Origin of the sequence: Novosphingobium sp. IK01 (assembly GCF_033242265.1) — a bacterium.
In the GTDB taxonomy this organism is placed as follows: Bacteria; Pseudomonadota; Alphaproteobacteria; order Sphingomonadales; family Sphingomonadaceae; genus Novosphingobium; species Novosphingobium pituita.
Map to the genome: position 1 here is coordinate 55,994 of NZ_BTFW01000002.1, position 44,821 is coordinate 100,814.

Sequence of the window (44,821 nt, forward strand, 5' to 3'; positions counted from 1 at the left end):
AGCGTAGCTGGTGATAGGACTCGATGCGGTTCTGTGAGCGGTGAACGTTGCGCTCCAGTTGCGGATCGCGCAGGTAGCGCAGCGTGTAGATGCTGCGGATGAGCTTGTCGAACTCGAACACCGCGCGCCGCGTGGGGTTCGGCGCGGTGTAGGTGCATAGCTTGCGGATCAGCGTGCCCTGCGTCATCTCCTTCAGTCCGAGCGTGGCGACAATCTGGTCGAGGTTCGGCTTCTCGCTGACTATGAGATCGCGGTCGATTCTCCCGGCCGGCCGGATCAGGCACTGATCGTACAGCGCCGGATCGTCGGCACTGTAGAGTTCCTTCAACTGATCGCCAAGGTCGGTGAAGCGCGGCTCGAAACGCAGGCCGAACCAGTGCAGGATAGCGAAGTTGGCCTTGTTGACGCTGTGCATGTCGCCGGTGATCGCGGTCGGCACGATGTCCGACGTGTTGCGATACCAGATGTCGAACACGTGATGGGCCTCGTAATCGTGCGCGCCGATCAGGTAGCCGTTGAGCGGCACGTGGTTGCACAGCAGCGTGTAGGCGACCACGCCCTTGCCGCGCCCAAAGTATTTGCGCGAGTGGCGCGCTTTCACGGTCGGCCGCTCGACGCCGAATTTCTGACCATCGACGGCACCGTACAGTGCATCGAGGTCGAACGAGTAGTACGGGAAGATCGGCAGCGCGGCGATGGCGTTGCTGATGCAGTCGTTGGCCGCGTGCAGCGTTGCGTGGCGCAGGTACTGTTGGTAGGCGCTCTCCAGCACGTGGTACGGGATGTCGCTGGTGCGTGCCATGACCTGGTTGCCGTGGTTCATCGCCTGCGCGATGATGACCGCCATCAGGCTGTCGGCGTCGGCGACCTTCTTCGCATAGCGCGGCTGCAAAGGCGTCAGCGCCGACAGGAACTGGCACTGGCCGTTGACGAAGCGGAACACGTCGGCCACGTCGCAGAACGGCAGTTGCTCGTAGAACGCCTTCTCGCGCGCCTTCTGGTTCTCGCCCTTGGGCTTGCGCCATGTCAGCTTCTGCGTGTCCTTGTCGTATTCTAGGTGCGTCAGCTTGCCCTGCTTCAGCTCGCGGTTGAAGGCCAGCCACTGAGCGCGCAGCTCGGTCGCGAGCGCATCGAGCTGGGCATCGAGTGGCTGCCGCAGGAACGGGATGTCGATCTGCGCCAGCACGGCGGCCTTCTCATCCAGCGAAACCAGCTCGTCGGAAAAATGCCGGTGCTGCAAGCTGTCGTCGAGGTAGAGTTCACCCGACTGGAAGCGCTTCCTGACCTGGCGGTACAGCCAGAACTCGTAGCGGTCGGCATGCAGGTCCGTCGGCTTGCCATCGGCATCGAAGGTCAGCAGGTACGGTCGCAAGCGTTTCGGCAGCGTGGCCGCTGGACATTCGGCGAGCGGCCGTTGCGATAGGCGCTGCTGTTTGGCGAACACGTCCTTGGCCCAGGCCAGCGCCACGAGCCACGGGCTGCCCGGATCAGTGCCAGCGAGGTCGAGCGCGACATACAGCGGCCGAAGATGGCGGCGGATGCGCTCAGCCAGGCCGTCCACCGCCTGCCAGTGCAAAGCCAGCTTGCTCACCGGCTTCACGCTCATGCGCTGCGCGGTGGTTTGCAGCGTATCGCGGGGCATGATTTTGTAGGCGCGCTGGCGCACATCGCCGAACGGCGTGGGATCGGGCACGCTGTCGTCGATGTAAAGCGACAGCAGGCGGCCGACCTGCGGTGTGTCTTGCTGACGGCGCACCTGCTCGGCGACAAAGGATTGCTTTGCGCCCGCACTGCTTTCGTCCTCCAACTGCTTCATGTGGTAGGCCATCGCATCGACCAGGTTGTCGGAAAGCTGCCGGTAGCGCACCCAGGCATAGCAAAGCAGGTAGAGGTAGGTCTGATCGGCCTTCAGGTTGCGTAGATCGTGGACGGTGTAGAAGTTCGCCAGGCTGGCGTAGTACAGCAGATTCTGCTGCGAGACGCCGAGCTTGGGCAGCAGCGCCTTGGCGATCCGGTGCAGCGGCTCCAGCGTGGCGCGCTTTTCGCGTTCGCGGGCCATCTGACGCCAGCCAAAGTCCTTGGCGTCCTGCTTGAGCGCCGCCAATTGCGACAGGGTGTCGTCACGCACTAGAAGCCGACCCAGCGCGGCCTTGGCCGATTCGTCCAACACTTCCGACAGCAGGCCAGCCAGCCGCCGACGCTCGGCGGACAGGGCTTCGCTCACCAGCTCTTGCAGGGTGGTATAGCCGGGCCGGATGATCTTGTGCTCGTTTAGCCAGACGATCAGCTCGGCGGCGATGAACCCCGGCATCACGTCGCGCCGCACGGTCTGCGCGGCCTGCTGCGCGAGCTGCGCCAGGAACTCGGCCGCCCACGGCCGGTAGCCGAACAGATCGGCAATCCACTCGCGCTGGGTGTAGTGCTCGTGCTTGGAGATTGGCTTGTGCTCGAAGGACTCGCCGTGGAAGTAGCGGCTCAGCACGAAGGCGCAATCGTGCTCGACCTCACTCCAGTCGAAGCGGAAGAAGGCATGCTTGGCCTTGAAGTAACCGATCTGCAAGATGCAATAGACCTGGGCATGGAGACCAGGCCGGCTGCTGGCGAGCGCCAGTTCGGTTTCAGTCAACGCCAAGTATTCCAGCCGCTGGGCGTCGTCGAAGTCCGGCAGGCCGTACAGGGCTTCCTGCTCGGCGTCCGACAGGACGGTCAATCGTTCGCTCTTGGTCGTCATCGCGATGACGCTCCACGAGAGCCCGTCCAACCAACCCGTGCCAGGGTCTCGATCAGCGTGGTTCGCTTGACGCCGAAGTTGCGGCACACCGCCGCCTTGGACATGCCGCCATCGAGCGCAGCGACGATGGCCTCCAGCTTCTCGCCGGTGATCGCCTGCGGCCGGCCGCCGATCCGGCCGCGTTTGCGGGCGGCAGCCAGACCGGCGACGACACGTTCCTGGATCAAGGCGCGTTCGTACTGCGCGAGCGCGCCGAACACCTGGAACAGAAACTCGCCCGAGGGCGTCGTGGTATCCAGGTTCTCCGTCAGCGAGCGGAACGCCACCTGCTTTTTCTTGAGCGAGGTCACGATGGCGAGCAAGTGCGACAACGAACGGCCGAGCCGGTCGAGCTTCCACACGACCAACACGTCGCCAGGGCGAACGAATTCGAGCGCCCGCGCCAGGCCCGCGCGGTCGTCCTTCGCGCCGGAAGCATGATCCTCGAACAGATGCCGCGCATCGACGCCGACGGCGAGCAGCGCATCGCGCTGCAAGTTCGTGCTCTGGCGGTCGGAGTCCGACGACACGCGCATGTAACCTACCAACATAAGCGGAAAACCATTAAGACGAGGTTTCCGTATGGTAGCGTCTGGCGACAGAGTTTTCCGCACAATTTTGCGGCCACTCGGAGGTTGGTGCAGAGGACCGTTGAAGGCCTGTCGAAAAACAAATGTTTTCCGACAGGCCTTGGCCTAGCGCACGCCCGCCTTGCAGCGTTCTGTGAATAGCGCTTAGTAATGACGGCGTATATACTTTGTTAGTATCAAGTGGCAGGAGGCCCCGATCATGTCAAAACAAGCCGTTTTCACGATGAAGCTGGAGCCTGAGTTGCGCGCCGAGTTTATGGCCGAAGCCGAGGCGGCCCATCGCCCGGCGTCGCAAGTGCTGCGCGAGCTGATGCGCGAGTTCGTTCAGCGCCAGCGCGAGTCGCGCGAGTACGACGAGTTCCTGCGCCGCAAGGTCGAAGCCGGCCGGGCTTCGATGCGCGCTGGATTGGGGCGGTCGAACGATGAAGTTGAGGCCGAATTCGCCGCACGGCGTGCCAGTGTGGCGAGCCAGGCGTGAGGGTTGTTTGGACGCCCGAAGCGCAGCAAGACCGTGCCGATGTGTGGGACTACATCGCAGCCGACAATCCGCGCGCGGCGGCCCGGATGGATGAGATTTTCAGCGACGCGGCCGCCCGCTTGATCCAGCACCCCATGCTGGGCAAGCCGGGAAAGATTCCCGGGACCCGCGAGTTGATCCCGCACGAAAGCTATCGCCTGGTGTATCAGATCGACGGCGAAACGGTGTGGATACTGACGCTGGTTCATACTGCCCGCCTGTTGCCGCCTGTGCGCGATTAAGATATGATCATGGCAACAATGAAACGGCGCGTTGACAGACTGCTTTCGAGCCAGACCGCGGTCGGCGGCAGGCGGCCAGTTGCGCGGAGGCGATGATGCACAAGCACGGGATCGGCAGATAGGTTCTTCGAAGCTGCAAGAGTTAAAACATTCACACATGAAAGATTGAAATGGATACACGATTATTTGCTTTCGTCGGCGCAGACATTGGCCCTTGGCGGATTGTCAGGGCCGAAACGAGAGTTGGCGAGCCCCTGCCTGAAGCCAAAAGGCTCAACGTCGTATCCGCTTCAGAGTTGCAGTCTGAAACCAATGCACCCTGGATACTTCGTGGAATAACCAGCAATGAACGATATGTCATGCGCGCAGAGAAGAATGAAATTGTAGCGAAGCAGCAAGGTCTGGCGCGCCCAGAAGCAACGTGCGGTGCGCTAATACCGATCCGGAAGAACGCAGCTTGGTGGGAGCTCACGCAAGACGAACGCCGGAGCGTTTTCGAACAGTCGAAGCACGTCCAAATCGGGCTTCAGTATTTGCCTGCAGTAGCGCGCAAGCTCCACCACTGCCGCGACCTCTCAGAGAATGAACCGTTCGATTTTCTGAATTGGTTCGAATACGCGCCAATTCATGAGGTTGAGTTCAACAGGCTGCTTTCCGAACTGCGTGCGTCAGAGGAATGGAAATACGTCGACCGAGAAGTCGATATTCGTCTTACGCAAGCACAGGTCTAACCCGCCGATGAACACGGACCCCCAACAGCGGCGCGTTGCGCCGCCGTTTCGGGCCGGTTATCGGCAACGTAGAACTCTCGGATACAGTTGTTCTGTAATAACTTCTCAAGCCAAATTGATTTTTGGAGTGGATATGGAAATGGAATCAAGAATATTTTCGGTAACAGAATATATTCGTCCGTCTGACGGCGAACCAATTCGTTCAGTGGTTCTGGAAACCAAGGACTCAGCAGTTGTTGTTTGGCATGCCCATCCTGGGCAAGAAATAACCGCTCATGTTCACCCGGACGGCCAAGATACTTGGACGGTTATCTCTGGAGAGGCTGAGTATTACCAAGGAGGCGGCAAAGTCGCTCATCTAAAGGCTGGAGATATTGCCATAGCAAAACCTGGCCAAGTGCATGGCGCTCTAAATACTAGTCCAGTGCCGTTTGTATTTGTCTCAGTGGTTGCATCTGGCAACGCGGGTTTTGCGTTGGCTGAAAAATAGTCTTTCTCAAATGTGTGCCCCAGAGAGTTCTAACCCATCCATCAACACGGACGCTGCGCGATGAAGCCGCGCCGCGCCGGCTAACTCCACGTTGAGCGTCAGCTTTCCATATGTCTGGGGGTCTGCAACGGGTCGGGTGCCGTCGCGTGCGCAGTGTCAAAGCTGACATGACTAATACATGAGATGGGCTGATGCTCGCCGTCCGGTCAGGCAGCTGCCCCCCTGCAGGACTCACAGCAGTTGTATGCCACCCGTCATCCGAGACGTCAGTCGGCCTCATCCAGACCGGAACAATCTGGACGTGACGTCCGGCTGGCATTGCCGTGATCGAAATGGCGGCTAGTGACACGACTGTTGGGTCTACCCCATCGACCGGGCGCGGGACAAGCCACGTTGATCGGCTGACGGAATTTTCGGCGGTTCCGGCTTAGAACCCCATGTAAGGATACATGCTGACCCCGAGCCCGACGAACCCGAGCAGGAATAGCCCGAGCGCGAGCAGGAATGGCAGGCGCTCGCCGCCACGTGCCAGCGAGCGGAAGAACAGCACGGCGGTGACGAGTACAAGCAGCGGCACCTGCGCCGTCACAAACACGCCGGGGACCGCGAACCAGCGCCGCCAGTAGGCATAGCTGAGGAAGGGCGTGGCGGCGCTCACTGCAGCGAGCGCGACCAGCATGGCGATCGCCAACCAGAACGCCATGCGCCGGGCATGTGCCTGACCCGACGCTTCCGTTTTCCACACCAGCCAGCATGCGCCGAGCAGCGCATAGCCGACGAGCAGCGACGCGCCGGTGAGCAGCGAAAACGGTGATAGCCAGTCGAGCCAGCCACCGGCATAGGTCCAACCGCCCGCAGCAGCATCGCTCCGCACCGAGATACCCTGAAGAATGGCGCCGAGCGCGATGCCCTGCGCTAGCGTCGCAACGACCGAGCCGATGGTGAACGCCGCGTCCCAGAGCGGGCGATGCGGCGCGTGCCGCCAGCGGAACTCGAACGCCACGCCGCGGAACACCAGCCCGAGCAGCATGGCGATAATGAGCGGGTAGGTCGCGGGCAGGATGATCGAATAGGCCAGCGGGAACGCTGCCAGGAGCCCACCACCACCCAGCACCAGCCAGGTCTCGTTGCCATCCCAAACGGGCGCGATGCTGTTCATCGCCGCATCCCGCTCCGGGCCGACCTTGAGAGTTGGAAACAGGATGCCGATGCCGAGATCAAACCCGTCCATCACCACGTAGGCGAAGATCGCGAAGGCGATGACGCAAGCCCAGGCGGTCGAGAGGTCGAGGTCGTAACTCATGCGTGCACTTCCACCTTCGGCCCGTCGGCATCGACGCCAGGCGCCGGTGTGATCCCCGCGGCGCGCACCGGCATGTGAGCGGGCTCTGGCTCGCCCGCGTCGGGCGAGCGCGCCATCAGGCGCAGGATATACCAGGTGCCTGCGCCGAAGGCGGCGAAGTAGACCAGCACGAAGGCGGTGAGTGAGGCGGCGACGGCCGGCGCGGCGAGCGGGGAGTGCGACTGGGCGGTGAGGAGATGGCCGTAGACCGTCCAGGGCTGCCGGCCGACCTCGGTCGTCACCCAGCCTGCCAGCACCGCGACGAAGCCCGAAGGCCCCATCAGGATCGCGGCGCGCTGCAACCAGCGGTTCTCGAACAGTGTCCCCCGCCAGCGCGCCCACAGGCTCCACAGGCCGAGGTCGAGCATTGCGAAGCCGAGCCCGACCATGAGGCGGAACGACCAGAACAGGATCGAGACCGGCGGCACGCGGTTCGCGGGGAAGGCGTCGAGCCCCGCCAGCGGCGCGTTCAGGTCGTGCTTGAGGATGAGCGAAGACAGCTTGGGCACCTCGATGGCATGATCCATGCGGTGGCGTGCGGGATCGGGGATGCCGAACAGAACGAGCGGCGCGCCATGCGGATGGCTGTCGAAATGCCCTTCCATCGCCGCGATCTTCGCCGGCTCATACTGGAGGGTGTTGAGCCCCTGGGTGTCGCCCGCGAAGATCTGGACCGGTGCCACCAGCGCCGCCATCCACATCGCCATCGAGAACATCTTGCGCGCGTGCGCGTCACCGGCGTCGCGCAGCAGGTGCCAAGCTCCGACCGCGCCCACCACCAGCGAGGTGGTGAGATAGGCGCCGATGACGGTGTGGACGACGCGGTAGGGGAAGCTCGGGTTGAAAATGATCGGCCACCATGAGCCGGCCGGCACGAACTGGCCCTGCGCATTGATTGCGAACCCGGCAGGGGTGTGCATCCAGCTGTTGGCATCGACAATCCAAGTGGCCGAGATCAGCGTGCCGAGTGCCACCATCGCCGTTGCGAGCAGATGAAGGCGCGGGCCGACCTTCTTCATTCCGAACAGCATGACGCCGAGGAAGCCGGCTTCGAGGAAGAAGGCGGTCAGGACCTCATAGGCCATGATCGGTCCGATCACCGGCCCGGCCTTGGCCGAGAACACCGACCAGTTGGTGCCAAACTGGTAGGACATGACGATGCCCGACACGACGCCCATCCCGAACGCCACCGCGAAGATCTTCACCCAATAGCGGAACAGGTCGAGATAGAGCTGCTTGCCCGTGCGCAGCCACAGGCTTTCCAGTACGAGCAAATAGCTCGCCAGTCCGATCGAGAAGGCCGGGAAGATGAAATGGAACGACACCGTGAACGCAAACTGCGCACGGGCGAGCACGACGGGGTCGAGCGATTGGAGCATGGGACGATGTGTCCTCCTGACTTCCAGATAGGTTGCAGGCGGCGGCAAATCACTGCGTCGGCTGAGATCATTTTGATCGGCTGACGGAACGGATTGGGCTGCCGCCTCTCGTCGCCAGCAGATCGATACGATCATGTGATTGGAACAAGCGCCACAAACGGTTGGTGTGATCGATCCTCGAAGCCTATCTCGTGGCTACAGGAGGCAACACAATGACGCTTGAGCAGCTTCGGATCTTTGTCGGCGTGGCGGAACGCGAGCACATGACGCGGGCCGCGGAGGCGCTCAACGTGACGCAGTCGGCTGCCTCTGGGGCGATCGCCGCGCTGGAGGGGCGCTACGGCGTCCCGCTGTTCCATCGCGTGGGCCGTGGCATCCAGCTGACTGAGGCAGGCCGCGGCTTCCTGGACGAGGCACGCTCCGTGCTCGGCCGCGCCGCGCATGCCGAGACGATGCTGGCCGACTATGCGGGGCTGGCGCGCGGCACGCTGAGGTTGGTCGCCAGCCAGACCATCGCCAGCTACTGGCTGCCACCGATCCTGGCGGCTTTCCATGAACGCCATCCGCAGATCGCGGTCGAGCTCGCGATCGACAACACGGAAGGCGCCGCTGCCCAGGTGCTGGATGGGGCCGCCGAATTAGGTTTCGTGGAAGGCGTAATCGACGAGCCCGCCTTGGCCGACTGGATCGTGGGGCAGGATCCGATGGTCTTGGTTAGCCGAGCGGACGTGGCCCAAGTCGACGAGGCGTGGCTCCGTGCCGCACGCTGGATCGTACGCGAGCAGGGCTCGGGCACGCGCTCCAGCTTCGAGGAGGTGCTACGTGGCCGTGGCGTCGATCCAGCAAGTCTCGATGTGACGATGACCTTGCCCTCGAACGAGGCGGTGCGGACCGCGGTAGAGGCCGGGGCAGGGGTGGCGGCGCTCTCGCGCCTCGTCGTGGCGCCCGCACTCGCGGCCGGCACGCTCGCCGAGCTGCCGTTCGTCCTACCCGACCGTCCGTTCCACGCGCTTCGCCACAAGGAACGCTACCGCACCCGGGCAGCCGACGCGTTGACCGACCTCATCAAGGAGCAGGCGAGATGACGCCCGACGACACCGGAAACCTCCAAGAAGTGAGGCGCGGTTGGCGCCCTTTGGTGCAGCTCGAACACCCGCGGGAGATGATCCGCCAGTTCACCCCCAACTGGTTCGCCGCGACCATGGGCACTGGCATCCTGGCGCTCGCCCTGCCGCAGATGCCGGGCATCGGCCCGGCGGTGAAGCCGATCGGGGAGGCACTGTGGCTGTTCAACATCGGCCTCTTCATGCTTTTCAGCGGCCTTTACGGCGCGCGCTGGCTTCTGTTCGGGCATGAGGCCAAGCGCATCTTTGGCCACAACACCGTGTCCATGTTCATCGGCACGATCCCGATGGGGCTGGCGACGATCATCAACGGCTGCCTCGCCTTCGGCATCGCCCGCTTCGGACCCGGGATCGTAGGCGTGGCGCAGGTCCTGTGGTGGTTGGACGTGGCGATGTCGCTCGCCTGCGGCGTGCTGATCCCCTACCTCATGTTCACGCGCCACGAGCACAACTTGGATGGTATGACCGCAGTGTGGCTACTGCCGGTGGTCGCGGCCGAGGTCGCCGGCGCCAGTGGCGGGCTGCTCGCGCCGCACCTGGTGGGCGCACACATGCAGATGGTGGTGCTCGCCACCTCCTACGTGCTGTGGGCCTATTCAGTGCCGGTGGCGTTCGGCATCCTCGCCATCCTGATCCTGCGCATGGCGCTGCACAAGCTGCCGCACGAGAGCATGGCGGCTTCCTCTTGGCTGGCGTTAGGACCCATCGGGACCGGTGCGCTCGGCATGCTGGTGCTGGGCGGCGATGCGCCCGCGATCCTGGCGGCAAACGGTCTGGGGCTGGTCGGCGCCGTGGCGCAGGGCCTTGGCACTGTGGCGGGGCTGCTGTTGTGGGGCTTCGGCCTGTGGTGGCTGCTGCTCGCGACGCTGATCACGATCCGCTACTGGCGGGCGGGCGTGCCGTTCAACCTCGGCTGGTGGGGCTATACTTTCCCGCTCGGCGTCTACACGGTCGCGACCTTCCGGCTCGGCACGACGCTGCACCTCGTCTTCTTCGGCGTGACCGGGACGGTGCTGACGGTGGCGCTCGCGGCGATGTGGCTGCTGGTGGGCGCCAAGACGCTGTCGGGGGCCTGGGCTGGCCGGCTATTCGTCTCGCCCTGTATCGCCACCCCGCGCTGAACCGCTCGCTTGAAGGGATCGGAACGATATGTGACGACCCTCGATATGGAAGCCGTCTTAGCCCCGCTGCAGTTGACCATTGCGTAGATGCCGAGCGGCTTTCCTGTACCGATCTCGAATGCCCCTGATCACCCCCCGACTTGACCAACACCGACGACAAGCTCTGCGGAAGAATGACTTTTTTCGAAGGCGAGTACGACGGAGCGGCGCTTTGCGCACGAATTTAGGCAGAAGCTGAACCAAAATCTTAGTTGCCTCGTCAGTTCAGGCGCATCGCGTTCATCGTCACTAGGCATGAGCTCGCGACCATCGCAGCCGCTGCGACAAGAGGGGTCATCAGGCCCAAAACCGCGAGCGGCACCGCCACGATGTTATAGCCTGTTGCGAGTACGAAATTTTGCGTAATCACGTGCTGCGTTCGCCTCGCTAGTCGCCACGCAGGCAGCACGGTCCCGATCCCGCCAACTTCAAGCACCAGCCCGGCCGTTGCGGCCGCGGCGGCATGCGCGCGCGCGACGGTGATGCCGCAATCGGCCGCTGCCAGCGCGGGCGCGTCGTTGACGCCGTCGCCGATCACGATCACTGGATGCAACACCGCAGCGACCAGCTTTGCCTTATCGAGCGGTGTGCAACCTGCCGCGACCATCGTCTGCGGCACGCCGACGCGGCCCGCCACCGACAGCGCCGCGTCCACGCCGTCTCCCGTCGCCAGCCTCACCTCGATCCCGGCCGCATGCAGCTCTGCGATGGTCGCGGGCGCTTCCTGGTCGAGCGTGTCGGCCAAGCCGATCCTACCTGCGCGCTGGCCATCGATCATCACGTCGAGCCAGGTCCGGCCATCATCGCACGCGTCATTGGCCGAACTCACAGCCACATCCCGACCACGCAGATCTACTCCACCTGCGCTTCGGTCGAAGCGGTTGCCTGCGGGTCCGTCCGCACCGTTCGCCAGGGCGCGCGCGATCGGGTGATCGATCCCGCGCTCGGCGGCCGCGGCGGCCTCGAGCAGCTCTTCCCTGGCGAACGGTGCGATCGGCTCGACCAGATCAACCCGAAGCCGAGCGAGGGTCAGCGTTCCGGTCTTGTCAAAGATCGCCGTCCGCATGCCGGCGAGCGCCTCGAGCGCGGCGGGGTCGGCGATCCGGATCCCGCGTCGTGCCGCAACGCCTGCGGCTCGAACATGCGCGAGCGGTGCGGCGATCGCCAGCGCGCAGGGGCAGATGACGATCAGCGTCGCGAGCGCACGCGTCATCGCTTCGACCAGCGAGGCTCCAAGAGCGAAAGCGATCAGGAAGGCGAGGGCCGACCAGGCCGGTGCGGCGGCAAGCAATCGCGCGATCCATTGATCGAGCGCGCGACGCGGTTCGCCGCGGCCGGCGATCTCGAGCGCGATCCGGCCGCCCATGCGGTCGATGTCGCGGTCGCCATAAGCACGGTCGACCCGCACCATCAGTCTGCGCCGCAGGTTCGTCGTTCCCGCCTGCACCCGGTCATCCGGGCCAATGGCGCTCGCCATGGCCTCCCCGGTCATGATCGAGCGATCGATAAGGCTTTCGCCCTCGACGACGACGCCATCGCCGGGGATCACTGCTCCGGCATCGATCATGATCGATGCGCCGATCGCAAGCTGCCGCAGCTCCACCGATCCACCATCCGCCAGTGCGACCGCCTGGTTCGCTGCCAGATCGTCCACCGCCGACAAGGCTTGGATCGCAGTGCGGCGGACCCGTGTCTCAATCAGACGACCCAGAAGGAGCAGCGTCACCAGCATCGTCGCGGTGTCGAAATAGACCTGCGCTTCCCCGCGAACGAGCGAAGCGGTCGAGAGCACCACCGCGCCGCTCGCGCCGGTCGCGATCAGCAGGTCGAGACCTGGCGCACGCAGCCGGATCGAGCGCCACGCCATGCGAAAGATCGCCGCGCCCGAATAGGCGAGCACGGGCAGGGCGAACAGCCCGGAGGCGAGCGCGATCCACCAGGCGACAGGGGATGCGATGTCCGGTTGGACGTAGAGAATGAGCGCCGCCCCCATCGACCACATGCCGAAGACGATCGCGACCGCGAGCCGCAGCGCCAGCCTCTGCACCTCGCGATCGAACCGCGCCGCAGTGTCGGCCAGACTCTGCCGCTCGATCAGCCGGTAGCCCGCCTCGCCGACGCGGCGGCCGATCGCCTGCGGATCGCAGCGCGCCGGGTCCCAGCGGACCAACGCGGACGCGGTGACGAAGTGGACGCCGGCGGCGACGACGCCGTCGAGAGCCGCAAGGCGCTTTTCCAGCCCGCGCGCGCATCCGGCACAGAACAGGCCATCAACGGCGAAGAGCTGGCGCTGCTCCATCCGCGCGTCAGCGCGAGGCGATTCGCGTGGGCGGGGCGGTGCCGGTTCCCAGCAGGTGGCCGTCGACCATCTTGCCGTAGAAGGTCTTTTCCTTGGCATGGAACGCCTTGGCGTTCTCCTCGACGGTGCCTTTCTGGCGCGGATCCTTGGGCCGTTCCTGGCTATCGATCCAGGCGGCGGCGTCCCACGACTGCTGGTCGCTGAGCGAATTGCCCGCGCCGAGCGGCATATTCGCCTTGATGAAACCGGCGGCATTATTGACCACCGCCATGCCGGCGCCCCAGTTGTAACTTTTCGGCCCCCACAGCGCCGGGAAGACGACCCGGCCGTTGAGGTCGGTGCGGCCCTGTCCATCGGCACCGTGGCAGGCCGCGCAATGCTGGGCATAAACCGCCTGGCCACGGCTGCGATCGTAGCCGAGCGCGGTCAGCTTGAGCTTTACGAAACCCGCGCCCTTCAGCTTGGTGTCGGTGGGCGCACCCTTCGCGAGCCAATGGAAATAGGTCTGGAGATCGGCATAGACCGGATCGCCGGGCTTGGGCGGTCCGCCGCTCGGACTGTCCTGCGCGTTCATCGAATAGCTGAAGCAGCCCTTCAGCCGGTCTTCCATGGTGTTGATCTTCCCGTTCTTGGACCGGTACTGGGGGTAGCTGACCCACGCCGCCCACATCGGTGCCGAGTTGGTCTTGCGCCCGCCGTCGAGGTGGCAATTGCGACAGGCAAGGCCGTTGCCGACGAACTGCGATGCCTGCGTACCGGTATTCTCGAAGATCGCGAGCCCGTGGCGGATCGCGTCGCCTTCAGGACCGCCGGGGATCTTGCTCATCGGTGGTGGCGTGAAGCTGACCGGCGTGCCCGGCGCCGATACGGCGGCATCGGGCGTGGGCGCATGGTGGAACTCGTCGCGGATGAGCACCGCGAAGACGAACAGCGTTACGCCGCCACCAAGGGCGTAGAGGCCGCGGCGAGTGGTCCGCGCACGATCATGATCACGCGGCGGCTCGCTGCTGGCGGGATCGCGGGACTCGTCCATCATCTCTCCTTCCTCGCTGTGGCAACTCCGGCCGGCGTCGGCGGAAGCGTCGCCAGATAATCGGCGACGGCCCGCCGGTCGGCGTCGTTCAACCGTTTGGCGATCGGGGTCATCAGGTTGGCGTTCTTGCCGAGCGCCGCGATCGCTGCGACCCGTCCGGCCGCATAGCCCGGATGCTGTGCGGCGATCGCCGGGAACGAAGGGGCGACGCCAAATCCGGAAGATCCGTGACACGAGAAGCAGGAGGGGATTTGCGCGCGATCGTCACCGAGCAGAGCCAGCGTTGCCCCGCGCCCGATATCGCCGCCGAGCGAAGGACGGGCGTTCGAGGGCGTCGCAAGGCCGGCATAGTAGTGGGCGAGCGCCGCACGCTCAGCCGGAGCGAGCTGCCGCGACACGGTGTACATGGAGTCGTTCGCGCGCGCGCCGCTCGCGAAGTTGGTCAGCTGCGCCGCGATATAGTCGGCCGGCAGCCCGGCCAGCCGCGGCACACCATCGCGCCCTTCGCCTGCCATGCCGTGGCACGAGGCGCAGGACCAGCCACCGCGGACGCCGTTGAAGGCGATTCTCATCGCCAACGCCTGGTCCGGCGCGGGAGGCGCGATGGGGTTGGACGGCTGCGCCCCCATTGCTGGCACCATCTGAGCGACGTCGGCACCGCCCTGCCAGGGCCCGGCCCTGTTGGCGGTGGCGGCGCGTTCCCGGGCGACGAAGGCGGCATCGAGCGTCGGTCCTCGAGAACCCCAGGTCCGGCGAACATAGCTGGCGAGCCGTGCGAGTTGCGCGTCGTCGAGGACGCTCGCGAACGCGGGCATATGACCGTCATAGGTCTTGCCCTCGATCGCGATCGGCCCGGTGATGCCGTGGAGCAGGATCTGGACGATCGCGTGCGGGTCGGCTGCAACGACAGGCGAACCCGAGAGCGGCGGGACCGCGCCGGCGATGCCGCCGCCGTCGCCCTGGTGGCAGGTCGAGCAGCGCTCGGCGAACAGCAGCGCTCCCGGCGCGTCCTGCTGCGCGAGCGTCTGGCGGGCCTGCGCGATGCGGGCGGTATCGCTGCGACGATGCGCCGCGCTGTCCTGCAACAGCGTCATCGCGCCCCACAGCACCAAGGCGATCGCGATCCAGTAGACCGGGAGCGGGATGCGGCGGCGGGGCTCGTAGGGCTCGAACCGCTCGTCCTCGGGCGGCGGCGCGGTCACTTGCCCACCTGCCCCACGGCATAGCCGTCGTCGCGGATCGCCTTGGCCGGCGCGGGATAGGTGTGGTCGAGCGAGAGGAGGTAGGCGACGAGCTCGCGCGCCGCCGGCTTGGCGACGACGACCTTGCCCACGATGCGCGCCTTGGGCGGCAGCCAGACGACGACGTCGCCGGGAGCCGCCCGATCCTTCACCTCGAAGAGGAAAGGATAGGCCGGCATGATGCTCCACGGCGAGACGGCGCGAGGTTGGTACAGGTGAGTCAGCTGCCAGGAGGCACTCGGCAGGCGCGCGCCGACGTTGAACAGGTCGGGCCCGGTCCGCATCGTGCCCATCAGGTGCGGATAGTCGTGCGCATAGTCGGCGGCGACCGAGGGGCGACCCCAGCCGCGCTCGGCGTCGGGCGCCTGGTCGGGGGTGCGCGGCTGCTGGCTGTGGCAGTAGACGCAGCCCATCGATACGTAGACCTCGCGTCCGCGAAGCTGCTCGGCGGTGTATGGCTGCAGGCCGGCCGCGGGCACCTCCCGGCCGATCTGCAGCTTGGGGCCGACCACCAGCATCAGCGTCGCGAAGGCGAGGATGACCATCGACAGGATGACGAGCGGGACGGCGCGGTTCATGCCGCGACCGCCGCACGCGAGGCCGAGCGGGGCAGGAGGATGGCGGCGACGTTGATCGCGAACAGGAAGTGGCCGAGCGTCATGATCGCACCGCCGAGCGAGCGGCCCTCGAGGAACGGCTTCAGCAGGATCACGCTCGCCGAGAAGGGGCGCGAGGCGTCAAGCATCGCCTCGCCTTCGAGCCAGCCGCCGATCGTCAGCGCCGTGAAATAGAGCGCGAAGCCCACGACCACGCACCAGAAGTGCGCCGCGATCAGCCCCGGCCACGGCCATGGTCGCCCGGTGATCCGCGGCATCATGTAGTAGACACCGCCGAACATGATGAAGCTGGCAAAGCCATAGGCGCCGAGATGGGCATGGCCGATCGTGAACTGGGTGAAGTGCGTGACGGTGTTGATCGAGCGCAGCGCCTCCAGCGATCCCTCGAACGAGGCGAGCGTGTACATGACCGCGCCGAGCGACACGAAGCGCAGCGGCAACGAGGCGCGGAACGCCCACAAGTTCCGCGCGACGACGACGTGCTGGTTGATGGCGACCGCGAGCACAGGCACGAACATCATCACGCTCTGCACGACCGAGAGCGTCACGACCCAGGTCGGCACGGGGCCGCCGATCAGGTGGTGGATGCCGACCTGGCTGTAGAACAGCGCCAGCGCCCAAAAGCCGAGCAGCGAGAGCGCATAGGAATAGACCGGCTTGCCGATGATCTTGGGGATGAAATAATAGGCCGCGCCGAGCCCGAGCGGGGTCAGCCACAGGCCGAGCACGTTGTGCGCGAACCACCAGTTGACCGTGGCCTGCTCGGCCCCGACGAAGACGTAGGGGATGTTGGCGATGATGAAGAGAGCCGGAAACCACATCATCGCGGCGAGGTAATACCAGCCCGAGACGTAGATATGCTCGACCTCGCGCGAGAAGGCCGTGCGCAGCAGCGGAAAGACCGTGAGCGCGCCGCCGACCGCGAGCAGCCCGTCGATCTGCCACGGGATCTCCAGCCATTCCTCGCCGTCGTTCCATCCGCTGGCAATCGCGATCAGCCCGGCGACGAGGCCGATGTTCCACAGCGCCGCGCCCCAGGTGACGAACCCCGCCGATCGCAGTGGCGTCCGGAACAGGCGCGGCGTGATCCAGGTCGCGGTGGCGATGCCCGCCAGCGACAGCCAACCATAAATGACGAGGGTGAGGTGGAGCGTGCGGAGCCGCCCGAAGGTCAGCGCCGCGCTGCCGTCGAGCCAGTCGGGCATGTGAAGCTTGAGCGATGCGATCAGGCCGAAGACCGAGCCCAGCACCAGCCACAGCACCGCGGCGACGAGCAGGAGGGTGACGGGTCGCGCCGTCGACGCATCGATCGCTGTACGCTCGCGGTCGATCGCCTCGCCCGACACGGTCGGATCGTCGAGTTCGCCTTCCTCGTCCTCGTGGAAGATCACCCGCGCCTGGCGCTGGCCGAAGGCGAACTGGCCGCTCGAGATCGCCCAGATCAGCGCCGCCAGCCCCGCCACCGAGACGAGGAAGCTAATCGTCAGGAAGAGGCCGATGGTCAGCACGTGAGGTCGACGATCCTTTCGAGGGTGACTGAACGCTAGCCGCGCAACCAGCGCGGCGTCCAATCATGATTTTCGATCGGAACGGTCGCCAGAAGCTGTTGGTATTCAACGGGAGCGAAGCATAGCTTCGCGAACAAGAGACAACAGGAGGCGTCGATGAGGACGATGATGAAGACGATGATGGCGGGGGCGCTGCTGGCGTCCGCGGGGACGGCGATGGCAGCTGACATGCCGCCGGGGTTCTGGACGACGCCGACGATCCAGGGCTACGGCAAGATCCATTATCTGGCGAACGCGGCCTACAAGCCCGACCCCAAGCAGACCTACCGCATCGTCTTCGCGGTGACGCAGGGCGCAAAGTCACCCGGCGACGTCAACGCCTCGCTCGATCACGTCGCGCGGACGGTCAACCTGTACGTTGCGGCCGGCGTGCCGCTCGATCACCTGAAGTTCGTCGCGATCACCTACGGTCCGGCGACGCCACTGACGCTCGACGACGCGCAATATCGCGCCAAGTTCGGCGTCGCCAATCCCAACCTTCCGCTGATCGCGGAGCTTCGCAAGGCGGGGGTCGACGTCGCCGTCTGCGCTCAGGCGGTCGCCGAGCACGACTTCCAGTACGACTGGGTCGACAAGCGGGTGACGCTCGCGCTGTCGGGTCTCACCACCGTTACCACGCTGGAGCATCAGGGCTACGACCTGATGCAACTGTGACCTTCGACCAGGGAGACAATCAATGGCAAGCACATGGCGCGCGGCGATCGCCGCGCTGGCGCTGACGGCCGCGACTGGCGTTCCGGCGATGGCGCAGGACAAGAAGGTGGAGAGCGTAACCGACCTCGGCGTTTATCCGCCGTGGCAGGAAGGGCGCAACGACGACGCGGTCGATCGCGGCTTCGGCTTCACGATCGCGGACGCCGACAATCTCGCCGACTTCCACGGCAATCCCCAGAACCCGCTGCTGTCGCTCTACGTCGGCGGCAATTATTTCTTCGCGATGGCGCCGCTGGTCGCCGCGTTCGAGGCGAAATATCCCGAGTATCGCGGGCGGCTGTATTGGGAGACGATCCCGCCGGGGCTGCTGGTCCGCCAGATGCAGGCGGGTGGTACCGTCACCGTCGGCAACATGACGTGGACGGTGAAGCCCGACGTCTATCTCGCCGGCGAGAAGGCGGTCGAGAAGCAGATCGAGGCGGGGCTGCTCCAGGGGCCGGTCGTTCCCTACGCCACCAACACGCTCGCGATCATGGTGCCCAAGGGCAACCCGGCGGGCATCAAGGGGCTCGCCGATCTGGGGCGGCCCGGCGTCAAGCTCGCCATGCCCAACCCCGAGTTCGAGGGGATCGCCCGGCAGATCGAGGCGTCGCTGACCAAGGCGGGAGGCGCGTCGCTCGCCGACGCCGTCTATAAGACCAAGGTCCAGGACGGCTCTACCCAGCTCACCCACATCCACCACCGGCAGACGCCGCTCTGGCTGATGCAAGGCAAGGCCCAGGCCGGGGTGACATGGCAATCGGAGGTCGAGTTCCAGAAGCAGGCGGGACACCCCATTGAGGGCGTCGATATTCCCGCGGCCGACAACACCACCGCGATCTACGCCGGCGCCGTGGCGAAGAATGCGGCTCACCCCGAGGCAGCGCGCCGGTGGCTAGCCTTCGTGCGCTCGCCCGAAGGGCTGGCGATCTTCGAACGCTACGGGTTCAAGCCATATACCGGAGCAGCGAAGTGAAAGCGGCGCTGCTCGCGGCGGTGACGATGCTCGGAATGGGCCCGCCGGCGTTGGCCGAGACGATCCACGTCTACGGCCCCGGTGGTCCCGCCCCGGCGATGAAGGAGGCGGCGGCGACCTTTGGCAAGGTCAACGGCGTCGAGGTGATCATCACCGCCGGTCCGACCCCGCAATGGTCCAACGCGATGAAGACGGACGGCGACATCGTCTATAGCGGCTCAGAGGTCATGATGAGCGACTTCGTGTCGACCTTCGACGGCCTCGTGCTGCCCGATACGGTCACGCCGCTCTATCTGCGTCCGGCGGGCATCCTGGTCCGTCCCGGCAACCCCAAGCATATCGGGGGTTTTGCCGATCTGTTGAAGCCAGGAATCAGGATCGCGGTCGTCGACGGCGCCGGGCAGCAGGGCATGTGGGAGGACATTGCTGGCCGCAACGGCGACATCGCGACGGTCAAGGCGTTCCGTCGCAACATCGTGCTCTATGGCAAGAACACCGCGCTGGCGCTCAAGGGCTGGAAGGCCGACCCGACGATCGACGCGTGGGTGACCTTTCCGATCTGGGCAAAGGCAAATCCCGGTGTCGCCGACGTGGTGCCGCTGGACGCGAACCGGCTCGTCTACCGGGATGCGGGCGTCGCGCTGACGACGCGCGGGCAGGGCAAAGCCGGCGCACAGGCATTCGTCCGATTCCTTGCTGGGCCGCAAGGGGCTGCTATCTTCCGGAAGTGGGGCTGGCAGTAAGGCCGTGTCGTCTCGATGGACGCGCGCGATCAGCCGATCCGCGCGAATATCGCGGCTCCGCTGAGATCCGCAACTCATCACGTCCTCACCGACAAGCAGCTCAACGAAGCCGTCGTCATCACGCGCAGCTCGCCCGGCCCGGTCGGGCTCTATGTGGTCAGCGTCGGCTATTTCGTGGCCGGCATCCCGGGCGCCATCGCCGGATGGCTGGCGATGGTGACGCCGGCGGGACTCATCATCCCGCGGGTCCACCTCGTCGGCCGGCGCATGGAGCATCCCCGCGTGCGCTCGGTCCTCCAGACCGTGGTGATCGCCAGCGCCGGGCTGCTGCTCGCCGCTGCCATCCCGCTCGCCAGGGACGGGCTGACCGATCCGGTCACGATCGTCATCGCCGTCGTCAGCCTGGCGCTGCTGTTCGCCACCAAGCTCGACACGCTCTGGATCATCCTCGGCGCGGCAATGACGTCGCTGACTACCTCGGCGATCGGCGCCGTTCCTCTCCTCCATTAGGCGATCCGTTGGACACCTATACCCTGCTCGCGATCTGCGCCCTGCTCGGGCTCGGCGCTCTCCTCTACACCTCGGTCGGACACGCCGGGGCGTCCGCCTACATAGCCATCATGGCGCTGTTCAGCCTCGCCCCGGCGACAATCCGACCGGCCGCGCTGGTCCTCAACATCATGGTCGCCTCGTTCACCTCGTGGCGGTTCATCCGCGCCGGCCAATTCGATGGGCGACGCCTTCTTCCCTTTCTGATCGGCTCCCTGCCGCTCGCTTTCATCGGCGGGCGCATCACCTTGCCGGGCGCGACCTACCGGCCGCTGATCGGTATCGTCCTCCTGATCGCCGGTGTGCGACTGCTCTGGCCACGACCGATGAAGCGGCAGGACGAAATCACGACACCGCCGCCTGCTGCCGGGGTCGCGAGCGGCGCCGCGATCGGGCTGCTCTCCGGGCTGACCGGCACCGGAGGCGGCATCTTTCTCAGCCCGCTGCTCATCATGGCGGGCTGGTCGAGCGCGCGGATGGCAAGCGGCATCGCAGCCGTGTTCATCCTGGCGAACTCGATTGCCGGCCTCGCCGGCAACCTGTCGAGCGTCGGACACCTGCCGCCCGAATTACCTTGGTTCATGGTGTCGGTTGCGATTGGCGCGGTGATCGGCACATCGCTGGGGGTGACACGCCTGCCTGCACATCGCCTTCTGCAGGCGCTCGGTGTCGTATTGCTGGTTGCGGCGGGGAAGCTGATCCTGACCTGATGGAGCGCGATCAGGGCGCCAATGATCGCCCTCAAGGATGCAGGTGGTGATTGTTCTCTCACGTTTCGGCCGGCGCCTCGGTCTGGATCGTGCAATGTTCGATGCCGAACCGGCGGTCGAGCGTATCTCGACTATCTTCCTGACCGCATCGGCATCGACGCCTTCGGCGAAGGTGACGCGCGCTGTGCAGGTGATGTCATCCGACGAAATCCATCAGACATGGAGGTCGCGAACTCCGCGACGCCGGACGATAAACAATGATGCAACTGACTCACCAACTTTACATAATCTATGTTATCGAACTGGCAGCTTGTAAGTGCCAAGTACAAATGACACCAGCCCGCTAGATAGAAATGGCACTCTTTGTACCATCGACGGGCTGTCGGTGTCATAGCCGTTCTCGGCAACGAGGACGCGCATTGTATGACGGTGCTGGCGATGAGTGCTGCTGAGATTACCCGGTTCGACACGCTGATGCGGCTCGACCGCGGCGAGATCCGGGTTACGGACGCGATGGAGCTGCTCGGCCTTGCCAGGCGGCAGGTTTACCGGCTGCTGAGCCGCCTGCGAGAGGACGGCGCGAGCGGCCTGGTGTCGCGCAAGCGAGGACGCCCGAGCAACCGACGCTACAGCGACGCCTTCCGCGCCGAGGTGGCCACTCTGGTGCGCGAGCACTACGCCGACTTCGGACCGACGCTGGCGCGCGAGTACCTCGCCGAGCGCCATGGCATCGGCCTGTCGCGCGAGACCCTGCGGCGCATCATGCTGGAGGCCGGGCTGTGGCAGGACCGTGCGGCCAAGCGCCCTCGCCCGTACCAGCCCCGCTACCGGCGCGACTGCCGCGGCGAGCTCATCCAGGTCGACGGCTCCAAGCACTGGTGGTTCGAGGGCCGCGGTCCGCAATGCACGCTCCTGGTCTTCATCGACGATGCCACCAGCGAGCTTATGCACCTTGAGATGGTCGGCAGCGAGAGCACCTTCTCGTACATGCGCGCGACAAGGACCTATCTCGAGCGGCACGGCAAGCCGGTCGCCTTCTACACGGACAAGCACAGCGCCTTCCGCAACAACACGGCCTCGGCAAAGGGCGACGGCATGACCCACCTCGGCCGTGCGCTGTACCGGCTCAACATCGAGCTGATCTGCGCGAACTCGCCGCAGGCGAAGGGACGCGTCGAGCGAGTCAATGCGACGCTGCAGGACCGCCTGGTCAAGGCCATGCGGCTCCACCGCATCTCCACCATCGACCAAGCCAACGCCTTCCTCCCCTCCTACATGGCGCAGCACAATCGTCGGTTCGCCAAGGCGCCGTTCGACCCGCGCGACCTTCACCGGCCGCTGGCCATCCACGATGACCTTGAGGCGGAGCTGGTCTGGCGCGAGCAGCGCACCGTCACCGGCGCCCTCACCTTGCACTACAACAAGGTCATGTTCATCCTTGTGCCCTCGCCTGCGACGAAGGCGCTCGCGCGGAAGAAAGTGGACGTGTGCGAGTAACTGGGCCAGGGCCGCTACCGATCCACAGGCCAGAGCCACGATTGAAACAACCTGTCCGAGCTTCTTCATCCGTATCATCCCTTTTCCTGGAGGCGCGAAGCCGCCTTGTTCGGATGCCAGCCTCGACCTGGTCGTTCAGGCGGCACGGCAGGCGAGCAGTTCGTCGGCAAGGGGGTGACACAGTTCGGCCCGCCCTTCGCAACAGTCCTTCACCAGAAACAGCATAAGCCCGCGCAGCGCATCGGGCTCTGTTGCAAACTCTGACACGGTTTCCAAGATTGGGCTCATGTACTGTCAAGGTCAGTTGCGATGAACGATTTCTGTCAACACCGGGATAAAAACGGGCCAGGCACCGGTTTAAAAAGGGGCCAGTTGGGTTGAATAAAAAGCCCCATGGTTGAGGCTGGACAGCATCGGCAGCGGGGAAGCGGCTGTAGCGGAGCGGAAGCCGATTTCCCGCTGCCGATGGCCGCCTTTTGTCAGATCATTTTGCCTCCCCCTTGTCCTTCTGGCGCTTGCGGCTGCTGGTGAGGTGCGTTTCGTCGGCACGGTCGCCAACGAGGACGATGCGATCAGGAATCTGGTCAAGCGGCTGACTGGACCGGGCGTGACGTTGAACGTCTGTTACGAAGCTGGTCCCTGCGGGTATGGCTTGCATCGGCTGCTGACGAAGCTGGGACAGAATTGCATCGTCATCGCCCCCTCGATGATGCCGCGGCGCCCGGGTGACCATGTAGGCCTCGGTGCATTATTGGGACACAGATATACGGTAGCGCCGTAGCGTCACCCGCTGCTGACCCGAAGCGGTAGGAATCCGTTATTGTCCAGCATGGCGCTATCCGAGAACACATAGTCACCGGTCAGGTTGATGTGATCCCAACCCAATGGCGAAAGTTCGCACAGCAAATCTTCCGGGATAGGCTGACCGTTTATGCGAAGGGCCTCGGATGCGCGGCTGAGATATTTGCAGTTAAACAGGATAATCGCGGCGGTCACCAGGTTGAGCGCCGCTGCCCGAACCTGCTGATTTTCCGCGCCTCGATCTCGAAAGCGACCAAGGCGATGAAAGGCAACGGCGCGCGCCAGAGTATTGCGGGATTCACCCTTGTTCAGTTCCGCCGTGACCAGTCGGCGGAGGGCGGGATCTTCGAACCATCGCAGCGTGAACAGCGTGCGTTCTATCCTGCCAATTTCCCGCATGGCGGCGGCAAGGCTGTTTTGCTGCCGGTAGGCCGATAGCTTTTTCAGGATCAGCGAGGGCGTGACGACACGGTTGCGCATGGCAACGATGATTTGATGAATATCGTCCCAATGGCTGCGGATCAGGTCTGCATCAAGCCGATGGCCAAACAGCGGTCCAAGCTTGCCGTAGCGCATCCGTGGTTCGAAAGCGTATAGCTTGCGGTCGGACAGGCGCGGGATTCTGGGCTCGAAGCTGAGGCCGAGCATGGACATGACACAAAAGACTATATCGGATGCCCCGCCGCCATCGACGTGCAAAGCTCCAAGTTCGACGCTGCTTCCGTGGCCGAGAATGCCGTCAAGTGCATGGATCGCCTCGCCCGCTGTTCCGGCGATAACCGTTTGATGAAGCGGGGCGTAGCGGTCGGTGATGGTGGTGTATATCTTCACGATCGGATCCCGACCGTAGTGCGCGTTCACCGTTCCACCGCTTTCGCCTTGCCCCCCAAGATAGAAATGCTGACCATCGGCTGATGCCCGCCATCCATCGCCGAACCACGCCGCAATCGGCTCGGCATTTATTGCATCTGTCAGGGTGGCAAGAGCCGCGCGGAATGTTTCGTCCCGCATATGCCAGGTCTGCATGCGCAACAGGGCGCGTCGTGAAGCGACATTGCAAATATCCGCCATGCGCGTCAGCCCCAAATTGGTGGCTTCGGCAATCAGACTGGCGAGAAATGCCTTTTCGTCGTTCGGCGGCATCCCAGTCGAGACATGCGTGAAATGGTCAATGAAGCCGGTCCAGTGCGCGACCTGACGCAGGACATCCGTAATTCGGACTGTTGGCAGAAGGCGATAAACGCGCAACGCATTTTCGCGTGATCGGTCATCGTTCTCTTCGTCTTTCGGCATTTTGGGAAAGCGCAGCCGGTCTCCGGCGAACAAGGCTGCATCCTTACCGGACAGGCCCTTCGTGGTTGACAACAATGCCTGATCCAACTGCCCGGCCTTAGCCGCCATCCACTGCTCGAAGTCGGGCGTACTGGATTGCAGCAGTGCAGGGCTGCTCATGGACGCTGCGCCCGAGGCAGGGGTGATCAGATCCTCGAGAGCGCGGTGCATTCGCGAGGTCGGAACCCACAGATCGCCGGAAGCAAGCGCGTTTGCTACAGCAAAGTAGGTCGCCAGCTCCCAGTATGTTCGATCGATCTTGCCATCGGCGAACAGGTGGCGGTGCCATCGTCGTTCTATATGCCCCAGCGGAATATCCACCGGCAGCGGTTTGCGCCAATTTCCACCCAGTTGGATCAATATGTCCATGGCGGTTTGCAAGGCGCTGGTCGCTCGCCGACCCTCGAACACAAAGCTCTCCAGAAAGCGCGGACCGACCTGCTTGAAAATCCGGTATTCCGGGCCAAGCTCGCCAACGGCATCTGGCTTGCCAGGTTTCGTCGTGCGGCGGATGACGCGGGCATCGGCTTCGATCACGTCAAGGCTGGCAACGGTCGCCACGGCCTCAGCGACATCGCCACCTTTTCGCAACGCCTGTGTCATAGCTTCAAGTACGGTTGCAATTCGGGTGAGCCGTTCGCGTCCTTGGTCGGCTGTTGCCAAAATCGTCTCTTCGAGCCGCTTTCGTGCTTTCAGGTTCGCGCGTCCGACCAGCGAGCCATACATCCCAAGCGCGGCATCGGTCGTCGTGGCTTCCAGTTCGCGCAAGGTGGCTACCAGCGTCGCCACGCGACGAGTGGGCGACATTTGCTGCATGGCCTGGGCCGTGAGGCGCACTCCTTCGCGCGCCAATTGCCGCATTCTCGGATGTGAAATCTCCGGGATCGCCGCTTTGGATGGGCTGACACGCCGGATCATATCTATCTTGTCGAGCAGTTCGAGCAATGATCTTGCGCTGACCCGGTAGGGTGGCGCCCTCAGCCAGCTCAACCGGCTTTGCTGGTCGTGGACTTTCTCCGACAGGATTGTTTCCAGCCTTTGGCGGGTGGCCCCTGCGATCTGGTTGTATATTCTTTCCGCGAATGCCTTATCTGTACGATGCAATGCCGATGCTGTCATGCGTTCAATCACGCTGACACCGGGTATTATGATGCGTTCGGCGCGCATTTTCCCGATCAGCCGCATCAGAAGTGCGGGGCCATCGACGGTGATGGCTGCCTCTCCTTCCAGCCACGCCGCAAGTTGCTCGCGCATAGGACGGGACAGATCCCGGAAGCCATGGTTGCGTTTAATGGTCGCAAGTTGCTCGTAGCGGGTCGGGCCTCGCCGAGCGAATGCGGCGATCACATCGGCATCGATGTCGAGCTGTTCGGCGATGTAATCGAGCATCACGTTAGCGTCCGCGCTCGTGGTGTAATTTCCGGTTTAGATTGAGGCGATCGCATGGGGTGGGGCATGCCCCACCCCATGCGATTTCGATCTCGGTGGCCACCGGGCTCATCGGTAAGGTGGAGTTACCACACTTCACACGCCCACCGAGGAGTTGATCTCGATGACCGACGACAGACTACCGCTTGCCGAACTGATGGCGAAGACCGGGGATGGAGATTTTCTGCGCACAATCGCAGAGAGTGTTTTGCAGATCATCATGGAAGCCGACGTTGACGGCTTGGTCGGTGCTGGCCGCCATGAACGATCCGGCGACCGGACGACCTGGCGCAATGGCTACCGCGACCGCAGCCTCGATACCCGGCTCGGCACGCTCAACCTCAAGATCCCCAAGCTGCGGACCGGCGCTTACTTTCCGGGCTTTCTGGAACCGAGGAAGACCGTTGAGAAAGCGCTGGTCGCGGTGATCCAAGAGGCGTGGATTGCTGGCGTCAGCACCCGGCGCGTGGATGAACTGGTCCAGGCCATGGGTATGAGCGGCATCTCCAAGTCCTCGGTGTCCAAGCTGTGCAAGGACATCGATGAGCGCGTCCATGCCTTCCTGAAGCGCCCGCTCACCGGCGATTGGCCCTACCTCTGGCTCGACGCTACCTACCTCAAGGTGCGCGAGGGCGGGCGGATCGTCAGCGTCGCCGCGATAATCGCCGTAGCCGTCAACACCGAGGGCAAGCGCGAGATTGTCGGCCTCCACATCGGCCCTTCCGAGGCTGAGGTGTTCTGGTCCGATTTCCTCAAGGACCTCGCACGGAGGGGGCTGACTGGCGTGAAGCTGGTGATCTCCGACGCCCACGAGGGCCTCAAGGCGGCGATCACCCGAGTGCTCAGCGCCACCTGGCAGCGTTGCCGCGTCCACTTCATGCGCAATGCCCTGGCCTATGTGCCCAAGGGCCAGAACACTGTTGTTGCCGCCGCCATCCGCCAGGTCTTCCTCCAGCCCGATCACGCTGCCGCAACACAGGTCTGGCGCCAGGTCGCCGACCAGTTGCGCGCCCGCTGGCCGAAGCTCGGCGCCTGCATGGACGACGCCGAGCATGACGTGCTCGCCTACATGGCCTTCCCCGAGCAGCACCGGGTGAAGTTGCACAGCACCAACCCGCTCGAGCGCCTGAACAAGGAAGTGAAGCGCCGTGCCGATGTCGTCGGCATCTTCCCGAACGAGGACAGCATCATCCGCCTCGTCGGCGCCGTTCTGCTCGAGCAGAACGACGAATACCAACTCCAGCACCGCTACATGCAGATTGAGGGCATGGCAGCCCTCGCCACACCAATCATTGAGGAGGTTCAGCCGCTACAGATTACACCCAAGGTCGCCTGAAAATGCAGCCCGATGGCCACACCCGAATTTACACCACATTGACGGACGCGACCAGCATCACCGCTGGCAGCGTTTCGCCCCGACGTAAATAGCGACCTGGAAAACGCAGGCAGCATAGTTGCAATGCATAGCCAAGGCGGGTTGCCGGTGTCCTCGATTTCGCGATGGCGAGCAGATCGCCATCATCGAGGCTATAATGGGTGACGACCTCTCCCTCGGTAGCCGGGAGAGACAAAAGCGCCTCCCTCTGCCGATCCGTCATCGAAATGCGTGCTGGCAAGGCTGAAATCCCTTCACAAACGTCTTTCCATTCATTAAAGTTTTGAAATAGGATTTTGAAAGACGCAACCGCAGTCCACTTGGCCTCGGCCGCATCTCTTTCAAAAACGACCGTTTGCGAATGAGGCTGGAATGCTGATCGGCTATGCGCGCATCTCCAAAGGGGACGACCAGAGTACCGCCCTGCAGATGCGTGCGCTGAAGGATGCAGGGTGCAAACGCATCTTCGAAGAGGCTGCCAGCGGCGGACGATGGGACCGACCGGAACTTCACCGAATGCTCGATCAGCTCCGCGACGGGGATGTGGTCGTGGTTTGGAAGCTCGATCGCCTATCGCGATCACTGAAGGATTTGCTGCATCTGCTCGACCGGATCGAGGCGGCGCAAGCGGGTTTCCGTTCGCTCACAGAAAGCATCGACACAACCACACCAGCGGGCCGCATGATGATGCAGATGATTGGCAGCTTTGCCGAGTTCGAGCGCGCCATGATCCGAGAGCGGACGAAGGCGGGATTGGACCAGGCACGTGCGGAGGGGCGGGTCGGCGGCCGCCGGCCAAAGCTCAATCCCAAACAACGAGCCGAGATTGCCGAAAGTGTGATGTCTGGCCGCAAATCTGCCGCCGAGATGGCCCGTATCTTCGGTGTCAGTCAACCAACTGTTTCGCGTATCGTAGCGGCAGCCTATCAGGGGGCAAATCGGTGAAAATGTTCAAGAAGCTTATGGTCGCAGGGATATTGGCCATGCCTGTACCATCTTATGCCTCCCCGCCGATGCCCTCCGAAAGTATCCGGATAATCACCGCGGCATTACCGGAATGCACCGGCGGTTGGATCGAAACCGACAGGCGCGGCCGCGTTTTCCCGATGGACCTGGCGCCCCGGCTTTCTCTGCTTTCAGGCCCGTCCAACGCATTGGACCAAGACGCCGGCCAGGATCTCTATCAAATTGCCAAAGGCCTTCTGGCTCCGGCTACGGGAGTCCACGACCGGATGATGGATGGGGATGCCAGCCTGAAGTGCCCCGCCCACGCTAAGGAAGCCGTTGCCCTGATGGAATATCTGGTCGATGAAAAGCCAGATGCATGGCGAGGCGCCACGAATGCGTTCGAATGGCTTGGCCTCGCCTATGAATCAGGAGCCGCAGGCGCTAAAAACGTGGCGAAAGCCCGGCGTTATTATCTGCGCTTTCGCATCCACACCGGGGTCGGGCCAGAGGCACGTTGGTCTGACGGGATCGATAACAGCCTTTTGGGTAATGTCGAACGCGCGGGTTTGAGACCGTATCTCGATGCTCTGGCCCAAAGCAAGCGTGGGGGCGGCGCAGCACGATTGGCGCTGGCGGAAGCAGCTTTGCCCACCGATCCTTTAGCTGCCCGCAAGTGGCTACGATATCTCGATGATCGCCCGCTCATTCGCCTTCTCGAATTGGAAGATCAAAAGCGCATTCCAGTCATCGCAGATGGCGAAGAAATCGAATTTTGGGCCGAAGCGTCCAGAACGCTATTCGGATACCGAAAATATTCGGCGCGCTTGCTCAAGGCGGCGCAACAGGTGGATGGAGGAAGCATCCCGACCTCTGCCGAACGACCGTCGATTGATCTGCTGCGATCGCATCTCGATATGGCAAGTGTTGCAGATACCGATGCCACCCGCGATCCTATCCCGGTCCGAGCTTTGGTAACACCGGAGGGGCGCGCAATCTGGATTGAAGCTTGTAGCACTCACCCTGCGCAGTCGATGCCGCTCCAGGTTCTCAATGTGCAATTGAACGCTGCAAGGCTATATAGCGTGAAGAATGTGGCCGAGTTGCCGACATTGCCCGTTGTGAAGGTCGATGGACGACCGGCTTACGGTTGGATCATCTTGCCGGCGGTGCATTTCACCCGGACCGACAAAGGCAAGCTGGAAATCAAGTTCGCGAATCTGCCGTCCGAACGCTGCGTATATTCCGGTATCGCGAACGCTCCCCCGTCACCCGTCATGTAGCAAAATCGGCTGCTGCCATGATCCGCAGTCAGCGCCAAAATCTACTGTATATCTGTGTCCCGATAATGCACTGAGGCCATGTAAAGACGGACCGGCGTGACGCGATGACCCTGGCGCGGCTGCTACGCGCTGGCGAACTCACCGCAATCTGGATACCGAACGAAGCGCACGAGGCGGTACGCGATCTCATCCGCGCGCGACGCAGCGCGCAAGACGATGCCATCGGAGCCAAGCAGACAGTGCGCAGCTTCCTGTTGCGTCATGATCGTCGTTTCGGCGGCAAGGCGGCCTGGACGAAAATGTACTGGCGGTGGTTGTCCGAGCAGCGGTTCGATTTTCCCCACCAACAGCTGGCATTCGAGGAAATGCAGAAGCGGGTGCTGGAGGCGCAGGCACGGGTCGGGCGCTTAGAAGCGGCGCTGGCTGAAGCGGTGGACGCATGGTGTTTTGCGCCGCTGGTCCGCAATCTACAGGTCCTGCGCGGTATCAGGCTAGTCAGCGCTGCGACGCTGGTCGCTGAAGTAGGCGATCTCACCCGCTTCGACAATCCCAAGCAACTGATGGCGTATGTCGGCTTGGTGCCGTCCGAGCACTCCAGCGGCGCTCGGACCAAACGGGGCCGGATCACCCGCGCGGGCAACGCGCAGGCACGAACCATGCTGATCGAGGCGGGCTGGTCGTATCGGCTGCCCGCTCGCGAGGAACGACGCTACCGTGAGCGGGTCATCGACTTGCCCGAGGACATCCAGGTGATCGGGTGGAAAGCGCAGGTTCGCCTGTGCCAGCGCTACCGTCGCCTGGCGGCCACGGGCAAGCCTCAGCCCAAGGTGACCACCGCGATCGCGCGTGAACTGGTCGGCTATGCCTGGGACATCGCCCGTCGGGTGTCGCCGGCGATAGCCGGCTGATCCGCGCACGACATTAACGAGAGGAGGCGCCAGCGCACCAACTGCATAGCCTTGGCCAGCGTGCCGCGGGCACCCGACTGTGATGGGCAATCCACGATGTACGGTGGGGCAGGTTCGTCCGACGCCCGAACTTAGACGGAGGATAGGCCCAGCGACGGATACGGGTAGTGCGGTAACCAACCCGCGGATGAGAGCATGATCAATCGTCGTCGATCAGGCGTCCGCGGCACACCCGCCAAGGTCAATGCGACCGCTGGTCTTGCGACCAGCGAAGGAGTAAACTCGGTCAGCGTCTCGGATGGCAGTCATGAGAGCGTAGGATTTCGCCCCCTCCCGCAAACGACCCCAATGTGGCCGCCCTGGCGGCCTCAGCTTCGAGCGAGGATCGTTGCCCGCATGGGACGAAACCGCTCGGCGGGTTCGGTCGGAACGCAGTGGAGATAGAGCCGTGCTGCCAAGCCGCTCCCGCTTGGGAAAAATTACTGCTCGCCGCCTGCCTTTGCCAGGACAGAGAAGGTGTCAGCAATCAATTCCGTCCGATAGGCAATCTCGTTGCCCTCCCCGTGGCTGGTTTCGCGCATTCGTCCAGTGATGTGAACCAGATCGCCTTTGTCAGCACCCTCAATCTGCTCACGGACATTCGAGAAGCCGACCACGCTGTTCCAATGAGGGTCGCTCTTCCACCCGTCGCCATCACGGCGGTTGTAATTGGCCGCGACGGTGACATAGATCACCTTGTCGCGCGGCGTGATCTTGCCGATCCGGCCGATGATCCGAAACTCAGCGATGTTCTGCGGCATGGTCCACTCCCTTGGCTGATGGACGTTGGCCCGAGCCCAGACCTGGCCATTGTGGATCGCGCAGGATCTGATCGAGCCCGGTAAAGGCGTGACAGGCCGAAGGCGGCGCCAGGCCGAAACAAGACATGCTGCCATCCTGAAGATGACTGCCGCCAAGCGGAACTTGCGTGGCCGCGAAAAGCAAGGCCGCGCCGCCGCCCAAAAGCGCCCGCGCTCTCACGCCCGGATCGCCATTCGGGCCACCAGCGCATCGTTCCAATCGCCGCCTGGCGGAGGAAGCACGATGTCGAGCAAGCGACCATTTGCGGTGAGATTGTCGTGCCCACGCGCGATCCCATCGGCCGCGGCCTTGCCATGCTGAGAGTAGATGACAACCCGGCGCACATGGTCAGGAATGGTGATCTCGCGATAGCGCTCAACGCCGCATACCGCCGCGCAACCGGGAAGGTCGTTCAGAACCATCGCAGATTCCGCGTCCTCAAACCCTTCGGCCAGGTTCATCGTCACATCAGCCGGCGCGCCAAGCTGGATGATGCTTCCGCGCGTATCACCCAGCGTTCGCTTCGCGCCATCGAGGCATCGCGCCTTCTCGCCATCGGGGTCGAGGAATATACGCAGCAACGCGCGCAAATCGCGCCCTTCGGTCATCGGGAGAAGAAGAGCTGGCAAACGCAGTTTGCGGCCATTCTCATAGGTCACGGCGGAGGGCGTAAACCGACCTGCGCAAGAATGCCCGATGCCGCGCCGGTTCAGATAGCGCTCGGCGATGGTCCGGGCGACCGGTCTGGCCATCCCCCATATGTCCGTAATCAGCGGGGTCAGATCGCGAGCCGGGGCGGCATCAACAAGATCGCGGGCGCGGACCTTCGGGTTGAGCCGCAAATCCCGCAACGCGGCCATGATCGCGCTTTGCGTGCAACCGGCAAAGCAATGGAACAGCACGGCTTGCCGGCCAGGCGTCACAGACAAGGATGCTCGGGCATCCTCATGGGCAGGACAGCGGACCATCCCGTGCTTGCGATGCCAGGTGCCCTTCAGATCATGGACAATCTGGCGCGCGGCTGTTTCCGGCGTATGGGTCATGAGTCCATTATATACTATGCAACAAAAATGGACAGTCGAATTTGCACGCCTTGATCTCGGCTTGCTCCCTCTGGGGAGCATTCCGGCGCCGTTAGGCGACGGTCCTGCCCTTGCTTTTGAGCGGGATGGTTGATGGTTTGAGCTGAAGGATCGGCATCATGGCCCGTCAGGGCAAAGCATATCGGCCGACTAGGCCGATTCCGCTTTTCCCATTCTTATAAATATAATCCTTTATGAGAGGAGGAAGACCATCGTGACACTCACGGGCCTTACGCTCGGCGGCAAGACGCAGATCAACACGCAGCCCCGCAGCGACCAGTCTTGCGCGATCAACCTCATCGGCAGGCAGGGCGCGGCGACGTTCCGCCGCCGGTAAAGTCGCAAGCATGGCTGCATGTTCTTCGGCAGCCTGGGAGCGCCGATCTTCTTCATCGGCAGGCAAGGGCGTGTGAAGGCCCACCAGCTTTTCCAGCCAGTCCGGCAGGCGGAAGCGGTAAAGATTGGAGGTCTGGGTCGATCGCGCGCCCACGTCCTTGTCCTGCGTGTAGATGAAACGCCTGATCCATTCGATCATGCCGATGTCGGCCAGCGTTCGAAGCGAACGATAGATCGTGCTGCGCGAAAGGCCCGTCCACCCCATGATCGTCTCATAGGCCGGGATACACCAGCCCTTGCGAAACTTCTCATTGTCGAGAAGCTCGATGAGGATCTGCTGACAGGATGGCGTGTAGCAGACCAGCTTCATTTCGCGATCGGTGAGCGCCCGCTCGCCCGCGCGGGCCTCGCAGGCGAGCTTGCGGCCGAGCTTGAGGACACGCTTGCCGGCGATCACCAGGCGGGCGCGCATTCGCTGCGTTAGCGGCGAGGCAAATTCGGCTTCCTCATCGCTCCCCGTCCGGACGCTGTTCGCCCACACTTCGTTGCGCGTGATGTGGAGCCCACCTTTACGACCGCGCGGCTTGGGCGTGCCCGCCAGCACGCGGGCGTTGCCAATCTGGTTGTTGCGGCGCTGCGGCGCATCCAGCCCGCAGATAACTCGCAAGGGCAAAACAGGCACCCCTGCCTTGCGCTGCACCTCCTGAAGATCGAGCCCCATGCGAATGTCATCATAGGACACGCCTTCGGCCTGTAACGCCTCGATCACTGATCCTGCCGGTCGGGCAGGCGATTGCAGGGTAAGCTCCATCGTTCGTCCCCTCAGGTGAGAGGCCGTCAGCAGGCAAAACTCATCCGTGGCACGAAGCACGCACCCTTGAAGGAATCTTCAAATCCGGCTAGAAGGGGGGTGTTGAGAGCGCCTAACGGCCACCTTGCATCGTCGCCAAACGATGCCTTCTAACCTCTCGGGTGCCCGGCCTTCGTGCCGGGCATTTGTTTATGTGCTCACAGCCCATCCTTTCTGTGCATTGAGCGCTCGGCCAACCGGCCGCTGATTGCGAAGATGATTAATGCCAGTGGCAAGGGATGTGCGGAAGCACCAGAAACTCGTGCTTTCGCGGACCAATGCCGGAAAAAGCTCGTGCTTTCGCGGACCAATGCCCTGCACCTTCGTGCTTTTGCGGACCTTTGGTTCGTGCTTTCGCGGACCAATTCGCTCAAAACCTGCCCTCGGCGCCGAATCAACCGTCCGGCGTCTGCCGGTCAGCACGTCGGCTCCGAGTTTTTCGGCAAAATCGTGACTTTGGTGAGCCCCGCGCGGCGTCCTGGACGCTTTGCCTCTGTATTGACGGCACTTTCGCTCATCGTGATCCGGTAGTCCGGGATCGTATCCTCATCCGCGATCTTTTTGAGCGCGTGCCGAAAATGCTTGAGGGAGTTCTGATAGCCGAGCTGAAGCCGCAGCTCCTCAATATCCATTTCGACCGGCCCTGGCGCGCAGCTCGCGCGGGCGACCTCGTAGAGACGCCGCTCAACGGGACCGATCTGGAAATAGGTGGGCGAATAGCCCAGAACCTCACGGTCGCGCAGGATCGCGCGGTAGAGCCAATCACACAGACGGACCCTGACGGCCTTGAGCCGCTGATCCCCAGATTTGGTCTTGGTGTATTGTAGCCGGGCCTCGGAGAGCCAGGAGAAGAAGCCGGTCTCGCCTTCACCTCCTGCCTCAATATTCGTTTTAATCTGAGTGCCTTGCAGGCGCTCCAGCGCGTCGGAAAGCCGCGTGTAAGATCGCGAAGAGCTGTTCACGCCGGTCACGCGAAACAGGTCGTGTGCGGTAAAATAGAAGTCCTGCGAGACGGGCTCGCCGGCATCGGATTTTGCCGCCAGCAAGCTGGCGATGTAGAGCAGAACTTCCTTGTCGTAGATGGTTGCAACACCGCGAGGGCCGGGGCCGATCTCGATCGAAACCGTATCGGTCTTGTAGACCAGCGACTTTTTCCAGGCCGTCTTGGTCAGCGCGAAGAAAGGGTAGGCCATCAGCGATCGCTCGCCGCGCACCTCGGTCAGAAGCGGACTATCGAGCGAAAACAGCTCGCCCTGACTCTCGGCACGCCCGTTCATGGCGCCACCACGCAATTATTGGTCCGCGAAAGCACGAAGTTTTGCTCCAGATTCGTGCTTTCGCGGACGAATGGCGCGCAGACTGCACGGGTCGCCGCACCATGAAACAAATATGGAGCCCAGGCGGTCATGGCTTTGGAGCCTCGATCAACTCAAGCTGGACTGGCGGGTTTGACAGATCATGCCCAACCTCAGCGAACACCATTTCGAAGGCAGAGCCAAGGCTCAGGTTGCGGAAGCGCTTCTGGATTTCCTTGACGTAATCGACCAGCTCGATGGCGATAATCGGCGAGATCCAGCGATAGACCGTATCGGGGGAGCTGGCCGCACGCTGCACATAGTGGTCGAGGCTGACCGTTACGCTCGCCTTGCGAATGATGCGTGCAACGATGGCGTCACGCGAACGCAGCCGGTATTCCTTCTTGAGCCTATCGATCTGCTGGATCGTCGCTTCGGAGACCGCCATGTTAAGGTTCCGGTTTCCCGTCGCATAAAGCTCCGCCCGCTGCTGCTGTACCAGCTCCTTCATCGTTAGGCCGGGAGTCTTGGGTCGGGGACGTGCCATGGCTGAAGAGTAATCGCCATGCGGCAAGCTTGTCAATTTACGGCAGGCGATTCGCTGTAAATTAATTTATGCTGCAAGATGGGAAGCTGGCGCTTATGTTAAGCATACTTTCCGCCGCCTCAGACCTAGGGGCGCAGTTTAACCGAGTACCCGATGGCCAAATTTTTGCGTCTGGATGATGTGGTCCAGCCCGCCGCTATCCTGTTCGGCGCGCGCCTCAAAAAGCGTCGAGAAGAGCTTGGTTTGACGCAAGCACAACTCTTTGAGCAAACCGGGATCACGACCGCCTATATCTCTCAGATCGAACGGGCGCAGGCCAATCCAACCCTCGATATGATGGTTAAGCTGGCGCAGGCCGTTGGCCTTGAGGCGTGGGATATGATCCGCCCCGAGAACGAGAATCAGAACGAAAAATAACAAGATAAGCCGAATATTTTTCGGGACGAACTCGTTTGCGACAGCATCGCAACAAGCATTAGTCTCCGTCCAACAAAAACATGGTCGCAAACTTGGCTGGCGCAACGCCGCAGCGACGAGGTGTGAATGTGACGGATGGGACAACACTGCGCCACAGATTTGGCAATCGGGTCGCCAAGACCCTCGCCGATTTGGGCCTTACACCTTCGGATTTGGCGGCCAAAAGCTCGCTTCCCGTGGGCAGAATTGAGAATATCCTGAAAGGCCAGTTAGCCCGCATCACTCTCAGAGATATGGCCCTGATCGCCAGCGTCCTGGGCACTCCCCTTGCCAATCTCATGATCCCGATCGAGGCCGCCATCGCGTTCGAAGCGTTCGAGATAGCCGAATAGGGTTGATCGGCCGATCCCCAATTCCTTCGCGACAATGGAAGCTGTCACCCCTGGCTCAGCCATACGGGCACGGATCAAGGGGATCTGCTCAGGGGTCAAAACCGGACGACGCCCTTTTGAGCCGCGCTCGGTTGGATGCGTCTTGAGGCCATGGATATGCCGGTAGTGTCCATCCAGAGCATCGATCAACAGATGGCTGCCTGTTTGCCCGGCCTCGATAACCAGTGGCGGGCTCGCCAACTCGATGTCGACCCCCGCCTGCAACAATTTGGAAAACGAGCGGACCAGCATGTCGGTGGAGAGGCCCAGGCAGTTGAGCGCATGGATCTTGATCCGATCGCCAGCCTGAAGAGGCGATCCAGCCTGGGCAAGCAGATCGGCCAATTGGCTAAAGCTCCGGTGCTCCGCGACAACAACAAAATCGTCCGGGTCAACCTGGGCTTTCTGTTCTTCGATTGTCGCCGATCCGGGTGTCTCGGCGAGAAAAGCAACAATAGTCAATCGTGGAGCCTCATAGCAGCGCGAACCTAGCAACAGTCAGCCTCGCGGATTTGCCAACCTTCTAAGCGAGACACGCTGGTCCATCAACATGGGGAGCCGCCCTTCAAACCTGGCTCATTTTCAATTGATCCGTTCCTCGCCACGGATCGCCGAAGCCTCTTGCAATGTGGGTCCATATCGTTCATTTGTTTATCTGGACTCATGAACGGGGCAATCCGATGCTTCCAGCGGGACTCATGGCCAAGGCAATTCACCTCTGCGCAGCAGGGCTGAGCACGGCCACATTACAGCCGGAAAACAGCGAAAACTTGTACGCCGTCGTCATTCACTCCGGCGCTCAACTCCTTCACCAACCTGACAATTCCGCTGATGCGCAAGCAACGGTGCGCGATCTTCTGGCGCTCGGGGCGGATTTCGACGCTGGACCGCTGGCCATCAATGGACGCGACTTCGCCAGCTACGGCGTCACGTCGGCATCTGTTTTCGATCCGTGCGCCTTGAGCCATGTCGATGATGCACCGGGGTCGATCGCCGCAAGCAGCACCCCCACCGTCTCGACGATCGCCGCGCTGGTCCATCAAGCCTTCGGTGCCCGCATCACCGACACCCTGCGCCCAGTCAACGCCAGCTATGGGGCGCTCCATAGCTGGCACAAGGTCGGCCAGGCCGTCGATTTCGTGCCGGCAGGCGGCGTGCTCTCGATCACGCGCGCGCAAATCCGCGCACTGATGGCCGCTCGCGGCATTCGCCTGCTCGAACTGCTCGGGCCGGGTGATCCCGGCCACTCCAACCATTGGCACGTCGCCTTCGCCCGGCCTGGTCAAGTCATCGACCATATCCGTCAGCAGGAGGGCGATGAGGACTGGATCGTCGCACCAACGTCAGATGGCGCGGTTCCCACCACCACACTGGCAAACGCAGATGCGCCAACCGCGCCCGTATCCGCGCCGTCTCTCACGGCCAAAGCTCCGCCCCACTGGGATGTGTTCGCCTTGGCCCAATGGCGCGCTGGCCATGGAGGTGGATCATGATCGTGAGATGTTTGAGCCGTTGGACCGGCGGCCTGGGTGCAGTCACCTTCCTGGGTGCCGGATTGGCGAGCTTTGCCGCGCCTCAACCGGCCCGTGCTTCCGATTGGGGCTGTCAGGTCATTCTCTGTCTGGCCACACCAGGTTCGCCGACCACCTACGCACAATGCGTCGCGCCCATCACCAAACTCTGGAGGACGCTTGCCTTTGGTGGCTCCTTCCCGACCTGCACGGAAGGCGGCGTAGGAACATCGACCCGCAAGATCCGCGACGGCTATCAGTTGCAGGTCGCCACCCCTGACGGTTCGGTGAGCAGCTATACGGTCAACACCAAGACCCAGACCATCACCAACACCAGCCCCACGGTGGCGCCATGATCTATGCGCTGGCTGCCATCGCAGAACTGGCGCAGCGCTGCGCGCCTGAAATCGCCACAGAAGCGGTTGTACCGCTGGTCATGACCGAAAGCGGTGGCGATGACCTGCGGATCAACGTCAACAAAGGGCCGCGTGTCCAGGCGACGACAATCGCGGAGGGTGCGGCGCTGGTCCGCCGCTATATGGCCGCCGGCTACACGGTCGATGTCGGCCTTGCTCAGGTCAACTCTGCCAATTTCGCGCGTCTGGGTGCCAGCATCGAGCAAGTCTTTGATCCCTGCACTAACCTTCGACTTGCCTCCCGCATCCTGCAAGACAGCTACGCGCTGGCAAGCCGCAGTTATGGGGGGCTCGATGCCATTTCGGCGACCTATTCCCTGTACAACACGGGGTCGCTGACACGCGGGCTGCGCAATGGCTACGTCCGCCGCGTTTGGGCCAATGCCATTGCCGCAGGGGCCGTCACCACATCCCCTCCCCTCCCCGTGGCGCCAACGGCCGAAATCGGTGCCAAGAGCGCCCCAGCCTCACAGGCAAGCGGCACCGAGGCATGGGTCGTGGGGCAGGTCACTTCGGGCGTCGAGGTGTTCAAATGAGCGAGACCAACAGCATAGCGCCCACCAGCGAGGAGAGGCCGCAGGCCCCGGACAAGCGCCCTGCCTTCGACATTCCCGAGGATCTGGCCAATCGCTATCAGATACGGGTCATTGAGGGGCCGGCCGAGGGCGAGCGCCGGATCGGCATGTTCATCGGCGGTGACACTGCCGCCCCTGCCCTGGAAATCACGCAGGAGAGGATCGTGGCCCGCCGCGAAGATCGCGAGACGATTGCCGGCCTCGTCCAGCTCGCCCGTCATAATGGCTGGGAGAAGATCGATGTCGAGGGATCCCCCGAATTTCGCAAGGGCGTCTGGGAAGCAGCCTCGCGTGAAGGCCTGACGGTCGGCGGCTACGAACCCAGCTTTGTCGAACGCGAGCGCATGGAAATCCTGCGCCGAGAAGAGGCAGAGCGACGTGAGCGGGAAGCAGCGCGCCAGCGCAGCGAAGAGACCGCGGCGCGTGCGGTCGATACAGCGGCGGAGGTCGCCGGCACAGCCGAGCGCGAAGCCGCAAAAGCAGAACCCAACGCGATCGCTCGCGACGGCCGCGACATCGCTGGTTCGCAGGTCGAACCCGCCACGCCGGTAGAAGACCGGGCAACACTCGAACGCGCCTTTGAGCGCAGCATCAAGGCCCTCGAACAGGCTGGCGATCCACGCGCCGTCATGATGCGGGAAACCGCTTCGGCGCTGGTCGAGGAAATCTACGGGGAGCGGGACAAGCAGGCTTCTATCAGCCCCGTTCCCGCACAGTCTCGGCCCCATGATGCCGATGCGCGCCACCCTGCATCACAGGAAGAGGCAAAGCGCCCAGAACACGAAGCGTTGGCCGACCTCTTTCTCAACGGCTCGGCCCAAACCATTTCCGCTGATCCCAGGCTCGCGCGGGCGCGCGAGGCACAAGAGGTCATGGAACTTCATATCGCCGAGGTGTTCCCCGGCGATCCCACCGGCCAGGCGGCTGCCAATCTCGAAAGCCGCCAAATGATCTCGGACGTGCTGCGGCGCGGCCTTGATGTCTCGGTTCGTGAGCCGACGCCTGTTCGACAGATCGAGCCAGTCCAGCCCCCAGAATTGGAAAGGTGAACAGCCATGAAGATGCTTTCGATTGCCTCCCGCCACACCGCCCGGCAGATCCTTACCGATCAGCGCGCGCGCCAGATCATTGGCCTTGCCGGTGCGCTCGCCCTTGTTTCGCTGGCACAGCCGGCCTTGGCCGATGGCACCTCGATCGAGACGGGCCTTTCCACGATCAAGTCATGGATGACGACCGTGGCCTCCGTGGTCGGCATCATCGCCATCATGGCCGTTGGCTATGCCAAGCTGACCGGCCGAATGGATTGGGGAAAAGCCGTCACTGTGCTGATCGGCATTGGTATCATCTTCTCTGCCTCCACCATCGTTGGCTGGATGGGCGGGTCGAGCAGCTAAGATGGACAAGATCGCCGAGGATAAGGTGTTTCTCGCCCTCACCCGGCCATCGGTGTTCATGGGATTGCCGCTTGAGGCGATCCTGCCGATCGTCATGGTCTGCATGGTGTTCTGGGGGGTGATGCACAATCCCTTCTTCCCCCTCGCCATGTTCGGCGCTCTCTACTTCCCGGCGCGCATGGTGGTCCATTACGACTACAACGCATTCCGCCTGTGGGGTCTGTGGTTTCAGACCATCTTCCTGTCCAAAAACCGCAAGTTCTGGGGCGGCGGGAGCTATGCTCCCGTCCGTCTCGGCGCCGGCGTGAAGCGGAAGCACTTCGGCAATGACTAGGTTCCTCCTCAAGCACAAACAGGTCGCCCAGCGCGAGGCCGATGACATCAAGTTCATCCCCTACACCCGCCATGTCGATGACACACTGGTTGCGCTGGAAGATGGCTCGCTGATGCGGATGTACCGCGTGGACGGGCGCCCTTTCGAGACCTGTGACATTGCCGACCTCAACACCTGGCACAACAAGCTCAACATCGCCTGGCGCTCGATCGGTGATGATCGCGTGGCGCTCTGGACCCATCTGGTCCGCACCGCGACCGATCCGGTGCTCGACGGCCAGTTTCATTCGGATTTCGCAAGGAAGCTCCAGGATCGCTACGCCGAGCGGCTGAAGGACAAGGTGCTCTACCATAACGAGTTTTATGTGAGCATCATCGTGCGCCCCTCGAACATGGCCGGCGATCAGATCTCGCGCCTGTTCGGCAAGCGTCAGCCCGGTGCCGAAATCGACGAACGCGCCCTGGCGATCATGGCTGACAAATGTCGCGACTTCGAGAGCCTGCTGGCCGACACGAACCCCCAGCGCCTGTCGCTCTATGAGCATAATGGCGTCCTGTTCTCGCAGCCGATGGAAGTTCTGCATTTCATCCTGACGGGCGATCGTATCCGCGTGCCCTTGGTGAGTGGACGACTCGGCCAGGCCCTCTACAGCTCGCGCATCGTCTTCGGCCGGGAGGCGGCTGAAATTCGCCTGCCCGACAAGAGCCATTTCCTCGGCATGTTCGGCGTGCGCGAATATGTCGCCAGCACGCGCAGCGGCCAGTTCAACAGCCTGCTGACGCTCGATTTCCCCTATGTGCTCACGCAAAGCTTCGCGCCGCTGGTCAAGTCCGTTGCCAGCGAGCGCTTCACCAAGAAATACAAGCAGATGGTGTCCTCCGACGATGCCGGTGTCAGCCAGGCCGAGGAGCTGCTGGACGGCGTTGACGATCTGATGGCCAACCGCTTCGTCATGGGGGAACATCACTTGTCGATCGCCGTCATCGACGATGATCCGCGCCGGTTGCTCGATCGCCTGTCGATCGCCCGCGCGGCCGCCGCCGATACCGGCATGGTGATGGCGCGCGAGGATGTCGCGCTGGAAGCCGCCTTCTGGGCGCAGCTTCCCGGCAATTTCAAGCTGCGCGCCCGGCCTGCCGTCATCAACAGCCGCAATTTCGCGGCTTTCAATCCCTTCTATACCTTCCCGGCGGGTCGCAAATCCGGCAACCATTGGGGCGAGGCGGTGACGCTGCTCAAGACGCGCGCTGGCTCGTCCTTCTGGTTCAATTTCCACCGGGCCGACATCGGCCATACCCTCATCATCGGGCCGACTGGCGCCGGCAAGACGGTGCTGCAAAACTTCCTGCAAGCCCAGCTCGAAAAGACCGGGGCCAAGCAGGTGTTCTTCGACAAGGATCGCGGCGCGGAAATTTTCGTGCGCGCCTGCGGCGGCACCTATCTGACCCTCCGCAATGGCGAGCAAACCGGCTTTGCCCCGCTCAAGGGTTTGGAACCAAGCCATGACAACATGGCCTTCCTGCGTCGCTTCGTCCGCGTGCTGGTGCGCCGCGAGGGCCGTCCCCTGTCAGTCGCCGAAGAACGGCTGATTGACGAAGGCCTCGATGCCGTGATGCGCCTGCCGGCAGCGTCCCGCTCGATCGGGGCGCTGCGCGAGATGCTGGGCCATGCCGATGCCGAAGGGATCGGCGCCCGGCTCGAACGCTGGTGCCTGGGCGGCCCAATGGGCTGGGCCTTCGATGGTCAGGTCGATGAAGTGTCGATGGCCGCACGCTTCGTCGGCTTCGACATGACCGATTTCCTCGAAAATCCCGAAATCCGCACGCCCATTATGCTTTACCTTTTCCACCGCGTCGATGATCTCCTCGATGGTCAACGTGTCGTCGTGGACATCGACGAGTTCTGGAAGGCTTTACAGGATGAAGCCTTCAGCGCTTTCGCGCAGGATGGGCTCAAGACCTTCCGCAAGCGCAACGCCTTCATGGTCTTCGGCACCCAGTCCCCGGCAGACGCGCTGCGCTCCCCCATCGCCCATTCGATCATCGAGCAAACCGCGACCAAGATCCTCCTGCCCAACTCGGACGCCAAGCGCGCCGATTATTGTGATGGCCTGGGCCTCACCGAAGCGGAATATCGCCTGATCCGGGAGGATCTGACGCCGGAAAGCCGCTGTTTTCTGATCAAGCAGGGCAACACCTCGATCGTCGCCAAACTCGACCTGGGCGGCATGGGCGATGAACTCTCGGTGCTGTCGGGCCGCGCCGAAACGCTGGCCGTCATGGAGGCGGCCATCGCCCGCGCCGGGACCGATCCCGCCGCCTGGCTCCCACTGTTCTACGCCAATGAGAGGAGAAGCTGAGATGAAGGTGCCATCCATCATGTCGCTGGTGATCACGCCGATCGCTTTCGCCCTGCCCTCACCGCCAGCCAGTGCGCAGGGCATCCCCGTCTATGACAGCTCGAACTACCTTCAAGCCCTGTCGACCGTTTCCAACACGCTCAAGATGGTCCAGCAGGGCGAGACGGCGATCGCGACCGCCAACACCCAGCTGCAATCCTTGCAGAAGCTCACCAACGTCAATTCGGTAGCCACCAGCCTGATCGATTCCTCAGTGCGCAATATCCTGCCCACCACCACGATGGACGCGACCACCTTGCTGTCAGGCGACCTGACGAAGCTGGGCACGCTGGGCACTCAGGCGTCGCAGATCCAGTCGCGCTACACCATCTCGGCCTCGACCTCCTCCAGCACCGACGCGGCCTACAATCAGGCACTGAAAGACGCCACCGGCTCGGCCGCCACAACCGCGGCGTTGGGGGCTAACACGCTTTCGATCACCCAGACCCGTATGCAGGGCCTCGATCAGCTCCGCACCCAGCTCAACAGCGCCAAAGACCCAAAGGATGTCATGGACCTTCAGGCCCGGATCGGGGTCGAACAGGCCCAGCTTCAGAACGATCAGATCAAATTGCAGGCGATCCAACTGGCACAGGCCGGTCAGAGCCAACTCGCGATCTCGACCGCTGAAACCAGCGCCGCGCGCAATGCCAGCAACTTCTATGACACCAACACCCTGAGGAAATAATCCATGCGCAAAATCTCCGCCCTGTGCCTCGTCCTCGCGATGTGCGGCTGCCAGCAAAAGCAGTCGGTATCTGTCCCCACGACCGATCAGCTCATGGCCGATGGCCAGCTCCTCAAGGCTTGGCAGGGAAAATGTGACACCGGCGAATACAGCCAGCTCCCCGCCGCGCAGAAGGACAACATGTGCTTCACGACGCGCGAGGCGGCCCGCTCGCTCGCGGTCAAGAAGATGAACGGCCTCTAAGCCACCGCCCAGACCCCCATCCGCGAGGTTTCCACCATGGCCACCGACTCCGTCAATCTCATGGTCCTCTTCACGACCATGTATAGCTATGTCGAAACGGCGATTGACTCGGCTGTGTCGAGCTTCGGCTCAGGGCTGGTCAGCTTCGTGGCTGCGCCATTGGGGGTCGCCGCCACCATCTATTTCCTGCTGCTCGGCTTTGCCGTGCTGCGCGGCGCAATCCAGGCCCCCTTGCGTGAACTGGTGTATCAGGCTGGCAAGGTCGGTTTCGCCATCGCTGCGGCCAGCGCGGTCGGCTACTCCACCTTCGTCGTCAACATCGCGACCAATCTGCCGCAACAGATCATTTCGGCCGGATCGGGCACTGCGGTGACGAACCCCGGCACGATCTTTGACACCTATGTCTCGGACACGGGAAAGCTGGCTTCGCGGATGGAAAAGCAGAACGCCGCCATTCAAGCCATGCCGTCGCAAGGCATCACTGATTTTCGCACACCGCTGATCCAGCTTCGCGCCGCTCTCATCACCTATGCCTGCATTGCCGTGCTCTACATCTTTGCCTTCCTCTCGGCGGCGGTGGGCTTCTGCATCATCATCTTTGCCAAACTGGCCGTCTCGATCTGCGTCGCGCTGGCACCTCTCGCGCTGGCCTGCCTGCTGTTCAACTCCTCGCGCTGGCTGTTCGACGGGTGGCTCAAGCAGACGGCCAATTACATCCTGCTGATGGTCGTGATGGCGATCATGACCAAATTCATCACCGGGCTTCAGGAAGCCTCGATGGACGGCATCATTGGCGCGATCGGCGACGGCTCGAACTTCATCCAGACCGAGGGCACATTTTCCGAACTCAACACCGGCATGATGATCGTCGCCACCATCTCGTGCTGCGCGATCTACATCGTCGGCACGATCTTCTTTTTCCAGTCGCCCTCGATCGCCTCCGGCGTTGCCGGCGGGGCGTCTTCGGGCGGCCATGCTTTCCTGCAAACCGGCATGAACCTCGCCGCGAACCGGCTGATGTTCCGCCGCCTGACAGGCGCGAGCGGGCGCGGCGGTGGTGCTGGCGCCAGCGGCGGCACCGTCTCGCGCTCCACGGGGACCAGCGGATGAACCCGCCCGAA

General features: G+C 63.1%; 43 protein-coding genes and 4 pseudogenes (1 of these 47 only partly in view). 29 read left to right on the forward strand and 18 right to left on the reverse strand.

Annotated elements, in window-relative coordinates; translation table 11 throughout:
* Both SBI20_RS16580 and SBI20_RS16585 read right to left on the reverse strand, forming a co-directional pair.
* A protein-coding gene (locus tag SBI20_RS16580; RefSeq protein WP_012077404.1) for a Tn3 family transposase crosses the window boundary here: on the reverse strand, window positions 1-2,731 show its 5' portion. 299 nt of this gene lie to the left of the window's left edge; the window shows 2,731 of its 3,030 coding nt (coding positions 1-2,731); its start codon is at window positions 2,729-2,731; its stop codon lies beyond the left edge, outside the window.
* Entirely contained in the window at window positions 2,728-3,321 is a 594-nt protein-coding gene (locus SBI20_RS16585) for a recombinase family protein (RefSeq protein ID WP_012435588.1), read from the reverse strand. Before SBI20_RS16585 ends, SBI20_RS16580 begins: the two co-directional genes overlap by 4 nt.
* Window positions 3,322-3,559: 238 nt before the next feature.
* Here SBI20_RS16585 and SBI20_RS16590 point away from each other — a divergent pair, with 238 nt between their 5' ends.
* The 4 genes from SBI20_RS16590 (at window position 3,560) to SBI20_RS16605 (ending at window position 5,340) form a co-directional block, all read left to right on the forward strand.
* A complete protein-coding gene (locus SBI20_RS16590) occupies window positions 3,560-3,838 on the forward strand; it encodes a hypothetical protein (protein WP_011342941.1) in 279 nt (92 codons plus the stop codon).
* On the forward strand, window positions 3,835-4,119 hold the full coding sequence (locus tag SBI20_RS16595) for a type II toxin-antitoxin system RelE/ParE family toxin (protein WP_317976210.1): 285 nt from the start codon (window positions 3,835-3,837) through the stop codon (window positions 4,117-4,119). Before SBI20_RS16590 ends, SBI20_RS16595 begins: the two co-directional genes overlap by 4 nt.
* A gap of 170 nt (window positions 4,120-4,289) precedes the next feature.
* Window positions 4,290-4,850: a chlorite dismutase family protein gene (locus SBI20_RS16600; protein ID WP_011514928.1), complete on the forward strand. Its 561-nt coding sequence runs from the start codon at window positions 4,290-4,292 to the stop codon at window positions 4,848-4,850.
* A 133-nt stretch (window positions 4,851-4,983) separates the two neighbouring features.
* Entirely contained in the window at window positions 4,984-5,340 is a 357-nt protein-coding gene (locus SBI20_RS16605; protein ID WP_012435589.1) for a cupin domain-containing protein, read from the forward strand.
* Between the two features lie 427 nt (window positions 5,341-5,767).
* Here the strand turns inward: SBI20_RS16605 and cydB are convergent, their stop codons facing one another.
* Entirely contained in the window at window positions 5,768-6,643 is an 876-nt protein-coding gene (gene cydB / locus SBI20_RS16610; protein WP_317976211.1) for a cytochrome d ubiquinol oxidase subunit II, read from the reverse strand.
* A complete protein-coding gene (locus SBI20_RS16615; protein ID WP_317976212.1) occupies window positions 6,640-8,061 on the reverse strand; it encodes a cytochrome ubiquinol oxidase subunit I in 1,422 nt (473 codons plus the stop codon). Before SBI20_RS16615 ends, cydB begins: the two co-directional genes overlap by 4 nt.
* 212 nt (window positions 8,062-8,273) lie before the next feature.
* Between SBI20_RS16615 and SBI20_RS16620 the strand changes: the two genes are divergently transcribed.
* Both SBI20_RS16620 and SBI20_RS16625 read left to right on the forward strand, forming a co-directional pair.
* Window positions 8,274-9,146, forward strand: a complete 873-nt coding sequence (locus SBI20_RS16620) for a LysR substrate-binding domain-containing protein (RefSeq protein WP_198355605.1) — start codon at window positions 8,274-8,276, stop codon at window positions 9,144-9,146.
* Window positions 9,143-10,306 (forward strand): TDT family transporter, encoded by a 1,164-nt coding sequence (locus SBI20_RS16625; protein WP_173575253.1) that lies wholly within the window; start codon window positions 9,143-9,145, stop codon window positions 10,304-10,306. The genes SBI20_RS16620 and SBI20_RS16625 overlap by 4 nt, the downstream gene beginning before the upstream one ends.
* A 259-nt stretch (window positions 10,307-10,565) precedes the next feature.
* On the opposite strand, the gene SBI20_RS16630 is transcribed toward SBI20_RS16625, so the two are convergent.
* From SBI20_RS16630 to SBI20_RS16650, 5 genes are read right to left on the reverse strand one after another with little or no spacing between them, the layout of a single operon-like run.
* The gene (locus SBI20_RS16630; protein WP_317976213.1) at window positions 10,566-12,644 is read right to left on the reverse strand and encodes a heavy metal translocating P-type ATPase; all 2,079 of its coding nucleotides are present in this window, start codon (window positions 12,642-12,644) and stop codon (window positions 10,566-10,568) included.
* A 7-nt stretch (window positions 12,645-12,651) separates the two neighbouring features.
* Entirely contained in the window at window positions 12,652-13,680 is a 1,029-nt protein-coding gene (locus SBI20_RS16635) for a c-type cytochrome (RefSeq protein WP_317976214.1), read from the reverse strand.
* Window positions 13,677-14,879: a c-type cytochrome gene (locus SBI20_RS16640; protein WP_198355592.1), complete on the reverse strand. Its 1,203-nt coding sequence runs from the start codon at window positions 14,877-14,879 to the stop codon at window positions 13,677-13,679. The genes SBI20_RS16635 and SBI20_RS16640 overlap by 4 nt, the downstream gene beginning before the upstream one ends.
* Window positions 14,876-15,496 carry a cbb3-type cytochrome c oxidase subunit II gene (locus SBI20_RS16645; RefSeq protein WP_198355591.1) on the reverse strand — a complete coding sequence of 207 codons (621 nt, stop codon included), beginning with the start codon at window positions 15,494-15,496 and terminating at the stop codon, window positions 14,876-14,878. Before SBI20_RS16645 ends, SBI20_RS16640 begins: the two co-directional genes overlap by 4 nt.
* Window positions 15,493-17,043, reverse strand: a complete 1,551-nt coding sequence (locus tag SBI20_RS16650; protein ID WP_317976215.1) for a cbb3-type cytochrome c oxidase subunit I — start codon at window positions 17,041-17,043, stop codon at window positions 15,493-15,495. The genes SBI20_RS16645 and SBI20_RS16650 overlap by 4 nt, the downstream gene beginning before the upstream one ends.
* Before the next feature lie 156 nt (window positions 17,044-17,199).
* Between SBI20_RS16650 and SBI20_RS16655 the strand changes: the two genes are divergently transcribed.
* The 6 genes from SBI20_RS16655 (at window position 17,200) to SBI20_RS16680 (ending at window position 22,271) form a co-directional block, all read left to right on the forward strand.
* A complete protein-coding gene (locus tag SBI20_RS16655; protein WP_317976216.1) occupies window positions 17,200-17,757 on the forward strand; it encodes a DsrE family protein in 558 nt (185 codons plus the stop codon).
* Between the two features lie 22 nt (window positions 17,758-17,779).
* A complete protein-coding gene (locus SBI20_RS16660) occupies window positions 17,780-18,772 on the forward strand; it encodes a substrate-binding domain-containing protein (protein WP_317976217.1) in 993 nt (330 codons plus the stop codon).
* Entirely contained in the window at window positions 18,769-19,515 is a 747-nt protein-coding gene (locus SBI20_RS16665; protein WP_317976218.1) for a substrate-binding domain-containing protein, read from the forward strand. Before SBI20_RS16660 ends, SBI20_RS16665 begins: the two co-directional genes overlap by 4 nt.
* Before the next feature lie 15 nt (window positions 19,516-19,530).
* Window positions 19,531-20,025 carry a chromate transporter gene (locus tag SBI20_RS16670; RefSeq protein WP_317976219.1) on the forward strand — a complete coding sequence of 165 codons (495 nt, stop codon included), beginning with the start codon at window positions 19,531-19,533 and terminating at the stop codon, window positions 20,023-20,025.
* Between the two features lie 8 nt (window positions 20,026-20,033).
* Complete coding sequence (locus SBI20_RS16675) at window positions 20,034-20,774, forward strand: sulfite exporter TauE/SafE family protein (RefSeq protein ID WP_317976220.1); 741 nt, start codon at window positions 20,034-20,036, stop codon at window positions 20,772-20,774.
* Window positions 20,775-21,197: 423 nt separating this feature from the next.
* Entirely contained in the window at window positions 21,198-22,271 is a 1,074-nt protein-coding gene (locus tag SBI20_RS16680; RefSeq protein WP_317976221.1) for an ISNCY family transposase, read from the forward strand.
* A 135-nt stretch (window positions 22,272-22,406) separates the two neighbouring features.
* Here the strand turns inward: SBI20_RS16680 and SBI20_RS16685 are convergent.
* A pseudogene (locus tag SBI20_RS16685) lies at window positions 22,407-22,514 on the reverse strand (transcriptional regulator); the annotation flags it as partial.
* Window positions 22,515-22,797: 283 nt separating this feature from the next.
* Here SBI20_RS16685 and SBI20_RS17630 point away from each other — a divergent pair.
* Window positions 22,798-23,007: pseudogene (locus SBI20_RS17630) on the forward strand (IS110 family transposase); the annotation flags it as partial.
* A 47-nt stretch (window positions 23,008-23,054) separates the two neighbouring features.
* Here the strand turns inward: SBI20_RS17630 and SBI20_RS16695 are convergent.
* A complete protein-coding gene (locus tag SBI20_RS16695) occupies window positions 23,055-25,793 on the reverse strand; it encodes a Tn3 family transposase (protein ID WP_317976223.1) in 2,739 nt (912 codons plus the stop codon).
* Between the two features lie 163 nt (window positions 25,794-25,956).
* Here SBI20_RS16695 and SBI20_RS16700 point away from each other — a divergent pair, with 163 nt between their 5' ends.
* On the forward strand, window positions 25,957-27,168 hold the full coding sequence (locus tag SBI20_RS16700) for an IS256 family transposase (RefSeq protein ID WP_317976224.1): 1,212 nt from the start codon (window positions 25,957-25,959) through the stop codon (window positions 27,166-27,168).
* Window positions 27,169-27,196: 28 nt separating this feature from the next.
* Here the strand turns inward: SBI20_RS16700 and SBI20_RS16705 are convergent, their stop codons facing one another.
* A complete protein-coding gene (locus tag SBI20_RS16705; protein ID WP_317976225.1) occupies window positions 27,197-27,448 on the reverse strand; it encodes a DUF4158 domain-containing protein in 252 nt (83 codons plus the stop codon).
* Window positions 27,449-27,579: 131 nt separating this feature from the next.
* On the opposite strand from SBI20_RS16705, the gene SBI20_RS16710 reads away from it, so the two are divergent.
* The 3 genes and pseudogenes from SBI20_RS16710 to SBI20_RS16720 all read left to right on the forward strand — a co-directional run.
* Entirely contained in the window at window positions 27,580-28,152 is a 573-nt protein-coding gene (locus SBI20_RS16710; protein WP_317976226.1) for a recombinase family protein, read from the forward strand.
* A complete protein-coding gene (locus tag SBI20_RS16715) occupies window positions 28,149-29,435 on the forward strand; it encodes a hypothetical protein (RefSeq protein WP_317976227.1) in 1,287 nt (428 codons plus the stop codon). Before SBI20_RS16710 ends, SBI20_RS16715 begins: the two co-directional genes overlap by 4 nt.
* A 77-nt stretch (window positions 29,436-29,512) precedes the next feature.
* Window positions 29,513-30,343, forward strand: a pseudogene (locus tag SBI20_RS16720) (IS110 family RNA-guided transposase); the annotation flags it as partial.
* A 479-nt stretch (window positions 30,344-30,822) separates the two neighbouring features.
* On the opposite strand, the gene SBI20_RS16725 reads toward SBI20_RS16720, so the two are convergent.
* From SBI20_RS16725 to SBI20_RS16745, 5 genes are all read right to left on the reverse strand, one after another.
* Window positions 30,823-31,143: a single-stranded DNA-binding protein gene (locus SBI20_RS16725; RefSeq protein WP_317976206.1), complete on the reverse strand. Its 321-nt coding sequence runs from the start codon at window positions 31,141-31,143 to the stop codon at window positions 30,823-30,825.
* Window positions 31,144-31,359: 216 nt separating this feature from the next.
* Window positions 31,360-32,226: a DUF7146 domain-containing protein gene (locus SBI20_RS16730; RefSeq protein ID WP_317976228.1), complete on the reverse strand. Its 867-nt coding sequence runs from the start codon at window positions 32,224-32,226 to the stop codon at window positions 31,360-31,362.
* A 166-nt stretch (window positions 32,227-32,392) separates the two neighbouring features.
* The gene (locus SBI20_RS16735; RefSeq protein WP_317976229.1) at window positions 32,393-33,412 is read right to left on the reverse strand and encodes a helix-turn-helix domain-containing protein; all 1,020 of its coding nucleotides are present in this window, start codon (window positions 33,410-33,412) and stop codon (window positions 32,393-32,395) included.
* Window positions 33,413-33,867: 455 nt separating this feature from the next.
* The gene (locus tag SBI20_RS16740; protein ID WP_317976230.1) at window positions 33,868-34,728 is read right to left on the reverse strand and encodes a replication initiator protein A; all 861 of its coding nucleotides are present in this window, start codon (window positions 34,726-34,728) and stop codon (window positions 33,868-33,870) included.
* A gap of 127 nt (window positions 34,729-34,855) precedes the next feature.
* A complete protein-coding gene (locus SBI20_RS16745; protein ID WP_317976231.1) occupies window positions 34,856-35,257 on the reverse strand; it encodes a hypothetical protein in 402 nt (133 codons plus the stop codon).
* 189 nt (window positions 35,258-35,446) lie between these two features.
* Here SBI20_RS16745 and SBI20_RS16750 point away from each other — a divergent pair, with 189 nt between their 5' ends.
* The gene (locus SBI20_RS16750; protein WP_317976232.1) at window positions 35,447-35,710 is read left to right on the forward strand and encodes a helix-turn-helix domain-containing protein; all 264 of its coding nucleotides are present in this window, start codon (window positions 35,447-35,449) and stop codon (window positions 35,708-35,710) included.
* Window positions 35,711-35,790: 80 nt separating this feature from the next.
* Window positions 35,791-36,000 (forward strand): annotated as a pseudogene (locus tag SBI20_RS17610) (helix-turn-helix domain-containing protein); the annotation flags it as partial.
* Here SBI20_RS17610 and SBI20_RS16755 read toward each other — a convergent pair.
* A complete protein-coding gene (locus SBI20_RS16755; RefSeq protein ID WP_317976233.1) occupies window positions 35,980-36,603 on the reverse strand; it encodes a helix-turn-helix domain-containing protein in 624 nt (207 codons plus the stop codon). The pseudogene SBI20_RS17610 and the gene SBI20_RS16755 sit on opposite strands and share 21 nt — an antisense overlap.
* 236 nt (window positions 36,604-36,839) lie before the next feature.
* On the opposite strand from SBI20_RS16755, the gene SBI20_RS16760 reads away from it, so the two are divergent.
* The 10 genes from SBI20_RS16760 to SBI20_RS16805 are packed head-to-tail and all read left to right on the forward strand — an operon-like array spanning window position 36,840 to window position 44,810.
* A complete protein-coding gene (locus SBI20_RS16760) occupies window positions 36,840-37,634 on the forward strand; it encodes a muramidase (protein ID WP_317976234.1) in 795 nt (264 codons plus the stop codon).
* Complete coding sequence (locus SBI20_RS16765; RefSeq protein ID WP_317976235.1) at window positions 37,631-38,008, forward strand: hypothetical protein; 378 nt, start codon at window positions 37,631-37,633, stop codon at window positions 38,006-38,008. The genes SBI20_RS16760 and SBI20_RS16765 overlap by 4 nt, the downstream gene beginning before the upstream one ends.
* On the forward strand, window positions 38,005-38,604 hold the full coding sequence (locus SBI20_RS16770; protein WP_317976236.1) for a lytic transglycosylase domain-containing protein: 600 nt from the start codon (window positions 38,005-38,007) through the stop codon (window positions 38,602-38,604). The genes SBI20_RS16765 and SBI20_RS16770 overlap by 4 nt, the downstream gene beginning before the upstream one ends.
* On the forward strand, window positions 38,601-39,692 hold the full coding sequence (locus tag SBI20_RS16775; protein WP_317976237.1) for an LPD7 domain-containing protein: 1,092 nt from the start codon (window positions 38,601-38,603) through the stop codon (window positions 39,690-39,692). The genes SBI20_RS16770 and SBI20_RS16775 overlap by 4 nt, the downstream gene beginning before the upstream one ends.
* A 6-nt stretch (window positions 39,693-39,698) precedes the next feature.
* Window positions 39,699-40,037: a TrbC/VirB2 family protein gene (locus SBI20_RS16780; RefSeq protein ID WP_317976238.1), complete on the forward strand. Its 339-nt coding sequence runs from the start codon at window positions 39,699-39,701 to the stop codon at window positions 40,035-40,037.
* Between the two features lies 1 nt (window position 40,038).
* Window positions 40,039-40,371: a VirB3 family type IV secretion system protein gene (locus tag SBI20_RS16785; RefSeq protein WP_317976239.1), complete on the forward strand. Its 333-nt coding sequence runs from the start codon at window positions 40,039-40,041 to the stop codon at window positions 40,369-40,371.
* Window positions 40,364-42,730, forward strand: a complete 2,367-nt coding sequence (locus SBI20_RS16790) for a VirB4 family type IV secretion/conjugal transfer ATPase (protein WP_317976240.1) — start codon at window positions 40,364-40,366, stop codon at window positions 42,728-42,730. Before SBI20_RS16785 ends, SBI20_RS16790 begins: the two co-directional genes overlap by 8 nt.
* 19 nt (window positions 42,731-42,749) lie before the next feature.
* A complete protein-coding gene (locus tag SBI20_RS16795) occupies window positions 42,750-43,457 on the forward strand; it encodes a type IV secretion system protein (RefSeq protein WP_317976241.1) in 708 nt (235 codons plus the stop codon).
* A gap of 3 nt (window positions 43,458-43,460) precedes the next feature.
* Entirely contained in the window at window positions 43,461-43,700 is a 240-nt protein-coding gene (locus SBI20_RS16800) for a hypothetical protein (RefSeq protein ID WP_317976242.1), read from the forward strand.
* 36 nt (window positions 43,701-43,736) lie between these two features.
* Window positions 43,737-44,810 carry a TrbL/VirB6 family protein gene (locus SBI20_RS16805; RefSeq protein WP_317976243.1) on the forward strand — a complete coding sequence of 358 codons (1,074 nt, stop codon included), beginning with the start codon at window positions 43,737-43,739 and terminating at the stop codon, window positions 44,808-44,810.
* Window positions 44,811-44,821 lie beyond the last annotated feature (11 nt).

Excerpts from the sequence above, each read along its gene's own strand:
- SBI20_RS16585 (WP_012435588.1), bottom strand. The coding sequence starts at position 3,321 with ATGTTGGTAGGTTACATGCGCGTGTCGTCGGACTCCGACCGCCAGAGC.
- SBI20_RS16590 (WP_011342941.1), top strand. The coding sequence starts at position 3,560 with ATGTCAAAACAAGCCGTTTTCACGATGAAGCTGGAGCCTGAGTTGCGC.
- SBI20_RS16600 (WP_011514928.1), top strand. The coding sequence starts at position 4,290 with ATGGATACACGATTATTTGCTTTCGTCGGCGCAGACATTGGCCCTTGG.
- SBI20_RS16605 (WP_012435589.1), top strand. The coding sequence starts at position 4,984 with ATGGAAATGGAATCAAGAATATTTTCGGTAACAGAATATATTCGTCCG.
- cydB (WP_317976211.1), bottom strand. The coding sequence starts at position 6,643 with ATGAGTTACGACCTCGACCTCTCGACCGCCTGGGCTTGCGTCATCGCC.
- SBI20_RS16615 (WP_317976212.1), bottom strand. The coding sequence starts at position 8,061 with ATGCTCCAATCGCTCGACCCCGTCGTGCTCGCCCGTGCGCAGTTTGCG.
- SBI20_RS16620 (WP_198355605.1), top strand. The coding sequence starts at position 8,274 with ATGACGCTTGAGCAGCTTCGGATCTTTGTCGGCGTGGCGGAACGCGAG.
- SBI20_RS16625 (WP_173575253.1), top strand. The coding sequence starts at position 9,143 with ATGACGCCCGACGACACCGGAAACCTCCAAGAAGTGAGGCGCGGTTGG.
- SBI20_RS16630 (WP_317976213.1), bottom strand. The coding sequence starts at position 12,644 with ATGGAGCAGCGCCAGCTCTTCGCCGTTGATGGCCTGTTCTGTGCCGGA.
- SBI20_RS16635 (WP_317976214.1), bottom strand. The coding sequence starts at position 13,680 with ATGATGGACGAGTCCCGCGATCCCGCCAGCAGCGAGCCGCCGCGTGAT.
- SBI20_RS16645 (WP_198355591.1), bottom strand. The coding sequence starts at position 15,496 with ATGAACCGCGCCGTCCCGCTCGTCATCCTGTCGATGGTCATCCTCGCC.
- SBI20_RS16655 (WP_317976216.1), top strand. The coding sequence starts at position 17,200 with ATGAGGACGATGATGAAGACGATGATGGCGGGGGCGCTGCTGGCGTCC.
- SBI20_RS16660 (WP_317976217.1), top strand. The coding sequence starts at position 17,780 with ATGGCAAGCACATGGCGCGCGGCGATCGCCGCGCTGGCGCTGACGGCC.
- SBI20_RS16670 (WP_317976219.1), top strand. The coding sequence starts at position 19,531 with ATGGACGCGCGCGATCAGCCGATCCGCGCGAATATCGCGGCTCCGCTG.
- SBI20_RS16680 (WP_317976221.1), top strand. The coding sequence starts at position 21,198 with ATGACGGTGCTGGCGATGAGTGCTGCTGAGATTACCCGGTTCGACACG.
- SBI20_RS16695 (WP_317976223.1), bottom strand. The coding sequence starts at position 25,793 with ATGCTCGATTACATCGCCGAACAGCTCGACATCGATGCCGATGTGATC.
- SBI20_RS16700 (WP_317976224.1), top strand. The coding sequence starts at position 25,957 with ATGACCGACGACAGACTACCGCTTGCCGAACTGATGGCGAAGACCGGG.
- SBI20_RS16710 (WP_317976226.1), top strand. The coding sequence starts at position 27,580 with ATGCTGATCGGCTATGCGCGCATCTCCAAAGGGGACGACCAGAGTACC.
- SBI20_RS16725 (WP_317976206.1), bottom strand. The coding sequence starts at position 31,143 with ATGCCGCAGAACATCGCTGAGTTTCGGATCATCGGCCGGATCGGCAAG.
- SBI20_RS16730 (WP_317976228.1), bottom strand. The coding sequence starts at position 32,226 with ATGACCCATACGCCGGAAACAGCCGCGCGCCAGATTGTCCATGATCTG.
- SBI20_RS16735 (WP_317976229.1), bottom strand. The coding sequence starts at position 33,412 with ATGGAGCTTACCCTGCAATCGCCTGCCCGACCGGCAGGATCAGTGATC.
- SBI20_RS16740 (WP_317976230.1), bottom strand. The coding sequence starts at position 34,728 with ATGAACGGGCGTGCCGAGAGTCAGGGCGAGCTGTTTTCGCTCGATAGT.
- SBI20_RS16745 (WP_317976231.1), bottom strand. The coding sequence starts at position 35,257 with ATGAAGGAGCTGGTACAGCAGCAGCGGGCGGAGCTTTATGCGACGGGA.
- SBI20_RS16750 (WP_317976232.1), top strand. The coding sequence starts at position 35,447 with ATGGCCAAATTTTTGCGTCTGGATGATGTGGTCCAGCCCGCCGCTATC.
- SBI20_RS16760 (WP_317976234.1), top strand. The coding sequence starts at position 36,840 with ATGGCCAAGGCAATTCACCTCTGCGCAGCAGGGCTGAGCACGGCCACA.
- SBI20_RS16765 (WP_317976235.1), top strand. The coding sequence starts at position 37,631 with ATGATCGTGAGATGTTTGAGCCGTTGGACCGGCGGCCTGGGTGCAGTC.
- SBI20_RS16770 (WP_317976236.1), top strand. The coding sequence starts at position 38,005 with ATGATCTATGCGCTGGCTGCCATCGCAGAACTGGCGCAGCGCTGCGCG.
- SBI20_RS16775 (WP_317976237.1), top strand. The coding sequence starts at position 38,601 with ATGAGCGAGACCAACAGCATAGCGCCCACCAGCGAGGAGAGGCCGCAG.
- SBI20_RS16780 (WP_317976238.1), top strand. The coding sequence starts at position 39,699 with ATGAAGATGCTTTCGATTGCCTCCCGCCACACCGCCCGGCAGATCCTT.
- SBI20_RS16785 (WP_317976239.1), top strand. The coding sequence starts at position 40,039 with ATGGACAAGATCGCCGAGGATAAGGTGTTTCTCGCCCTCACCCGGCCA.
- SBI20_RS16790 (WP_317976240.1), top strand. The coding sequence starts at position 40,364 with ATGACTAGGTTCCTCCTCAAGCACAAACAGGTCGCCCAGCGCGAGGCC.
- SBI20_RS16795 (WP_317976241.1), top strand. The coding sequence starts at position 42,750 with ATGTCGCTGGTGATCACGCCGATCGCTTTCGCCCTGCCCTCACCGCCA.
- SBI20_RS16800 (WP_317976242.1), top strand. The coding sequence starts at position 43,461 with ATGCGCAAAATCTCCGCCCTGTGCCTCGTCCTCGCGATGTGCGGCTGC.
- SBI20_RS16805 (WP_317976243.1), top strand. The coding sequence starts at position 43,737 with ATGGCCACCGACTCCGTCAATCTCATGGTCCTCTTCACGACCATGTAT.